The organism is Actinophytocola gossypii (assembly GCF_025165815.1).
Taxonomy (GTDB): Bacteria; Actinomycetota; Actinomycetes; order Mycobacteriales; family Pseudonocardiaceae; genus Actinophytocola; species Actinophytocola gossypii.
Genome location: NZ_JAFFZE010000022.1, coordinates 1 through 55,177, shown reverse-complemented (window position 1 = coordinate 55,177; position 55,177 = coordinate 1). Strand labels below are relative to the sequence as shown.

Genomic DNA, 55,177 nt, shown 5'->3' with positions numbered 1-55,177 from the left:
CGTCGACGGTGAGGATGTCACCACCGATGCGGCCAAGCTGGCCGGCGTGTCGGTGACCGGCAAGGTCGTCGCCCAGACCAAGGGCCCCAAGATCCGCATCCACAAGTTCAAGAACAAGACCGGCTACCACAAGCGGCAGGGTCACCGGCAGAAGATGACCCGCGTCGAGGTCACCGGCATCAAGACCAAGTAGGAGCTGAACAGCCATGGCACACAAGAAGGGTGCGTCCAGCTCCCGCAACGGGCGCGACTCCAACGCTCAGCGCCTGGGCGTGAAGCGGTTCGGCGGCCAGGCGGTCAACGCCGGCGAGATCCTCATCCGTCAGCGGGGCACCAAGTTCCACCCCGGCGTCAACGTCGGCCGCGGTGGCGACGACACGCTGTTCGCGCTGGCCGCGGGCGCGGTCCAGTTCGGTGAGAAGCGCGGTCGCAAGACCGTGAACATCGTCCCGGTCGAGGGCTGACGCCCGCGACTGGAACAAGACCCTGACGAGGGGCGGGCCGGCGTAGTGCGGCTCGCCCCTCGTCGTGTTTCTGGGAAGGTTCATCAGTGTCCCGATTCGTCGATCGCGTGGTCATCCACGTGTCCGCGGGCAGCGGTGGTAACGGGTGTGCGTCGGTGCACCGCGAGAAGTTCAAGCCGCTCGGCGGCCCGGACGGCGGCAACGGCGGCAACGGCGGCGATGTGGTGCTCGTCGTCGACGCCGGCGTGCACACACTGCTCGACTTCCACTTCCGCCCGCACGCCCGCGCGACCAACGGCAGGCAGGGGCAGGGCAGCAACCGCGATGGTGCCGCCGGTGACGCATTGGAGCTGCGGGTGCCGGACGGCACCGTGGTGCTCACCGAGGACGGCGAGATGCTCGCCGACCTGACCGGCAACGGAACCCGGTTCGTCGCGGCCCGCGGTGGTCGGGGTGGGCTGGGCAACGCCGCGCTGGCGTCCAAGGCCCGCAAGGCTCCCGGCTTCGCCCTCCTCGGCGAGCCGGGCGAGCTGCGTGACCTGGTGCTCGAACTCCGGTCGGTCGCCGACGTCGGCCTGGTCGGGTTTCCTTCGGCGGGGAAGTCGTCGCTGATCTCGGTGCTGTCCTCGGCGCGGCCGAAGATCGCCGACTACCCGTTCACCACGCTCGTGCCGAACCTGGGTGTCGTCACCGCGGGTGCGTCGACCTACACGGTCGCCGACGTACCCGGCCTGATCCCCGGAGCGAGCCAGGGCAAGGGGCTCGGCCTGGACTTCCTTCGGCACATCGAGCGCTGTGCCGTGCTGGTGCACGTGGTCGACTGCGCGACCTACGAGTCGAACCGCGATCCGGTGTCCGACGTGGACGCCCTGGAGGAGGAACTCGCCCGGTACACCCCGGCGCTCGGCGACAGCCTCGCCGATCGGCCCCGGGTCGTGGTCCTGAACAAGGTCGACGTGCCCGACGCCCGGGAGCTGGCCGACATGATCAAACCCGACCTGGAAGCCAGAGGACTCCCCGTGTTCGCCGTGTCGACGGCGAGCCACGAGGGCCTGCGCGAGCTGTCGTTCGCCCTGGCCAGGATCGTGGAGGAGGACCGCGCCACCCGCCCCTCGATCGAGGCGAGCCGGATCGTGCTGCGCCCACAGGCGGTCGACGATGCCGGCTTCACCGTGGCGGAGGACCCGGAGGAGCCGGGCGCCTTCATCGTGCGGGGCGATCGACCCGAGCGCTGGGTGCGCCAGACGGCGTTCGACAACAACGAGGCCGTCGGCTACCTGGCCGACCGGTTGGCGAGGCTCGGCGTCGAACAGGCACTGGCGGAGCGGGGCGCCAAGCCCGGCTGCCCGGTCACCATCGGAAACGTCACGTTCGACTGGGAACCATCCACCCCAGCAGGAGTGAGCACCGTCCTGTACGAACGCGGCGAGGACCCGCGCCTGGAGCGGAACAACCGGGTGGGCGCCGCCGAACGCAAGGCGGCCAAGCGAGCCCGCCGAGGCCTGGAGACCCCCGGTTTCCCGCAACCCGCCGACGACCAAGGACCGGAAGCAGTGCCCACGACGGTCGATCCGCCCGACCCAGGCACACCGAACACGCCAGGCAGACCTGACCCCGACGGCCCCAGCGCCGCCGAGGCGGACACCGACGGCACCAGCACCGCCAAAACGGACACCGACGGTACCAGCGCCGACGGCGTCGCCGACCAGCCCGACGGCGTCGGTCGCCAGGCGCCGGACGAGTCGTGACCGAGCGGGGCGCGCTCCTGTCCGACACGCGGTCGCGCATCGCCGCGGCGCCGCGCGTGGTGGTCAAGGTCGGCTCGTCGTCGCTGACCACCGCGCAGGGCGGCCTCGACCCAGCACGGCTCGATGCCCTGGTCGACGCACTCGCGGCGCGTCGTACCGCCGGTAGCCAGGTCGTCCTGGTGTCCTCCGGTGCGATCGCCTCGGGACTGGCGCCGTTGGGTCTCGGCCGCCGGCCACATGATCTCGCCACGCAGCAGGCGTCCGCGAGCGTCGGCCAGCTCGTGCTCGGCCACGCGTACGTGTCGTCGTTCGCCCGCTACGACCTGCGGGTGGGCCAGGTCCTCCTCACCTCGGACGACGTGGTGCGGCGCGCGCACTATCGCAATGCGCAACGCACCCTGTCGCGGCTACTGGCCCTCGGTGTCGTGCCCGTGGTCAACGAGAACGACACCGTGGTCACCGAGGAGATCAAGTTCGGCGACAACGACCGCCTGGCGGCAATGGTCGCGTATTTGGTTGGTGCTGACGCGCTGGTCCTCCTTTCCGATGTCGATGGTCTGTACGACGGCGACCCCCGTCGCGGTGACGCCCACCGCATCGACGAAGTGGCCGGCGATGCCGATGTCGAACATGTCCGCGCCGACGAGCCCGGTTCCGACCTGGGCACCGGCGGCATGGCCTCGAAGCTGGCCTCGGCCCGGCTCGCCTCGACCGCCGGCGTACCGGTCCTGATCGCCGCCGCGAGCGACGCGGCCCACGCTTTGGGCGTGGCCGACGTCGGTACCGCGTTCGCCGCCAGCCCACGCAGGCTGACCCCGAGGCGGTTCTGGCTCGCCTACGCCGCCAACCCCAAGGGCCGCCTGCGACTCGACGACGGTGCCGTGGCCGCGGTGGTCGGCCGCCGCCGCTCGCTTCTGGCCGCCGGCATCACCGCCGTGCACGGCGAGTTCGAAGCCGGTGACGTCGTCGAGCTGTCCGACAGCCGTGACCATGTCGTCGCCAGGGGAGTCGTCGCCTACGACGCCGCCGAGCTGCCGATGCTCATCGGCCGTAAGAGCCACGACCTCGCGCCGGAACATCGCCGCGAAGTCGTCCACGCCGACGACCTGGTCCCACTCCGCCACTGACTCACACTTGTCGGAGCGCGATTACCTCCTTTCCCGTTCGGTCAGGGCGTCGCTGCCCCCGAGTTCCATGTCCGCGTGCCACCCGTGCTGGCTCGCCGTACTCCTACGCCCAACCCGACCGAGCGGGATTGGGTGGCCGACATCGCCAGCCAAGTCCACTGACCGAGCCCCACTGGTCGAGTCCGAGCACTGCGCCCAACCAGTCGGGCTGGCCGTGCTCTGGCTGGCTGCGGCTGCCCGAACCCGCCCGCACCGGGCTGATCGGCTCCGGTTGCCGGCCGAGGTGACAGCGAGCCCGACCGTCGAACCGGCAGGCCGAACTCTCTGGCTGAGTTTGGTCGCCCCGGTTGCCTGGCTGTCCCGGCGGACGCGTCCGGTTGAGCCGGGCCGGCTCGGCGAACTCGGTGGGGCGAACTCGGTGGGGCGAACTCGGTGGGCGAATCCGGTCAGTGAATCCGGTGGGCGAACTCGGTCGGCGAACTGGGTGGGCGAACTGGGTGGGCGAACTCGGTGGGCGACTCGGTCGGCGAAATCGGTGGGCGAACTCGGTCGGTGAATCCGGTTGGCGAATTCGGTCGGTGAATCCGGTCCGGCAGAGTTCGTCGGTCCGGCTCGCATCCGAGCCGGGCTCCGAGCCCGGCGGAAGGGCGTGCCCGAAGTCGCCGCGGGCGAGCGCTACTCCGAGTTCGTCACCTTGCTCCGGAGCCCGACTTCCGGTCGAGCACATGGACGAGTGCTCCGGCGAAGGCACGTCTTGTGCGGGGCGCTGTGATCTGATCGAAAGTTGGTACCTCCTTTCCACGTGTGAGTGTTCGGGTGAGCCGAGTGGTCAGGTCGTGGTGGCGAGAGCGAACGGCAGGACCGCTGGTGCGCCGGCCTCGCGCACCAACCTGGCCGCCACGGTCATGGTCCAGCCCGTGTCCACCCGGTCGTCGACGAGCAGCACCGGACCGTCCACACCGGATAAGCGGTCGGCCAGTTCGGGACTGATCCGAAGTGACCGCCACACCTGTGCCAACCGGCGTGCACTGTTCGCTTGTCGCTCACCCGCCGGTCGGACGTCGATCCCGCCCAGCAGGGGCAGCCGGCCGATCGAGGAGATCCGCTCGCCCAAGCTCGCCACCAGCTTCGGTCTGCTGGTCGATCCCACCGTCACCACGCCGACCGGACGCTCCGCCCACTCCCACGACGCCAGCACCCGCACACAGCCATCGACCAGGTCGTCGGGGACCGGCCCGTCGGCGTGCTCGACGCCCGGTGCGAACAGCTCGCGCAAACGGTTGCCCCAGCCGATGTCGGTGAGCCGCCCGAGTGCGCGGCCCGGCTCCGCGCGCTCACCGGCACCGACCTTTCCGGACAACGGAACGTCGAGCGCGGCCATACCGCTCGGCCACATGCGACGTTCGCCGATCTCCACGCCCGGCCGATGCAAGAGCCGTTGGGCGGCGACGACATGCGCCTCCGAGACCTCCGCGCTCCATCGCGCTCCGGCACAGTTGTCGCACCGACCACACGCCGCCACGTTCGGCGCGTCGAGTTGGCGGAGCAGGTACTCCATCCGGCACTGGTCCGTCCGCTGGTACTCGCGCATGGCCTGTTGTTCGGACTTCCTCGCGCCGGCGATGCCCTGGTACCGATCCGCGTCGTAGTCCCAGCCCTGGCCGGTGGCGATCCAGCCGCCCTTGACCCGTTGGACCGCACCGTCCACGTCCAGCACCTTCAGCACCATGTCCAGCCGACTGCGGGACAGGTCGCACGAGGGCTCGATCGCCGCCGTGGACAGTGGACGATCCGCTTCGGCCAGTACGTCCAGCACGCGCCGGACCACCCGTTCGGCCGGGAAGGCCAGCGAGGCGAAGTACGCCCAGATGTCCTGGTCCTCGGTGCCCGGCAGGAGTAACACCTCGGCCCGGCGCACGCCGCGACCCGCGCGACCGATCTGCTGGTAGTACGCGATCGGAGAGGACGGCGCTCCCAGATGGATCACGAAGCCGAGGTCCGGCTTGTCGAAACCCATCCCCAGGGCCGACGTCGCGGCCACCGCCTTGATCCGGTTGCCCAGCAGGTCCTGCTCGACGCGTTCCCGCTCGGCCGGATCGGTCCTGCCCGAGTACGCGTCCACCGAGTACCCGCGGTCGCGCAGGAACGACGACACCTCGTGTGCCGCGGCCACCGTCAGCGTGTAGATGATCCCCGAGCCGGGCAACTCGTCGAGATGCTCCGCCAGCCAGGCGAACCTGGCCTGCGCTGTCGGCAGCCGCAGCACGCCAAGGTGCAGGCTCTCCCGGTCGAGCTCGCCACGCAGCACCACCGTGTCCCGACCACCGAGTCCGAGTTGCTCGGTGACGTCGCGGACCACCCGGTCGTTCGCGGTGGCCGTGGTCGCGAGCACGGGCACCCCGGCCGGCAGGGTGCCGAGCAGGCTGCGCAGCCGCCGGTAGTCGGGTCGGAAGTCGTGACCCCAGTCGGAGATGCAGTGCGCCTCGTCGACCACGAGCATCCCTGCGCTCGCGGTCAGTTCCGGCAGGACCGTGTCGCGGAACTCCGGGTTGTTGAGCCGTTCCGGGCTGACCAGTAACACGTCGATCCGCCCGGCCAGGACATCGTCCTGCACCTCGTGCCACTGGTCGAGGTTGGCCGAGTTGATCGTGGCCGCCCGGACCCCGGCCCGACCCGCCGCCTCGATCTGGTTGCGCATCAACGCGAGCAGCGGCGAGACGATCACCGTCGGGCCCCGGCCGAGTTCGCGTAACAGCGCGGTCGCCACGAAGTAGACGGCGGACTTGCCCCACCCCGTGCGCTGCACCACGAGGGCACGCGCGCGGTCGACGACCAGCGCCTCGATGGCGGTCCACTGGTCGTCGCGGAGGGACGCCTCGTCGCCGGCGAGGGCGCGGAGGCGGTGTTCGGCTGAGGTTCGGAGGGCTTGCTGATCCACGCCCTCCACACTGGCGCATGACACCGACAACGGCCAGGGGGCGACCGTGCGAATGGACCATTCGCACGAAAAGTTCGATCGGTTCCCAGGTCAGCGGCCTGTCCGGCGGTAGGCTCAGCGCCCATGGCAGGTCGGAGAATCGGGATCATGGGCGGCACGTTCGATCCCATCCATCACGGACACCTCGTGGCGGCGAGCGAGGTCCAGGTCAGGTTCGACCTGGACGAGGTGATCTTCGTGCCGACCGGGCAGCCGTGGCAGAAGAGCCACCGCCAGGTCAGCGCGGCCGAGGACAGGTACCTGATGACCGTGGTCGCCACCGCGTCCAATCCCCGGTTCTCGGTGAGCAGGGTCGACATCGACCGCGGCTGCACCACCTACACCATCGACACGCTGCGCGACCTGCACGCATCGCACCCCGACGCGCACCTGTTCTTCATCACCGGCGCGGACGCGCTCGAACAGATCCTGTCCTGGCGCCAGGCCGAGGAGCTGTTCGCGCTGGCCCACTTCGTCGGCGTGACCCGGCCCGGCTACCAGCTCGCCGACGAGCACCTGCCGAGCGGATCGGTGAGCCTGGTCGACGTTCCCGCCATGGCGATCTCGTCGACCGACTGCCGCGCCAGGGTCGCCGCCGGCCAGCCCGTCTGGTACCTGGTGCCCGACGGGGTCGTTCAGTACATCTCGAAGCGAGACCTGTACCGGGACGGGACACCGTGATCGCGTGCGGCACGGGTACTCTCGTAGGGTTCACGAGGAGCCCGGGTTCGACGACAGAGGAGTGACGTGGCCGCTACGCACGACGCACGCGAGTTGGCACTGGTCGCGGCCAACGCCGCCGCCGACAAGAAGGCCAGCGACGTGATCGTGCTCGATGTCTCCGAGCAACTGGTCATCACCGACTGTTTCGTGATCGCGTCCGCGCCGAACGAACGGCAGGTCGGCGCGATCGTCGACAACGTCGAGGAGAAGATGCGCGCCACCGGCACGAAACCGATCCGCCGCGAGGGCGCCCGCGAGGGCCGCTGGGTGTTGCTGGACTTCGTGGACGTCGTCGTGCACGTCCAGCACGCGGAGGAACGGGCGTTCTACGGCCTGGAACGGCTGTGGAAGGACTGCCCGCGGATCGAGTTCGACCCGGACCCGGCGCTGGTCGACGCGGACGGCGACGAGGGCGGTCCGACGTGACCCTGAGCCGGCTCGTGATGTGGCGGCATGGCGAGACCGACTACAACGCGACCGGCCGATGGCAGGGACACCTGGACTCGCGGCTCACCGAGGTGGGGCGCAACCAGGCGCGCTTCGCGGTGCCGGCACTGGCCCGGTTCTCCCCGGACATCGTGGTGACCTCCGACCTGCGCCGCGCGATGGACACGGCGGCGACGTTCACCGACGCCACCGGCGTGCCCTCGCGCGTGGACAAGCGGCTGCGGGAGACCAACCTGGGCCTCTGGCAGGGCATGACCAGCGCCGAGGTCGACGAGCAGTGGCCGGGCTCGCGCCAGGTCTGGCAGACGGACCCGACCTGGACCCCGCCCGGCGGCGAGGCTCGGGTCGAGGTCGCCGCCCGGGCCGCGGAAGTGGTCGCCGACCTGGACGAGTCGACCGAGGACACCGCGATCCTGTGCGCGCACGGCGGCCTGATCACCGCGCTCGTCGGGCACCTGCTGGAGCTGCCGGTCGCGGCGTGGGCCAAGCTCGGCGGGATCGGCAACTGCCACTGGACCGTGCTGGCCCGGCGCGGCACGAGCGGCCTGGCCTGGCGGCTACGCGTCTACAACGCCGGGATCACCGGCTGAGTCCCCGACCATGGCTCCGACCCTGTTGACCTTCGGGGACTCGCTCAGTTTCCATGGTCCCGACGGACCGTATCCCGCGGACGACGAGCGGCTGTGGCCCAATCTGGCCGCGGCGGCGATCGGCGGCCGCACCGAACTGTTCGCCGGACAGGGCTGGACCTCGCGCGACGCGTTCTGGGCGCTCGCCGGCGACCCGCGGATCTGGGCGCTGCTGCCCACAGCCGACGTGCTGGTCCTGGGCGTGGGCAGTATGGACACCCTGCCCTCACCACTGCCCACCTACCTGCGCGAAGGCCTGCGCTACCTGCGGCCGGACGCGCTGCGCCGGTTCGTTCGCGCCCGCTATCTGGCCGCCCAGCCGTGGCTGGCCAGGGTGACCAGGGGGCGGCCGGTGGCGTTGCCGCCCGCGCTGACCGTCCACTACCTGGACCGCATCCTCGGCTCGATCCGCGCGCTGCGTCCGGATCTCCCGGCGGTCGGGGTGCTGCCGCCCGTGCACCGTGCGGCGTCCTACGGGCTGGTACACACCGGTCGGCTGAGTGCCGTCCCGGCGATCCGCGCGTGGGGCGCGCGGGCCGGAGTGCCCCTGCTCGACCTCGCCGACCTGACCGGCGAGCACGTGCTGAGCGGGCGCGGAAACCCGGACGGCATGCACTGGGGCTGGGAGGGACACGCCAGGGTCGGCGCCGCGCTGGCCGACCTCGTGGCGCCGCTGGTTGCACGGAAGACGGACGAGCACCACGTAGGCTGACCGACCGTGCCTGTCGCCGTGGTCACCGACTCCAGCGCGTACCTGCCGGACGGTTTCGCGGCGCGACACGCGGTGCACGTGGTGCCACTGCACGTGTTGATCGACGACGAGTCCGGGTTGGACGGGGTGGACATCGGCCCGGGCGCGGTGGCGGAGGCGTTGGTCGGCCGTCGCGTGGTCACGACGTCGCGGCCCAACCCGGAGGAGTTCGTCGGCACCTATCGGCGGTTGCTCGACACCGGTGCCGACGCGGTCGTCTCGGTGCACCTGTCCAGGGAACTCTCCGGCACGTGGGAGTCGGCCAGGCTGGCGGCGAAGGAAGTCGGCGAGGACCGGGTTCGAGTGGTGGACTCGCGGACGACGGTGATGGGGCTCGGGTTCGCCGTGCTGCGGGCGGCAGCGGTCGCGGTGGCCGGCGCCGACGCGGCTGAGGTGGAGGACACCGCGGTCGCCGCGGCGGCGCGGACCAGGACGTTCTTCGTGGTGGAGACGCTCGAGTACCTCCGGCGGGGCGGGCGGATCGGGGCGGCGTCGGCGTTCCTTGGCACGGCGCTCGCGGTTCGACCGGTGCTGCACGTGGTGGACGGACGGATCGAACCGCTGGAGAAGGTGCGGACGACCCATCGAGCCATGTTGCGCCTGGTGGACCTGGCCGAAGAGGCCGCGCGGGCGACGGGCGCACAGGGCGTCGACGTCGCCGTGCACCACCTCGCCGCGCACGACCGGGCGGTGGAACTCGCGACCCGGCTCGACGAGCGGATCTCTCCGTCGCCGGGCTGTGTGGTGTCCGAGCTGGGCGCGGCGATCGGTGCGCACACCGGGCCCGGCATGCTCGGAGTCGTGCTCTGCCCGATCGAACGGTGAACCGTCCAGCCTCGCACACGGCACCGACGATTCCCTCGCTCTGACCACCCGAACGACCCGGTTATCCACAACCACCGCGGTTGTCCACAGTGCGACGCCGATCGCCCCGGCCCGCGCCCGTTCCGGCCTAGCGTCGAAGGCGTGATCGAAACGACCGCCCGGCGCGAACGCCGACCCCTCCGTCCCAGCAACCGCCTCGACCACCTCGTCGACCGGCCGCACCATGAGCGGCCACCCGGTCGACCGTGGCTCGACGACTCACCTTTCCCGCCCGAACCAACAGCGTGGCCACCCGACCCTCCTGCCCCCGATCCGACGCCTCCGGCCGCCGCTCGGTCGCCGGACGATGTCGCCACGCGGCCCGATCCACGAGGTCACGACAAGTCGACCACCGGGGTACCGGCGGCCGATCCGTGGTGGCGCCGGGTCGCCACTCGCCTGTGCGAACGCTGGCTGCCCGACCGGGCCGCCGATCCGCCGCGCCGGCGGCTCGCCGTGCTCGCGGCGGGCGCCGCGCTGCTCGGCATCGCGGTCGCGGTCGGGTTGACGCTATCCACGGCCCACGAGCAACCGGAGGTGCCGCCCCCGCTGCCGGCCGCCGCGGTCAGCCAGGTGCGCGAACCCACCACCAGCACGTCACCGGGCGGCTCGATCGTGATCAGTGTCGTGGGGCGGGTTGCGTCCCCCGGCCTGGTCACGCTGCCCGGCGGCGCGCGGGTGGCCGACGCGCTGGACGCGGCGGGCGGCACGGCGCCAGGCGCCAAACTGGGCAGCCTCAACCTTGCCCGGCGCCTCACCGACGGCGAGCAGATCTACGTCGGGATCCCGGTGCCGCCGGGCGCGCAGGAGCCCGCCGCCGCCCCCGGCACCGGCCAGCCCGGCGGTACGCGCGTCGACCTCAACACGGCGACCCTGGCCGTGCTCGACACCCTGCCCGGGGTGGGGCCGGTCACCGCGCAGCGGATCGTGGACTGGCGCACCGAGCACGGCCGGTTCGCCTCGGTCGAGCAGTTGCGCGAGGTCGACGGCATCGGTCCGACCCGGTTCGACCGGCTCAAGGAGCTGGTGGTGGCGCGATGAGCCTCCGGCGCATCTGGGCGGATCCGGCCACCGCACCGGACTGGAGGCTGGCACCCGCGGCGCTCGCGGTCTGGCTCGCCACGATGCTCGGACTACTGCTCGGCTGGTGGTGGGTCGTGGTCGGCGCCGTCGCGGCGGTGGGCGCCGGGATCGGCATCGTGCTGGCCGCTCGCGGCCGGGCACCGGCGGTGCGATGGTTCAGGGTCGGCCTGGGCTGGTCGCTGCTGGTCTGCGGGCTGTTGATGGCCGTCGCCACCACGGGACGCCTCCGCGAGGCCGAACAGGATCCGCTCCGTGCCCACGCGCGGGCCGGCGGCGAGGGCCAGTTCCGGGTGACGATCACCGGGCGGCCGCGGCCGCTGTTCTCCGCCGGCTTCGGTGGTCAACAGGGCGGTGTCCGGGCGGTTGTCGTGCCCGCGCGGATCCGCGCTGCCGTGATCGACGGCAAGGCCGTCGCCTCGACCGGCCGGGTGGTACTGGTCGCCCCCGTGGACGGCTGGTCGAGGCTGCTGCCCGGGCAGGACGCCACCACCACCGCCGGGCTCGCGCCCGCCCGCTCGGGCGAGTTGACCGTCGCCGTGCTGCGCGTCCGGGGACCGCCGGACGACGTGAGCGAGGCGGCCGCCTGGCAGCGTGGTGCGCAGGAGCTTCGGGGCGGGCTGCGGGACGCCGCGTCGGTGCTCGATCCCGAACCGGCGGGGCTGTTACCCGGGCTGGTCGTCGGGGACACCGATGGGCTGTCCCGGCAGGTCGAGGAGGAGTTCACGGCGGCCGGGCTCGCACACCTGGTGGCCGTCAGCGGGGCGAACCTGGCGATCGTGTGCGTGGCGGTGTTGTTCCTCCTTCGTGCGCTGCGCATGGGACCACGGTCGGCGGCCGCCGGCGCCGCCCTCGCGCTGGTCGGCTTCGTGGTGCTGGCCGGGTCGGAGCCGAGCGTCCTGCGTGCGGGTGTCATGGGCGCGGTCGGGCTGCTGGCGCTGGCGATGGGACGGGAGCGTGCCGCATTGCCCGCGCTGGGTACCGCGGTGATCGTGCTCGTGCTGTGGGACCCGGCCATGGCGGTGAGCTTCGGGTTCGCGTTGTCGGTGCTGGCCACGGCCGGGCTGGTGCTGCTCGCGCCGCGATGGGCGGAGCGGCTGGCGCACCGTGGTGTGCCGCGTGGCCTCGCCGAGGCGCTCGCGGTGCCGGCGGCGGCGCACCTGGTCACCGCGCCCGTGGTGGCTGGGATGGCGGGCGAGGTCAGCCTGGTCGCGGTGCTGGCGAACCTGCTGGCCGCGCCGGTGGTCCCGGTGGCCACGGTCCTCGGCGTGCTGGCGGCGCTCGTCGCCCCGGTGTCGTCGTGGCCGGCCGAGCTTCTGGTCCGCCTCGCGGGGCCGGAGGTCGACTGGCTGATCCTGGTCGCCCGGCACGCGTCACGGGTGCCCGGTGCGACGATCGCCTGGCCGTCCGGCTGGTGGGGCGGGCTGCTGCTGGTGGCGTGTGTGTCGCTGCTGGTCGCGGCACTGCGTCGCCGGCACCTGCGGGTGCTGGTGGGCGCGGCACTCACCGGTCTGTTGGTGGTGGTCGTCCCGATCCGGGTGGTCGCGCCCGGTTGGCCGCCGCCGGGGTGGGCGATGGTCGCGTGCGACGTGGGGCAGGGTGACGCGCTCGTGCTCGCCACCGCCGAGGCCGGTCGGGCGGTGGTCGTGGACACCGGGCCGGAACCGGGGCTACTGGCCGGGTGCCTGGACCGGCTGGACGTGTCCCGGGTGCCGCTGGTGGTGCTGAGCCACCTGCACGCCGATCACGTCGGTGGGCTGGACGCGGTCCTCGGCGAGCGGACGGTCGGTGCGGTCGCGGTCGGTCCGGGCAGGGAACCGGACTGGGCATGGGAGGAGGTTCGAGACGCGGCGGCCGAGGTTGGTGTGCCGATCGTCCAGCTCGACGCCGGACACCGGCTCGAGTGGCCGGGGCTGGTGATCGAGGTGCTGGCCCCGACAGCGAAGGAGGTGATGCTTCCGGCGGAAGCCGAGGGCACGGAGATCAACAACGCGTCGCTGGTGCTGCGTGCGGCGACGCCGGCGGGAAAGGTGCTGCTCAGCGGCGACGTGGAGCTGTCGGCGCAGGCCGGTCTGCTCGACTCCCGGGCCGACCTGACCGCTGACGTCGTCAAGGTGCCGCACCACGGCAGCCGGTACACCACACCCGAGCTGTTCACGGCGGTCCGGGCCCGGATCGCGGTGGTCAGTGTCGGTGCCGACAACCGGTACGGGCACCCGAGCCCGACCACGCTCCGGGCGATCGACCGGACCGGGGCTCTGGTGGTCCGCACCGACACCGGCGGTGACGCGGCGATCGTCCCGGGCGAGAACGGCCCGCGGGCGGTGGCTCGCGGCCCGACCCGTGGGCCGCCGTGACAGATGTACGTACGAGTTGTGTGAGGAGGTGGTTGTTCGATCGGATTCGGTCGCGACGAGCAGTGGCACCGCGGTGGTGTTCGTCGGAACGTGTGCGTGCACGAACCCGGCACGTGTGCACCGGTTCCACCGCCGCGGCGCACGCGGATCGTGTCGCCGACTCGCGGCGCCGTGCGGATCACGGCGAGCCTGCCGCATCTGTCCACATCGGATGCTTCGTGGGCTCGCCCGCGACGTACGGCAGACGCTGCTACCGCGATGTCTGCTGCCGCGACGCTGGGGCAGGAGTCCGCGTGTGGTGCCGCCGAGGCGGTACTTCCGGCGTCAGGACTCCAGGGCTTCGCGGACGGCCGCGGCTGACGGAGGCACCGTGGCGCGGGGGCCGATCTTGTCCTGCACGGCGTCGAGGGTCTTGAGGCCGTCGCCGGTGATGAGGAGGACTGTTTCGGCGTCGGGGTCGAGCTGGCCGGTGTCGATGAGCTTCTTCGCGGTGGCGACGGTGACGCCGCCTGCGGTCTCCGCGAAGATGCCCTCGGTCCTGGCGAGCAGGCGGATGCCTTCGACGACCTCCTCGTCGGAGACGTCCTCCACCGCGCCGTTGGTGCGGCGGACCGCGTCGAGCACGTACGGGCCGTCGGCGGGGGCGCCGATCGCCAGCGAACGGGCGATGGTGTCCGGCTTCACCGGGCTCACGACGTCCTGGCCCGCCTTGTACGCGGCGGACACCGGGGAGCAGCCGGTCGCCTGGGCGCCGAACACCCGGTACGGCTTGCCCTCGACCAGGCCGAGTTCGGTGAACTCGCGGAAGCCCTTGTCCACCTTGGTGAGCTGGGCGCCGGAGGCCACCGGCACGACCACCTGGTCCGGCAGGCGCCAGCCGAGCTGCTCGGCGACCTCGTAGCCGAGCGACTTGGAGCCCTCGGCGTAGTACGGGCGCACGTTGACGTTGACGAACGCCCAGTCCTCGTGCTCCGCGGCGAGTTCGGTGGCCAGGCGGTTGACGTCGTCGTAGTTGCCGTCGACCGCGATCAGGGCGCCGTCGTACACGGCGGTGGTGAGGACCTTGGCGCGCTCGAGCGACGACGGGATCAGCACCACCGACTCCCAGCCCGCGCGCGCCGCCGCGGCGGCTACCGCGTTGGCCAGGTTGCCGGTCGACGGGCAGGCCAGCACGGTGAAACCGAGCTGGCGCGCGGCGGCGAGCGCGACGGCGACCACCCGGTCCTTGAACGAGTGCGTCGGGTTGCCCGTGTCGTCCTTGACCCACAACGACTTCACGCCGAGCGCCGCGGCGAGCCGGTCGGCCTTCACCAGCCGGGTGAGGCCGGGCTCGGTGTTCGGGTGGGCGTCCACATCGGACGGAACGGGCAGCAGCTGGCGGTAGCGCCAGATGGACTTGGGGCCCGCCTCGATGTCCGCCCTGGTGACGTCGCCGAACTCGTAGGCGACCTCGAGGGGTCCGAAACACTCGGCGCACGCGAACTCGGCGGCGAGCGGAACCTGGTGTCCGCACTCACGACAGGTGAGCGCACGGGCGGGCCCGAGGTCGAGAGCGGTGGTGCTGGCGCCGGCAGTGACTGTCATCGCGAGGTATCTCCTCATCTGTCCCGCGTACGGGTCGGAATTGGCACCGTGTTCGTCGCCGTCCTCGCGGAAGCGAAATGGCTGACGCCGGTTGCCGGGGCTTCTTCGGGCCGATCCCTCTGCCCCTCTGGATGAGCTGTATTCAGTTGTTCCGCCGGACACGTTACGGCACGACCCCGGCACTCGGCCAATGTGAGGTCCACCATTCGAGAGAGCCGCCAGCGGCGCTGGACGCCGACGAGTGACGGGCACCACCCGCGTCCGGCCTGACCTCGGTGGTGCGAGGATGGCGGGGTGACGTCGCCCGCCGTGACCCCGCCAGCCCTGCAACTCGTGCTCGGCGAGGAGGAGCTGTTGGTGGAGCGCGCGGTGCGGGCCTCGGTCGACGCCGCCAAGCTCGCCGACCCGGCCGCCGAGCTCACTCGCGTGAAGGTGTCCGACCTGAGCGCGCCCGAACTGGCCGAGCTGGTCAGCCCGTCGCTGTTCGCCGAGCGACGGGTGATCGTGCTGGAGAACGCGCACGACGCCACCAAGGACATCGCCGCCGCCGTCACCGCGTACATCAAGGAGCCGGCGGAGAGCGTGCAGCTGGTCGTGCTGCACACCGGCGGCGGCCGCAAGCCGGCCAAGGACCTGGTGACGGCGCTGCGCTCGGCCGGCGCCGACATCGTGGAGTGTCCGAGGATCACCAGGCCGGCGGACCGGGAGGCGTTCGTCCGCAACGAGATCCGCCGTGCGGGTGGCAAGACCGACGCCGACGCGGTGAGCGCGCTGATCGACTCGGTCGGCTCGGACCTGCGCGAGCTGGCCTCCGCGGCGGCGCAACTCGTGGCCGACACGGGCGGGCAGGTGACCGCCGAGGAGGTGCGTCGCTACCACCGCGGCCGGGCGGACGTCACCGGCTTCGCGGTCGCGGAGAAGGCGGTCACCGGGGACGTGCCGGGCGCGCTGGAGATGCTGCGCTGGGCGATGCAGCTCGGCGTGCCGCACGTGCTGGTCGCCGACGCGCTGGCCGACGCGGTGCGCACCGTGGCGCGGGTGGCCGGCGCCGGGCGGGCGGACCCGTTCCGGCTGTCCTCGGAGCTGGGCATGCCGACGTGGAAGGTACGCAAGGCGCTGGCCCAGTCCCGGGGCTGGCACCCGGCGGGCCTCGCGGTGGCGATGCGGGTGGTGGCCGAGGTGAACGCCGACGTCAAGGGCGTCGCCGCGGACGCGGACTACGCACTGCAGCGCGCGGTGCTCCGGCTGGCCGAGGCCCGCCGCCGCAACTAGCGGGCGGCGGTACCGGCCGCCGCGCGGCGTTCGTCGGCGAAAGGTCGCTGGTCACCGCACTGGCCCGGCTGCGATCCGGCGCCGCGCCGGTGACAGCTGCCGCGTGAACGAACGGTGCCGGCCACCCCGTGGGGTTGACCGGCACCGGTTCGAGCAGTGATCAGAGCTGGTTGGCGCGCTTGGCCATGGCGGACTTCTTGTTCGCCGCCTGGTTGGCGTGGATCACGCCCTTGCTCGCCGCCTTGTCCAGCTTGCGGCTGGCGTCCTGGAGCAGCTCGATCGCCTTGTCCTTCTCGCCGGCCTCGGCGGCCTCGCGGAAGCGGCGGATCGCGGTCTTCACCGAGGACTTGACGGACTTGTTGCGCTGCCGCGCCTTCTCGTTCGTCTTGATCCGCTTCATCTGGGACTTGATGTTCGCCAACGGGTACTCCTCGGTGTCGATCGTGGAAGTCGTGCCGTGTTGGGTGTGGCCTCACCGGGAAAGGACGGTGAGCTTCCTCCTGGGCGGAATGCCACACGGCACGGTCGACGATCCTAACAGCGGGTCACCGCTGGTCGGTCGGCGGCTGGGGGTCGGGCGGGTCGGGGCTCGGCGACTTGGGTGGGCGGCCGCGTTTGGGGAGCCCGCCCGCGTTGTCGGGGAGGCGGCCGGCCTCCGCCAGCGCACGGCGGAGGAGGAACTCGATCTGTGCGTTCGTGCTCCGCAGCTCGTCGTTCGCCCATCTGGTCACCGCGTCGTGGATCGCGGGGTCCAGGCGGAGCAGGAGCTTTTTGCGGTCCGGCACGGGGCTGTCACGTGTAGAGCGTGCCGGTGTTGACCACGGGCTGGGTGTCCCGGTCGGCGCAGAGCACCACCAACAGGTTGCTCACCATCGCCGCCTTGCGTTCCTCGTCCAGGTCCACCACCTCCTGCTCGGCCAGCTGGTCGAGGGCGAGTTGGACCATGCCGACGGCACCCTCCACGATGCGCTGGCGCGCCGCGACCACGGCCCCCGCCTGCTGACGCCGCAGCATCGCACCGGCGATCTCCTGCGCGTACGCCAGGTGCGTGATCCTCGACTCGATCACCTCCACCCCGGCCGACTCGACCCGCGCGCCGATCTCCGTCGACAGCTGGTCGGTGATCTCCGTCGTGTTCTGGCGCAGGGACAGCTGGTCGTCGCCGTGGGCGTCGTAGGGGTAGGTGGTGGCGATGTGGCGCACGGCGGCCTCGGTCTGGATGTTCACGAACTCGATGTAGTCGTCGACCTCGAAGACCGCCCGGGCCGTGTCCGTCACCCGCCACACCACCACCGCGGCGATCTCGATCGGGCTCCCGTCCGCGTCGTTGACCTTGTTCACCGCGGTCTCGTGGTTCCGGATCCGGGTGGAGATCTTGCGGCGGAACGTGAACGGGTTGACCCAGCGCAGCCCGTCCATCCGCACCGTGCCCACGTACCGCCCGAGGAACTGGATCACCCGAGCCTCGCCGGGCGCCACCATGATCAGGCCCCCGCTGAGGAGCGAGCCGCCGACGACGACCAGGGTGCCGACCACCACGAGGACCACCATCGGTGCCGCTCCGCCGCCGGTCGCCAGCTGGATGATCCCGATCAGCATCAGGGCCACGCCGACGAGCATCAGCGCCACGGCACCGGCCAGGACCGGCACGCCGCGCGTGCCGAACGCGACGCGCTCGCGGATGTGCGGGCGAGGCATCGGAGTCCCCGTCGTGTCGAGTTGGTTCATGGCAGGCCCCTTCGGTGAAATCGTCTGACTATCAAAACGATATCACATTATCGCGACGGGTCGCCGACTACTCCCCGCGGAGTATGTGGGGCCGGTCACGCTACCGCCGGACGCGTACGCCAGGTCCAGCCGAGCATCCGACGTCAACGGGCTCCGTCGTCGCGACCATGGGAGGTGCCGGAGAACCCACGGGAGCGACAGGGAGTGACACGCCAATGAGCGACAGCACCAGGCGCCTTGGCTGGCGGATCGGCCTCGGCGTGGCCGTGGCCGGCGTCGTCAGCGTTGGCGCGTTCGGCATCGCGGCCGCGGCCTCCAACGAGCAGCCCTCCACCGAGCCCGCGCCGAGCGAGCAGGCACCGGACGAGGAGCACGACGGCCCACCGTGGGCCGGGCACGGCGACTGGGGCGGTGGCGGCGGCCCGTTCGGGCTGTTCGCGGCCTTCGACGACCTCAACGTCGAGGACATCTCGCACGCCGAGATCGTCCTGGTGCGGGAGGGCGGCGGCTCGACCACGATGCTGGTGCAGAAGGGCACCGTCACCTCGGCCGACGGCTCGTCGGTCGCGGTGAGGAGCGCGGACGGCTACACCGCGACCTACGCCGTCGACGCCGAGACCAAGGTCAACGGCGACGAGAAGATCGACTCGGTCACCAAGGACGAGCAGGTCCTGGTGGTCGCGCCAGAGGGCGGCGAGAACCCGACCGCCGACATCGTCCTCGACCTCACCGACCTCGGCTGGAAGTAGGACCGTCACCGCACGCCTTCCCGACGCCTCCTGGCGCCGGGGAGGCGTGCACCCGTTTCCCACACGACTCCGGAGTGCTCATGGACGAGCGGCTCTACCTGGTCGGCCGTGCGCTGGCCTCGCGGGAACGGCTGGCGATGCTGTGCGTGCTCGCGGAGCGCAACGCGTCGGCCGGCGAGTTGGTGGCGCGTACCGGCGAGCCGGACGTGCTCGAGCACCTCGAGGTCCTCGGCGCGGCGGGGCTGGTCCGCGCCGGGATCGGGGGTTGTTACGGGCTCGCCTCCCTGGACGTGCTGGCGTTGGTGAACGCGCTGGAGACCATCGCGCGGGGTACAGATGAGGCATGACGTGGGCTTCGGCGACGGGACGGGTGCTGGGGGCGGTCTACGACTTCGGCGTGCGGCGGGAGTGGCTCGCGCGGCCGGTGGGTCGGGTGCTCTGGGGTGCGGATGTGGGGGAGCTGTACGCGGGGATCCGCGCGCTGGGTGAGTTGCCGCCGGGGTCGGCGGTGCTGGACGTGCCGTGCGGGGGCGGGGTGGCGCTGCGGGGGCTGACTGGTGGGGCTTCCGCTGGAAACAGCGCTGTTCGGTACGTCGGTGTGGATCTCTCGCGGGCGATGGTGACGCGGGCGCGGCGGCGGGCGGAGCGGCTCGGGCTCGGTGGGGTGGGGCTGGTCGAGGCGGACATCTCGGCGTTGCCGTTCGGGGACGGCGGGTTCGACGTGTGCGTGTGCTTCAACGGGTTGCACTGCTTGCCCGATCCGGCGGGAGCCGTGCGGGAGATGGTGCGGTGCGTGCGACCCGGGGGACGGCTCGTCGGGGACGTGGTGGTGTCGGGAACGGGGTGGCGGCAGGATCGCGCGATCGGGATCCTGCGGCGGGCGGGGTTGTTCGGGCGTGGGGGCGGCGCGGGGGACCTGGCGGACTGGTTGACCGGCGCCGGGTTGCGGGTGGAACGGATGGCGCGGTCGGGAGCCGTCGTGTACTTCGTGGGCGTCAGCGGTTCGTAAGGGTTTGGTCGCCGGGTGGCACGGCATGATTCGGGGAAACCGAGCCGACCTGGAGGCAGTTGATGACCCGCTCGATTCCGGTGGTCGCCGGCGTGGTGCTCGGCCTGGTGCTCGCCGGGTGCGGGAACGGCGAGACCGGTGACACCGCGGCCCCTCCTGAGCCGAACGTCACCAGCCCGGTCACCAGCGCCGTGACCGGTTCGCCCGCCGCGCCGGCGCCGGACGGGATCTCGGAGCCGCCGGTGCCCGCCGACGACGTGCCCGAGCTGTTGCGGTTCGAGGCCAAGACGATCGACGGTGAGGTGTTCGAGGGGAAGACCCTGTACGGCTCGCCCGCGGTGTTGTGGTTCTGGGCGCCCTGGTGCCCCAACTGCCAGGCCGAGGCGTCGACGATCGCCGACGTCGCCGGCGGTGACGGGGTGCGGTTCGTGGGGGTGGCGGCACAGGACCAGGTGCCCGCCATGCGCGACTTCGTCGACCGGTTCGGGCTCGGGTCGTTCCCGCACCTCGCGGACACGAGCGCCGAGGTGTGGCAGCGGTTCGGCGTCACCTATCAGCCCGCGTACGCCTTTGTGGACTCCTCGGGAGCCGTCGAGGTGGAGACCGACCAGTTGGACGCGGACGAGCTGCGCGACCGCGTGCGTGCTCTGCGGTGACCGGGGACCTGGCGTTCGCGCTCGGGGCGGGCATGCTCGCGACGGTCAACCCGTGCGGGTTCGCGATGTTGCCGGGGTACCTGGCCTTGGTGGTGGGCTCGCGCGGGGTCGGGCGGGCGTTGGCGGCCGCCGGCCTGATGACGCTCGGGTTCGTGGCCGTGTTCGGCGTGTTCGGGCTGATCGGGGCGCCGCTCGCCGGGGCGTTGCAGCGGTGGCTGCCGGTGGTGACGATCGTCGTGGGCGCGGGGCTGGTGGTGTTCGGCGCTCTGCTGGTCGCGGGGCGGGAGCCGAGGGTGCTGGTGCCGAAGCTGAAGCGGGGCGCGCCGAACACCCGGCTGGTGTCGATGGTCGGCTACGGCGTCGCGTTCGCGGTGGCCTCGCTGTCGTGTTCGATCGGGCCGTTCCTGGCGGCGGCGGGGGTCGCGTTGCGGAGCGGGGCGGTGCTGACGTTCGGGGCGTACGCGCTGGGTATGGGGCTGGTGGTGGCGGTGCTCGCGGTCGGCGCGGCCCTGGCCAGTACCGCGGCGGTGGCCGGGCTGCGGCGGGCGATGCCGTACGTGACGCGGGCCGGCGGCGCGTTGCTGGTGGTCACCGGGGTCTACGTCGGCTACTACGGGTACTACGAGTTGCGGTTGTTCCACCTCGGCGGGTCGGCGTCGGACCCGGTGGTGCGGGCGGCCGGGTCGGTGCAGGCGACGCTGGTGTCGTGGTTGGACGCGGTGGGCGCGGTGCCGCTGGTGATCGCCCTGGTGGTGCTGACCGGTGGGGTGTGGGTGGTGCGCCGGCGGTGGTCGACCGCCCACCGCCGGCGCGTCGGTTCAGAGCCGGACCGGGCGGCGGCGGAACAGCAGTAGGCCGGTGCCGAGCAGCACCAGCACCACGCCGCTGGCGAGCATCGGCGCCGGGTCGACGCCCGTGTAGGCGAGGTTCTTCGCCTGCGGTGCCGGGCTCGAGCCGCCACTGCCCGGGGCGTCCGCGGCCGGCGGGGGCAGCGTGGCGCCGTCCATGGCCACGGTGAACGTCAGCGGGTCGAGCTCGGTGCCCTCGGGGTAGAAGCCGGCGAAGCCCTCGGCCCCCTGCGCGGTGAGCGCGGCCGGCACACCGGTGTAGGTGACCACGCCGTCGTCGGTGGTGGGCTCCACCGCGTCGAGGTCCAGGCTCGCGAACACCGCGTCGTCCAGCTCGACGTAGCCGGGGGTCTCCAGGCCCTTGCTGCGCACGTTGAGCAGCAGCTCGGCGGTACCGTCAGTCACCCGCACCTGGGGTTGGGAGAGCGTCAGGTCGAGCAGGCCGTCGTGCCCGGTGAAGCGGACCGAACCGGCGAAGTCGAGCAGGCCGGCCTCGGTGCCGGGGTCGAACGTGCCCTCGGTCAGGTTCTCCCAGCGGAACGGGCCGTCGCCGGTCACGCCGTCCAGGGCCCAGGACCCGTGGGCGATCGGGCCGCGCACGTAGTTCCGGAACGACTCCTTGACACCCCACTCCAGGCGCGCGCCGGTCACCTCTTCCTCGGCCGAGGGCGGCGGAGTGGTGGCCGGCGGGGTGGTCGGCTCGTCCTCGTCGTCGGCGTCGGCGTCGGCGAAGGTCAGGGGGACGAACAGCTCGTGCGCGGCGTTGGTCGCGCCGCCGGCCGCGTAGGTGACGATCCCGCAGGTGCCGGTGCAGGCGGCGACGTCGAGGGCGCCGGTGAAGGTGCCGTCCGCGCCGAGGACGACGTAGTCCTGGTTGGTGCCGGCCGGGTCGAGGACCGCGCGGGACGCGGCGGGCAGCACCCACTTCTGGTCGAGCACGGTGCGGGCCGACGGCGGTGCGCCCTCCGACGGCCGCCACGGATCGCCCAGCTCGGCGAACACCAGGTACACGCCGGTCGACTGGCCGGCGAGCGGCGGGCGGGTGCCGACGTTGGCCGTCGGGTCGAAGCCGCTGCCGGTCACCGTGAGCGTCTCGCCGGCCGGGTCGACGCCGGTGGTCCTGCTGACCGCGATCGCCGGCTCCCAGGTCGGCGCGGGCGCGGTGGTGACCGCGAACGACACCGGGTCGAGGGCGGTCCCCGGTGCGTAGAAGTCGGCGAACGCGGGGGCGCCCGGTTCGGTGAGGGTGGCGGCGATCCCGGTTCCGGTAACGGTGTCGGTGCCGGTCAGGTCCGCCGCGGCGAGGTCGGCGAACTCGACGTCGTCGTAGGTGACGTTCTCGCCGGAGGACAGCGACTTGGACACCACGTCCGCGACCAGCGTGCCGCCGTCCGCGCCGAGCTGGACGCGGATGTCGGAGACGGTCATGAACAGCAGCGGCCCCGACCCGCTGTCGTGTCCGGAGAAGGTGACCGTGCCGCCGAACGCGAGCTCGGCGGTGTCCGCGTCGGAGTCGGCGGTGCCGGTGGCGGACGGGAAGCGGATCGTGCCGTCCGCGTTGCTGGTGGCGCCGCCGGCCGGGGTGATCGAGCCGTGCGCGATCGGGCCGGTGATGTAGTCGCGGAAGGACTCCTTCACGCCCCAGTCCAGGGTGCCGCCGGTGACGGTCGCCGGGGCGGCCTGCGCGCCTGCCGCGGTGCCGACCAGGACACCGAGCGCGCCGAGCGCGATGGTCAGCGCGCCGGCGAGCGGTCTCGCGCGAGTGTGCGTGGTCATGTGGGCTGCCTGCTCCTTCGGGTTCTCGATGGGGACGACAGCTCCGTGGTGGGGTGGGTCAGCTCGGGTCGGTCGGGGTGGCGCGGCCGCGGCGGGCGCGCGGTACGACCAGGACGATCGCGGCCAGCAGCACGGCCGCGGCGCCGCCGATCCACCAGCCCGTGCGGTTGGGCGCGGCGGGGCTGGCGGCCGCCGGGGCGACCTCGGCGGCCGTGGTGGTGCCGGTCGGCGACGGCTCGGTCGTGGTCGTCGTGGTGGTCGTGGTGGTCGTGGTGGTCGTGGTGGTGGTCGTCGCCGGTGCGACGGTGGTGGTCGTCGTCGGCGCCGCGGGCCGGGTCGGTTCCGGTGCCTTCTTCGGTGCGGCCGGGGCGGCGAAGGTCAGGGGGACGCGGGCGTCCTGGGAGCGGTCGGCGGTGCGGGTGTGGTCGGTCCTGGTGACCGCGGCGCAGGTGACCTGCCGGCAGTCGGTGCCGGTGACCGGGTCCACGGCGGCGACGGCGAGGGTCACCGAGAACGAGCCGCCAGGCCCGTACGGGGTGGCGAGGCCGGTGCCGTAGCTCGGCGGGTTCGACGAGATCCAGGCGGAGCCGCCGCCGGCGCCGCTGGTGTCGACGCCGCCGAGGCACGGGGTCGGCACCTGGCCGGGGCCGTTGTCCACGCAGACGGCGACGTAGATGCCCTTGGTCGCGTCGAATCCGGTGCCGCTGACGGTGATCGTGTCGCCGGCCGGGTTCAGGCCCTGGGACTTCGACACGGTGATCCGGGGCGCGGCGGACGCGTGACCGGCGCCGACGAGGAAGGTGATCAGGAAGACGGTGACCGCCAGTACCCGGGCGGTTCGGTTTCTTGGGGCTGGATCGGCGATCACGCGCATGGCATCCTTTTAGGTAAGCCTCAGTTAAGTGAGGCGAGCCTAACTCAAACCGTGCGGGTGGGGTATGACGAATGTTGTGACGCGATCCGACGAGTCCCTTTCGGCTCGGCTGAAGTCCGTGACCTGGGACGAGCACGACCGGACCAACTCGGCGCCGTTCATCGTCGCGCTGATGGACGGCCGGCTCGACCGGGACGCCTATGCCGCGCTGCTCGGCCAGAGCTACCTCTTCTACCGCGAGCTCGAACGGGCCGGCGACGCCTGGCGGAGCGACCCGGTGGTCGGGCCCTTCGTGTCCGACGCGCTGGTCCGCGGCCCCGCGCTCGAGGCCGACCTCGCCTGGCTGCGCGGCGACGGGTGGCGCGACGAGCTCGTGCCGCTGCCGGCCACCCAGCGGTACACCGACCGGATCCGCGCCGTCTGCTTCGATTCGCCGAGTGCGTTCGTCGCCCACCACTACACCCGCTACCTGGGCGACCTGTCCGGCGGTCAGATCGTGCGCAGCAAGCTCCGCAACATCTACGGCCTGACCTCCGACGGCGTTCGGTTCTACCTGTTCGACCAGGTGCCCAAGCCCAAGGTGTTCAAGGACGGCTACCGCGGGCTGCTCGACGAGCTGCGGTGGGACGAGCCGGAACGGGCCGACCTGGTGGCCGAGGTGAACCTGGCGTTCCGGCTCAACCGAGCGGTGTTCGACGACCTGGGCGACGCGCTCGAGGTCGACCTGGCGGGCTCGTGAGACGCCTGGTCCCACTCGTCGCGTTGGTGCTCGCGGGGTGCGGGGGTGTGGCGGGCTCCACCGTGCCGACGTCCCCGCCGGCGACCCTCACGCTGGACGGCCCGGCGACGGCCCGGATCGCGCACGAGGACGTGCGCCCCGTCGACCCGGTCACGCCTCGGTTACCGGTCACCGTCGACTCCTTCGACGGCGAGGCGGTCACGGTGTCCAGTGTGGACCGGATCGTGGCCGTCGACCTGTACGGGACGCTCGGTGAGATCGTGTTCAGCCTCGGCCTCGGCGACGACGTCGTCGGGCGGGACTCCTCGACCGGGTTCCCCAGCGCGGCCGACGTGCCGGTGGTGACCTCCGGCGGGCACGACCTGAACGCCGAGGCGATCCTCGACCTGAACCCGACCGTCGTGCTCACCGACACCAGCATCGGCCCGCCCGAGGTGCCCCAGCAGCTGCGCGCGGCCGGCGTCCCGGTGGTGTTCTTCGATCCGACCCGCACCCTCGACGGCGTGCCGGACCAGATCCGCGCGGTGGCGGCGGCGCTGGGGGTGCCGCCGGCCGGCGACGCGCTCGTGGACCGGGTGACCGGCGAGATCGACGCCGCCCGCGCGCTGGCTCCGACCGGCTCCTCGGCGCCGAGGATCACGTTCCTCTACGTGCGCGGCACCGCGGGCGTGTACCTGATGGCCGGCCCGGATTCCGGTGCGGACGCGATGATCCGCGCGGTCGGCGGGGTCGACGTCGGCACCGACATCGGCCTGGACCAGCCGTTCGTGCCGATCACCAGCGAGGCGCTGCTGAACGCGCGGCCGGACGTGATCCTGGTGCTCAGCAAGGGCCTGGACTCGGTCGGCGGCGTGGACGGGCTGCTGCGTATCCCCGGCGTCGGGCTGACCCCGGCCGGCGAGCACCGGCGGATCGTCGACGTCGACGACACCGACCTGCTCAGCTTCGGCCCCCGCGTCGGCGAGACCATCACGGCCCTGGCGTCCGTGCTGTACGGCTCATGACCGCTGTGTCGCTGCCCGCCGCGAGGACCAGGGTGTGGGTGGGCTGGCCACTGCTGGTCCTGCTGGCCGGTTCGCTCGTGGTGATGACCCTGCTGGCGGCGGGCTCGGGGCAGCTCGCGGTGCCGCCGGACGAGGTGCTCGGCTCGTTCCTGCACGGGATCGGGCTCGACCTCGGGCCGATGCCGAGCCACCCGCAGGGCGACAGCGCGCTGTGGGCGGTGCGGTTCCCCCGGGTCGGGCTGGCCGTCGTGGTCGGGGCGTGCCTGGCGGTCGCCGGGGCGATGCTGCAGGGGGTGTTCGGCAACCCGCTCGCCGAGCCAGCCGTGGTCGGCGTGTCGTCCGGGGCCGCGGTCGGGGCGTGCGCGGTGATCGTCGGCGGCGTGTCGGTGCTCGGCAACTGGACCATCGCGGCGGCGGCGTTCTTCGGTGGGCTGGTCACCACGGTGCTGGTGTACGCGCTGGCCCGCTCCGGCGGGCGGACCGAGGTGGTCACCCTGGTGCTGACCGGGATCGCGGTGAACGCCGTGGCGTTCGGGATCATCGCGTTCCTGACCTTCGTGGCCGATCCGGGGGCCAGGGAGCAGATCGTGTTCTGGCAGCTGGGCAGCCTGAACGGGGCGACCGGACCGGCCGTCGGCGCGGTGCTGCCGCTGGCGGTCGCCGGCATGGTGATCGCCGCGCTGGTCGCGCGCCGGCTGGACCTGCTGGCGCTGGGCGAGGGCCCGGCCAGACACCTCGGGGTGAACGTCGAGCGGCTGCGGCTGGTGGTGGTACTGGCGGTGGCGATGCTGGTGGGTTCGGGGGTGGCGTTCGCGGGGATCGTCGGGTTCGTCGGCCTGGTGGTGCCGCACCTGATCCGGATGATCGCCGGACCCGCGCACGGGCCGCTGCTCGCGGCGAGCGCGCTCGGCGGGGCGCTGGTGCTGGTCAGCGCGGACCTGCTGGCGCGGACGGCGGTGGAGAACGCGGAGCTGCCGCTGGGGATGCTGACGTCGCTGGTGGGTGGGCCGTTCTTCTTCTGGCTGCTGCGCCGGACCCGCAGCCGGCACGGGGGCTGGGCGTGATCGGCCTGCGCCGGCCCCGGGTGCCGGAACCGCACGAGCCCGGCGCCGTGCTGGCCGAGGCCGCCGGGGCGGACGTGGCGCGCGGTCCCCGGCGGGTCCTGCACGGGGTGAGCCTGACCGTCGCCGCCGGCGAGGTGGTGGCGGTGGTCGGGCCGAACGGGGCCGGCAAGTCGACCACCGTCGGCCTGCTCTCCGGGGACCTGCCGGCCGCCGCCGGGACGGTGACCGTCGCCGGCCGCCCGGTCCGGGCGTGGCGGCCCGCGGAGCTGGCGATGCGCCGGGCCGTGCTGCCGCAGTGGACGACGGTGGCCTTCCCGTTCACCGTGACGCAGGTGGTGGCCATGGGTCGCGCGCCGTGGGCCGGCACCGCACTCGCCGACGACGAGACGGCCGTGGCGGAGGCGATGGCCGCGACGGAGGTGACCGGGTTCGCCGCCCGCACGTTCGGCACGCTCTCCGGCGGCGAGCGGGCGCGGGTGGCCCTGGCCAGGGTGCTGGCCCAGCGCGCGCCGCTGCTGCTGCTCGACGAGCCGACCGCCGCGCTCGACCTGCGCCACCAGGACCTGGTCATGCACGTCGCCACCGCGCACGCCCGAGCCGGCGGCGCCGTCCTGGCCGTCCTGCACGACCTGAACCTGGCCGCCGCGCACGCCGACCGCGTCGCCGTGATCGCCGACGGTCGCCTCGTGGCCTGCGGCGAGCCCCGCTCGGTGCTGACGCCGGACCTGCTGACCGAGGTCTACCACCGGGAGATCGAGGTCGTCCCGCATCCCCGCACCGGAGCGCCATTGGTGCTGCCGTGAGCGGAACCGCACGTCGCGCAGGAGCCGGAACCGTATGATTCGGACGTGTGGCGGAACGAGGAAGAGCAGGAGACCACCCCGGTCGAACCGACCAGGGGCGAGCGTGTCGTCGAGCACCTGCTTCGCCACACCGGTGACGTCGACCTGAGCACCGACGAGATCATGGCGCTGACCCGCGGGGAGCCGCCACGGTGACTTGCGACTGGTCCTGCCCCTGACCGCGGGACCGGCATGGGACGATGTGGTGTATCCGTATGACACCCGAGGAACCTGAGTGACTACGTTCGCCGACACGACCTTCACAGATCCTGAGCAGATCAGGAACTTCTGCATCATCGCGCACATCGACCACGGCAAGTCGACGCTGGCCGACCGGATGCTGCAGATCACCGGGGTGGTCGAGGAGCGGCTGATGCGCGCGCAGTACCTCGACCGGATGGACATCGAGCGCGAGCGCGGGATCACGATCAAGGCGCAGAACGTCCGGCTGCCCTGGCAGGTCGGCGGCCGGGACCACGTGCTGCACATGATCGACACCCCGGGCCACGTCGACTTCACCTACGAGGTCTCCCGCGCGCTCGAGGCCTGCGAGGGTGCGATCCTGCTGGTCGACGCCGCGCAGGGGATCGAGGCGCAGACACTCGCGAACCTCTACCTCGCGATGGAGAACGACCTCACCATCATCCCGGTGCTCAACAAGATCGACCTGCCGGCCGCCGAGCCGGAGAAGTACGCCGAGGAGCTCGCGCACATCGTCGGCTGCGAGCCGTCGGACGTGCTGCGGGTCTCCGCCAAGACCGGCAAGGGCGTGCGGGAGCTGCTCAACGAGATCGTCCGGCTGGTGCCGGCGCCGACCGGGTCCGACGACGCCCCGCCCCGCGCGATGATCTTCGACTCGGTCTACGACACCTACCGCGGCGTGGTCACCTACATCCGCGTGGTCGACGGCAAGATCACGCCCCGGCAGCGCATCCGGATGATGTCCACCGGCGCCACGCACGAGCTGCTCGAGGTCGGCATCATCTCCCCGGAGCCGAAGCCGAGCGCCGGCCTGGGCGTCGGCGAGGTCGGCTACCTGATCACCGGGGTGAAGGACGTCCGCCAGTCGAAGGTCGGCGACACGGTGACCAGCGAGCGCCGCAGCGCGGAGGAGCCGCTCGCCGGCTACCAGGAGCCCAAGGCGATGGTCTACTCGGGACTGTACCCGGTGGACGGTTCGGAGTACGCCGACCTGCGCGAGGCACTGGACAAGCTGCGCCTCAACGACGCCGCACTGAGCTACGAGCCGGAGACCTCCGCCGCGCTCGGCTTCGGCTTCCGCTGCGGGTTCCTCGGCCTGCTGCACCTGGAGATCGTGCGTGAGCGGCTGGAGCGGGAGGCGGGCCTCGACCTGATCTCCACCGCACCCAACGTCGTCTACCGGGTCGAGCTGGACGGTCCGGAGGGCGGTGAGACGCACGTGACCAACCCCTCGGACTGGCCGGAGGGCAAGGTCATGTCCGTCTACGAGCCGATCGTGAAGTGCACGGTCATCGCACCGAGCGACTACATCGGCGCGATCATGGAGCTGTGCCAGTCCCGGCGCGGGGTGCTCGGCGGGATGGACTACCTGTCCACCGACCGCGTGGAACTGCGGTACACGCTGCCGCTCGGCGAGATCATCTTCGACTTCTTCGACGCGCTCAAGTCCCGCACCCGCGGCTACGCCTCGCTGGACTACGAGCCGGCCGGCGAGCAGCAGGCCGACCTGGTGAAGGTCGACATCCTGCTGCAGGGCGAGCCGGTGGACGCGTTCTCCGCGATCGTGCATCGCGAGGCGGCGTACGGCTACGGCACGAAGATGGCCACCAAGCTGCGCGAGCTGATCCCGCGCCAGCAGTTCGAGGTCCCGATCCAGGCGGCCATCGGGTCGCGGGTGATCGCCAGGGAGACCGTGCGCGCGATCCGCAAGGACGTCCTCGCCAAGTGCTACGGCGGTGACATCACCCGGAAGCGCAAGCTGCTGGAGAAGCAGAAGGAAGGCAAGAAGCGGATGAAGATGGTGGGCCGCGTCGAGGTCCCCCAGGAGGCGTTCGTGGCCGCGCTGTCCACGGACGAATCGTCCGACAAGGCCAAGACGAAGAAGTAGGGGGCCGTGACCGGCTGCTCCGCGGGAGGGGGTCCCGAGCGAGCCGGTCACGGCCGGTCCGGTCGGCCGGCTGTTCAGTCGGCCAGGGCGAACGCCACGATGTCGACATCACCCATGGTCGCGGTGCGGTGAGTGGCCGAGAAGACGATGAACAGGCCGTCCCGCAGTACCGCCCGGTGGTTGTCCCCGCCGAAGCTGAAGGCGCGGACGGCCTGGAAGAGGTCGTCGTCCTCGTGGGCCTGCTGGCCGATCGGCACCAGCGGCGTCAGGTCACCGGTGGCGGGATCCACCGAGAACACGATCCCCTTGCTGCCGTTGGGGTTCATCGGCTGATAGGCGGCGACGCTGTCGTCGGCGGTCGGCACCAGGCTCAGCGCGCGGCCGTCCACCATGCCGGTGCGCCACGCCTCCTCGCCGGTGTCCAGGTCGAACGCCACCAGCTCGTTGCGGAACTCCGTGCTCTGCATGCCGGGCGACGCCTCCGGTGTGTTGGGGTTGATCTGCTGCGGCGCGGTCGTGAGGATCACCTTGTTGTCCACCACCCGGGCCAACTCGCAGGTGCCGATGGCGTACTGGTTGCAGGCGCTCATGAACCCGCCGCGGACCGCGCCGCCGTCGTAGTCCTCGATCGGGACCGTCTCGCCGGACTCCGGGTGCACCCGCATCAGCTGGTGTTCCCGGCCGCTGTGGCCAACTTCGACCACGAGCGGGTCGAGGGACAGCACGCCGTACACGGGAAGCGCGTCCCCGTCCTCGCCCGGGGGCACCTCCCACTCCCACATCATGTCGAGGTTGGCGTCGAACGCCCGCAGCCGGACGCTGTCGGTGTCGCCTTCTTCGCATTCCGCCTGCGCGAGCAGGGTCTCGCCGAAGAGCCCGACCTTCGTGCTCACGCACGGGTTCTCCGGGTTCGGCATGGCCCGCACCTCGCCGGTGCCGAGGTCGAGCACGCGGACCCCGGCCTCGCTGGGAATCACCACCCGCTCCCCGAACACCACCGGCACGTCGGGGGTGTTCACCTCCGTCCTGCCGACGGGCGGCAGGTCGGTGGTGAACACCTCCTTGCCGGTGGAGATGTCGAGCACGGTGAGGGTGCCGCACTCGTAGCCGGCCTTGTCCGGGTCCTCAGTGGACCGCAGCAACGCCACCCGCGATTCGGAGTGTTCCTGGGACGACGGGCAGTGGTCCTCCATGGTCCCCTCGAGCGGGAACTCCCAGGCCACGTCGCCGGACTTCAGGTCGTAGGCGGCGACCCGGCCGGGCAGCCGGCGTACCAGGTGCTGCTCGGTGACCCAGTGGTCGACCATCCTGATCGCCTCGGGCGCCTCGCCCTGGGGCACCCGCCACGCGGCCTCGGCGACGCCGACCTTGTCGACCCCCGCCTGCCAGTCCTGGGCCGCGGCCGTGTCGGGCAGGTCGTCGCCTCCACCGCGAGTGAAGAACCAGATGCCGCCGGCCACGGCCACCAGCGCCACCACGACGGCGACGACGACGGCGACCCGCCGCCCGCGTCGAGGCGGTCCCGGCGGTGCTCCCGGTGGGTATCCGGGCGGCGCGCCCGGTGGCGGTCCCGGCCAGCCCGGCCCGGCTGGCGGACCGCTCCAGCCAGGCGGCGGTGGCGGGACGTTGCCCTGCCCAGGCCCGTAGTTCTGGTGTGCGTGCGGCCCCGGTGCGGGGTATGGGTTGTGCGTCATGGTTATCCATTCGACAAGGCCAGGACGAAGAAGTAGGGAGGCCGTGACCGGTCGCTCGGAGGGAGGGGGGTCCCGAACGACCTGGTCACGGCCGGTCTGGTGGTGTCATCTCGTCCACTCGGGCGCGGCGTAGGCGCTCGGCTGGTGGTACCCGTGCTGTCGCGGCTGGAAGCCGCCGCCGATGGCGCCCTTCGCCTTGCCGATGCCGTAGAGCAGGTACCCGACGGCGATCACCCCGACCAGCAGGCCGCCGATCATGGCCGCGAACTGGTCGCCGTCCGGGTCGAGGAACGGGTACAGGTACTGGTAGACCTCGGCGGCCAGGAAGTACGCGAGGTACGCCAGCGGGAAGGCGATCCAGGAGAACGGGTACCACCACTTCGCCGCCGCCTGGCTGCGGCCGACGAACATCCAGTCGACGAGCACGATCAGCGGTGTGTAGACGTGCTCGAACGGCAGGTAGTCGAAGTCGCCGCCCATGATGCCGAAGAACGTGCCGGCCACCAGCAGCAACAGGACCGCGGTCGCGCCGCGCAGCCACGGCGACCTCGGCTCGTGCCGTCTGCCCCCGGTGAACGCGGGGTAGAGCAGCAGTCCGGTGTAGACGATCGCGGTGGCCAGGCTGGCCTGCTGGCTGAGCCCCTCGAAGTTCGCCGACCAGCCGGTGGCGTCGCTGAACCCGTACAGGGCGCAGCCGACGATGGCCAGCCGCCACAGACTGACCCCGACCAGCACCGCCGGGTTCACCTTCGGCTCCGGGTGGCCCGGGTACGCCGGGTAGCCCGGTTGGTTCGGATAACTCGGGTAGTTCGGGTAGTACGTCATGGTTCCCTCAGTCCTGCTCGCCGACCGACTCGGCGATCGACCGCACCAGCTCCACGTCGTCCGGCCGCGGCTCGGTGACCTCGCCGGCGGCGTCGCCGTAGATGACGGCGACCGTGACGAGGTGGTCGCTGAAGTTGACCCTGGCGTCCAGGGTGCCGCCTTCGGTGATCTTCATCAGGGCGCCGTCGCCGAGGTCGGGATGGGTGATCGCGTCCGCCGGCACCGCGTGTTGCTCGGTCAGGTCGGGATCCGTGACCACGGTGACCTCGACGGCCGCGCCGCCGCCGCTGAACTGGCAGTTCATCGCGCCGTCGTCCGAGACGACCGACCGCGCCCGCACCAGCTCGCCGCCCGCGACGTCGGCGGCGGCCTCGAGATCGATGTCCGCGCAGCCGCCCTCCGGCGTCCCGTCGGGGATCGTCAGCTCGTGGGGCAGCCGTTCCAGCGCCGTGCCGATGATGGTCCTGATCGGCTCCGCCTCGAGCTGACGCAGCCGACCGTTGTCACTGTAGGCGTAGAAGACGAAGATTCCCCGGTCGCCGTCGATGGCGCGGATCTCGATGAAGCGCGTCGTGCCGCCCTGGATCCGGTAGGCGACCAGTTCGGCGCGCTCGCCGAGCTGGTCGATCTCCAGCCTCTGCTCGTACTTGTCGAACGGTGCGAAGAACCGTTCCGGGTCGGTGTCCACGACCGTGTTCATCACCAACCCCTGCACCCCGGGCACGTCGTCGGGCCCGTACGTGCAGCTGACCTGCTGGCTGCCGTTGTTCAGCTCCAGCGTCGAACGGGCGGTGACGTACATGGCCTCTACGTCGAGCGACTCCGCGAGCTCGCTCGGCTCGGCCAGGGAACACTCGTCGAACCCGTCCTCCGGCTCACTCCGCTCCTCTGCCGTTCCCCCGGCCGGCTCGGCCTCCGCGCCGGCGGGCGTGCCGGCCACGTACTCGGTACCGCAGCCCGCGGTGGCCAGCAGCACCGCGGCGCCCAGCGCCGTCAGCAGCCGGCGAGACAGCACGCCGCATCCAGTCATCTCTTCCCCTCCGTACCTGTGGCTGGTTGCCGCGGACCCCTCGTTCGACGGCAACCAGCCATCCCCCTGGCGTCCAAGGATCGCGACGACGCTTTCGCCGCACTTTCATGCCTGGGAAAGCGGCGGCCCGCCGATGCGCGAAACTGGGGGACGGCAGGTCGGAGGGGCGGTGGCGGACGTGGAGTTCCTGGTGTTGGGACCGACGCGGCTTCGGCTCGGGGGGCGGGAGGAGGAGATCGACGCGGAGCGGTTCGACGCGCTCGTCGGGGAGGGGATCGCGGCCGTCGAGCGGGAGCCGCGACGCGCGATCGACACGCTGCGCGTCGCGCTGGCCATGTGGCGGGGTACCCCCTTTCCGGACGTCGACGTGCCGGCGCTCGCCGACTGGGCCAGACGGCTGACCGAACGCCGGCTCACCGCCATCGAGTCGCTGAGCCACGCCGGAGACCGAGCTCCCGACGTTCGAGAGCTACGGCTCGGCGTTCGCCTGGCTGGACGCGGAACGCGGCAGCCTGCTCGCCATGACCCAGCACGCCGAGCCGGACCGCGTGGTCGCGATGTCGGACACCGTGTGGCGCTACCTGCACACGCACGCGTTGCACGCGGCGAGGTCGATCGGTGACCGGGCCGCGGAGGCGAACGCGCGGCGCGTCCTGGCCAGCGCGCTGTTCTGGCGGGGGTCGGTGTCCGAGGCCCTGACACACCTGGAACGGGCGATGGAGTTGTACGAGGCGGTCGGCGACCTGTCGTTGCAGGCCGCCACGTCGAACAACATCGGTGCGGTGTGCAGGCAGCGCGGGAACCTGGCCGAGGCGGCCGACTGGTTCCGCCGCGCGATGGCGCTCTACGACGAGGTCGGCGACCAGCGGCTTCGTTCACCGGTGACCTACAACCTCGCTGAGCTCCTGACGCTCCTGCGCCGGTACGACGAGGCACGCGAGCTGTACGAGCACGGGCTGGTGAACGCGAGGAAGTACGGGAACCGGGTCAACGAGGCGAGTTCGTTGTGCGGGCTCGCGGAGGTGAGCGTCCGGCTGGGTCGGCACCGGTCGGCTCTGGAATACGGGCGGCAAGCCACGACGCTCGCGCAGGCGGTCAACGACCGCTTCCTCGAGTGCGAGGCCATGCGCGCGGTGGGAGCCGCGCACCTCGGGCTGGGGGAGCACGACATCGCGATCCGCCAGCTCGACTCCGCGCTGCGGCTGGCCCGAGCACTGGGAGAGGCCGACGACGTCGTGGCCGTGTTGAACGGGTTGGCCGCCGCGCACGCGGCAGCGGGGCACCCGGCCGAGGCGATCACGCTCTACCGCGAGGCGATGGTCACCGACGAGTACGGATATCGGGAGGAGCGCGCGCACGCGGCCACCGGCCTCGGCGACGTCCACGCCGGGCTCGGCGAGCACGACCAGGCCCGTGAACACTGGCGCCGCGCACTGACGATCTGCCGCGAGCTCGGCCTGCCCCACGCGAACGACGTGACCACCAGGCTCGAGACCGTCCACACCTGACGGCCCCTGGTGTCCCGGTGGCAACGATTCGTGTTCTGTCGGTGACTCGTGGTTGAGTTGGCTCTCGACAGAAAGGGGGGGCACCATGGGAGCTATGACAGCCGAAACCGGTCCGTTTCATTTCGCCCCCGGAGGCCCGATCACCGTGGACGACCTGGAGGCGATGCCGGATGACGGCAACCGGTACGAGCTCATCGACGGGACGCTGTACGTGAGTCCGGCACCGGGCACGCGCCACCAGAAGGTCCAGCTCAAGCTGGCCATCGCGCTGGACATGGTCTGTCCGCCGGACTTGCATGTGCTGACCGCGCCGTACGCCGTGCGCGCGTCACGGAGCACGGAACTGCAGCCGGATGTACTGGTGGCACGGGACGAGGACCTGACGGACAAGCTGCTCCCCGTCGCGCCGTTGCTGGCGGTCGAGGTGTTCTCGCCGAGCAGCGTGCTCAACGATATGAACAACAAGAGGGCGGCGTACCAGCGGCTCGGCGTGCAGAGTTACTGGGTGATCGATCCCGAAGAGCTGTCGCTCACCGTGTACGAACTCGACGCCATGGGTGTCTACTCGCGGGTGGCGTCGGTCAAGGGCGGCGAGGCGTTCGAGGCCGAGCGGCCGTTCCCGGTGCGGGTCGTCCCGCGGGAGCTGTTGGGTACGCTGGCGAAGTAGCCGGCCTACAGCGACGTCTGGTTGAGTTCGGCGAGTGTGATGAGGCCGTCGTCGAGTGCTCGGCTGACGAGTTCGCTCTTGGTGCTGGCGCTGCGCCCGGCGTTGGCGTACTTCACCCGTACCCGCGTGATGTGCGTGTCGACGGTCTTGACCGTGATGTTGAGCTTCGCCGCGACCAGGTCCTTCGACGAGGCCGCGAACCACGCCCGCAGCACCTCCGCCTCGCGGGGGGACAGGCGCGGCCGGCCCGGCGCGTCGTCGGCGATGAACGCGCCGGACAGTGACGGCGCGGTGTACGGGCGGCCGGTCGCGGCGGCCCGGATCGCTGGCACCAGGTGCTCCGGACCCTCACGCTTGGTCAGGTACGCGAGCGCGCCAAGGTCGACGCACTTGATCGCGGTGAAGTTGTCGGCGTGCTGGGAGTAGACGACCACCCGCCGGCCGCTGTCGACCAGCCGGCGGAGCTCGCCGAACTCCGGCTTGCCCGGTACCAGCTCCAGGTCGAAGATCACCACGTCCGCCGCGGCGCCGGGACCGGTCCAGACGTCGGCGAGCCGGGAGCCCGCGTCGACGAGGGTGATCGGCGGGTCCGCCTGCTCACACCAGTACCGCACTCCCGCGGCGATCGCCGCGTGGTCGTCGATGATCACCGCGCTGATCCCCGCGCTCATCCGGCGGCCACCAGCGGCGCCGGCTTCGAAGTCCGTCTCGTCGGCTGCCATCGCACCTCCATCCAGACCGTCGCGTCGGTGCCGAACATCTCCACCCGCACCTCGGGCGTCGCCGGGCGGGGCAGGTCGACCTCGCCGCAGTCGGCGACGACGCTCACCGACACCAGCTCCGGCTCGCCGACCACGGTGACCCGCGCCCACGACTCCGCGGTCGCCAGCGCGGTCAACGCCGCCTCGGTGAGGTCCCGGCGCACCGGCACCGGCAGCGCCGGCAGCCTGCCCCGCGCGTCCAGCTCCACCTCGACGCCCTTGCGGTCGGCGACGTCGGCGCAGTGCCGCAGCTCGTGCAGCAGCGGGTCGACCACGCTGTCGGTCTCCGCGAACAGCCGTCGCATCCGGGCGGCCTCGATGGCGCTGCGCCGCTGGACCTCGACGTCGTCCGGGGCCAGTGAGCCGTCGGCGAGCCCTTCGAGCAGCGGGACCGTCGTGCCGGACAGCTCCGCGAACCGCCGCGTGCGCCGCCGGTGGGCCTCGGTCGCGACCGCCTCCTCGGTCCGCACCCGCTCGAGCTCCCGGGTGGCGGCCGCCGCGGCCGCGCCGATCCGGCCCAGCACCACGGTCACCACGGACAGGCACAGCGGGAACCCGATCACGGTCACCGAACCCGTGGCGAACCTGGCCAGCGCGGACTGGCTCGCCCCCTCGATCAGGACCAGGTCGGCGAGCGCGGTCAGCTCGTGCGCCACCAGGAACGCCACCAGGCTGCGCAGCGGACGGTCCAGCAGGACCACCACGCCCACCCAGTTCGCGGCGCCGAAGGCCCAGTCCGTGGTCGTCGCGGTGTGCCCGTCCAGGGTCGTGTAGGACAACGCGGACGCGCCGAGCACCACGGCGACCGCCGGCCGGCGCAGCGCCCCCCACGGCCGCCCGAGCACCACCAGCACGGCCTCTCCGGTGAGCACCGCGGCCAGCGCGGCGAACGCCGCCAGCTGAGCGGCGGGCGCGGTGAAGGTGTCCAGCTTGCGGATCACGTTGGACAGGCTCAGTCCGAACAGGATCGCGGCGGTGACCAGCAGCATCGCGATCCGCAGGCCCCGGCGCAGCTGCCCCTGGGCCTGCCGCTCCAGGTCGTCAGGCATCGTCGCGTCCCCAATCCAGCCGGATCACCGTGCCGGCCCCCACGCCGGACGAGACGGTCGCCGTGCCGCCGATCCGGCGCATCCGGCCGTGCACCGACTCGCGCAGGCCGCGCCGGGTCGCCGGCACGTCGTCCACGGCGAACCCGGCGCCGTCGTCGGCGATCTCCAGGCGCAACGCCCGCTCGTCGCCGTCCAGGCGGATCGTGGCCCGGTCGGTGCCGGCGTGGCGGCGCACGTTGTTGATCGCCTCCGTGGCCGCGTCGGAGATCGCGGTGGCCACGTCGAACGGGAGCGGCAGGCGCTCCGGAACGTGCAGGTCGACGGTGACGTGGGTGACGTCGACGCCGGTACGGAGCAGGTCGACCAGGTCGACGCGCCCGGGTCTCGGCGCGTCGCCGGAACGCAGCCGATCCAGGTCACGGGTGGCCTGCCGGGGCAGCCACGGCGCGTCGGCGGGAACCTGCCCGGTACCGACCATCAGCAGGGTGGTGGCGGCGGTGTCGTGCAGCGCGTTCGCGAGCTCGCGCTCCTCGGCCCGCACGGCCTCGGCGACCGCGGCCTCGCGGCGGGCCTGCTCGCCCTCGGCGGCCATCCGGTCGGCGCGCGCGGCCGCCCGGGCGACCAGGGTCCAGGCGAGCCGGGACAGCATGGCCACCACCAGCAGCCACACCTGTGCCCGCAGGACGCTCGGATCGGCTCCCGCCGTGGCGACCAGCGCCGTCATGCCGCCGTCGATCAGGAGCGCCGCGGCCGCGCCGGCCACCGGCGCGGTGTGCCACTGCCAGGTCACGCAGGCGAAGGTGACCAGCAACCGGAGCCAGCCCGTGTTCTCGTCCGCCACGATGGCCCGGAAGGAGATCAGGCACACGACGAGCAGCACACCCACGTCCGCCGCGAGCAACAGCCGGCCGGCCGAGGTACGCAGCAGGCCCCAGGCGCAGCAGCAGGTCCAGACCGCCGCGATCCCGACGGCCACGGCGATGACGCCCAGGTTCTCCGGCGCCGCCCGCAGCAGCGCGATCACCACGATCGGCGCCAGCGTCGCGAGCCGGACGACGGCCGCGTACTGACGGCCGAACCGCACCAGCAGCCGAACGGCTTCCCCAGCCAACCGTCACCTCGCCCAGCCGAACCCCGCCACCGCAGACCCTACTAGCTCCGAGCTGCGCGTGGTCCGAGTTCCCGCCAGGTGAGCGGGCGAAGTGCTCAGCTCGGTCCCGGCTGACCGTTCAACTGGCGCAGCGCCGCCTCGTACTTGGTCCGCAGCCGCTGCTGGGTGCTCGCGTCCAGCCGGCCCATCCGGTCCGAGGACATGTTGTCCGCGATGTCCGCGCGCTTCACCGCGAGCGCGATCGGGTTCGCCAGCACCCGGTCCAGGTACCGCGCCTGCGGTTCGTCCGGGGCCTGGCTGATCGCGGCCACCGCGGCCAGCACCTCGGCCGGGCAGCCGGCCGCGGTCAGGTCGTCGAGCGTGGCCGCGGTGTCCTCGACCACGTCGTGCAGTACCGCGGTCATCCGCTCGTGGTCGCCGCGGACCGAGCCCATCACGCGCAGCGGATGCGCGATGTAGGGCCGGCCGGACTTGTCCAGCTGCCCCTCGTGGGCGCGGCGGGCGAACTGGATGGCGTCATCCATCGTGAACGTGCGCATCGACGACCTCACCGTGTGAACACGATCTTCCCGGCGGTCTCGCCGGCGAGCATCTGGCCGAACCCCTCGGCGGCCTCGGTCATCGGCAGTTCGGTGCCGATCGTGGGCCGGATTCCGCGCAGGCGGCAGAACTCGAGCAGCCCGGCCAGTTCGTCCCGGGTACCCATCATCGAGCCGACCACACGGATCTGCATGAAGAACAGCCGCTGCAGGTCGGCGTTCGCGTCGGGGCCGCTGGTGGAGCCGGAGACGACGATCGTGCCGCCCGGCTTGACCGAGCGCATCGAGTGCCCCCAGGTGGCCTTCCCCACGGTCTCGAACACCGCGTCCACCCGCTCGGGCAGCCGGGTGCCGGACTCGAACGTCCGGTGCGCCCCGAGTTCCTCGGCCAGCGCGCGCTTCTCCTCGGTCCGCCCGGTCACCCAGACCCGCATCCCGGCGGCCGTGCCGAGGGCGACCAGCGCGGTGGCGACCCCGCCGGAGGCGCCCTGCACGAGCATCGTCTGGCCGGGTCGCAGGCCGGAGCGGGTGAACAGCATCCGGTACGCGGTGAGCCAGGCGGTGCCCATGCACGCGGCCTCGGCGAACGACAGCCCGTCCGGCTTGGGCAGCACGTTGCGGGCCGGCACCACCACGGTGTCGGCGAGGGTGCCCTGGTACTTCTCGGTGAGCAGGGTCCGCTTCGGGTCGAGCGTCTCGTCCCCGTACACCGACGCGTCCCCGACCACGCCGTGCACGACCACCTCGGATCCGTCACCGAGGACGCCCGCGCCGTCGCAGCCCAGGATCATCGGGAACTGGTCGGGTTTGATGCCGACGCCGCGCAGCGTCCACAGGTCGTGCATGTTCAGGCTCGCGGCCCGCACGGACACGGCCACCCAGCCGTCCGGCACCTCTGGGTCCGGGCGCTCCCCGACGCGCAGTGCGTCGAGTGGGGCGTCCGGGTTGGGCTCGGCTGCGTAGACGGCGAACATGTCTGGCAACTTACCCACTTCCCGGTCCGGCAGACGGGTGAAGTGGCGTAGGTCTACTCTGGGAGGCATGCTGTCGGACTGGTGGAACGGCGTCGAGCTGTGGGTGCTCGGCCTGGCCTTCCCGTTCCAGTTCGCGCTGGTGATGGCGGTGCTGCTGCCGTTGGTCCTGGTGGTCGCGTACGTGATCGACCGGTTTGTCGACCACGCGTCGGTGTGGCTGCGGCCCTCGGCCGCGGCGGACCGGCCCATTCGCACCGCTCATCCGGCTCCCGACCAGGCCTCGAGCGAGGACGGGCGGGAGCGGGTGCCGGAGCCGGCCGGCAGGTAGCGTGGGATCCTCGCGTCGCATCACGGTCGCACTGGTCGGGCTCGTCGTACTGGTGGTCGCCGGCTGGTTCGTCCGGGCCGCGGCCCAGGAGAGCGGCGGCGATCAGGGCGCTGACCAGCCCGATCGACCCGGAGCGGTGATGGAACACCCGATCGACGGAACCTCGATCCGGACCAAGGCCGAGTTCATGACGGCGGTCGCGGAGGCGCTGTCCTTCCCGGACTGGTTCGGCAACAACCTCGACGCGCTGTCCGACTGCCTGCGTGACCTGTCCTGGCTGCCCGACGGCGAGCACGTGCTGGTGTGGTCGGCCCCGGAGGTGCTGCGCGAGGCCGATCCGCGTGCCTACGCCGCGATCGACGACGTGCTGCGGGATGCCACCGAGCCCGGCCGGTTCCGCGTCGAGCTCACCCCTCGCTGACCGGCACCCACGAGGCCGGCCGCTTCTGCGCGAACGCCGCGATGCCCTCCTGGCCCTCCGCGCCGGCGAAGAACCCGGCCGACAGCTCCAGCATGTCGGCGAAGTCGTCGGCCAGGTCGGCGGCCCGCGCCCGGCGCAGCATCTCCTTGGTGGCGGCCAGCGCGGTCGGCCCGCCGAGCGCGAGCATCCCGGTGTAGCGGGCGACCTCGTCGTCGAGCCGGTCGGCCGGCACCGCGGCGTTGAGCAGGCCGATCTCCACCGCGCGGCCCGCGTCGAACTTCTCGCCGGTCAGGAACAGCTCGTGCGCGGCGCGGGGGAGCAGCCTCGGCAGCACGGTCACCGAGATCACCGCCGGCACCAGGCCCAGCCTGACCTCGGTGAACGCGAACGTGGCGTCCTCGACGGCGACCGCGATGTCGGCCGCCGCGACGAGCCCGACCCCGCCGGCGCGGGCCGGCCCGGCGAGCTTGGCCACCACCGGCTTCGCGCTGGTCCAGATGCTGGCCAGGATGTCCGGGAACTCGTTCACCCCGTCGGTGGCCGAGCCGGCGTTCCCGGCCTCCTTGAGGTCCATGCCGGCGCAGAACACCGGCCCGGTGTGGTCGAGGACGATCACCCGCACCGTGTCGTCCCCGGCCGCCGCGGCCAGGTGGTCGCGCAGCTCCCGGCGCAGCTGTGCGGACAGCGCGTTGCGGTTGTGCGGGGAGTCCAGCGTGATCGTCGCGACACCGTTCGCCGTCGCGTAGCGCACCAGATCGGCCATGCCAGCGACCCTAACGTGCCGGCTCGTTGATCTCCGCCCACACGTCGTCGAGGGACAGGCTGAGGACGCCGGCGATCGCCGCGATGGTCGGGAAGGCGGGGGTGGCCACCCGGCCGGACTCGATCTTCCGCAGGGTCTCCGGTGAGACGCCGGCCTGCAGCGCCGTCTCGAGCATGGAGCGTGTCCCCCTGGTCCGGCGGAGGAGGGCGCCGAGGCGTTGCCCGCGCTCGACCTCCTCGGACGTGAGCGGCAACCTGACCATGGGACCAACTATAGTCCCGGGATAGTATGGCCGGGATAGTTATTGGTAGCGCGAGAAGGGCGCCGGATGATCGAGATCCTGAACCCCACCGAAGTGGCCAGAGCGAAGGACACCGGCGCCCTGGTCGCCACCATCCTGCGAACCCTGCGGAGCCGCAGCACGGTCGGCACGAACCTCCTGGACATCGACCAGTGGGCCAAGGCCATGATCCTCGAGGCCGGCGCGTCGTCCTGCTACGTCGACTACGCGCCGTCCTTCGGGCGCGGGCCGTTCGGCCACTACATCTGCACGGCGGTCAACGACGCCGTGCTGCACGGGCGGCCGCACGACTACGCCCTCGCCGACGGCGACCTGCTCACCCTCGACCTCGCCGTCTCCCTGGACGGGGTCGCCGCGGACTCGGCGATCAGCTTCATCGTCGGCGACACGCGGCCCCCGGAGAGCGTCGCGCTGATCGACGCGACCGAACGCGCGCTGGCCGCGGGGATCGCCGCCGCCGGGCCGGGGGCCCGCATCGGGGACATCTCCCACGCCATCGGCTCCGTGCTCGGCGCGGCCGGTTACCAGATCAACACCGAGTTCGGCGGCCACGGCATCGGATCGACGATGCACCAGGACCCGCACGTCTCCAACACCGGACGGCCCGGCCGCGGCTACAAGCTCCGCCCCGGGCTGCTGCTGGCCCTGGAACCGTGGGTCATGGCGGACACCGCAGAACTCGTCACCGACGCCGACGGCTGGACCCTGCGCAGCGCGACCGGCTGCCGGACCGCGCACAGCGAGCACACCATCGCCATCACCGGCGACGGAGCCGACATCCTCACCCTGCCCCGCTGATCACGAGACGCGGCGGGCGGTGACCAGCCAGGCGGCCGAGTCGTAGTACACGCCCTCGGCGGTCGTGTGGGCGGCGATGTCGTTCCGCAGGGCGGCGACCGCGCCGGCCCGGGTGTCGGGGTCCGCGCCGGCCAGCCCGGAGCCGAACATGCCGAGTACGAAGTCGGCCGCGTCCTCGACGTCGCGGCCGTAGTACATGGGCGCGGTCAGCCCGCGCACGTCGACCTCGGTGAACCCGGCCGAGTCGAGCAGCTCGCGGACCGAGTCGGGGTCGCTCATCGACCACGGGCCCCGCTGCGCCGGCGCCTGCTCGCCGATGGTGAGGATGCCGCGGAACGTGCGCATCCACTCGTTGTCGGCGAGCGGCTGCCAGGTCAGCAGCACGAGCCGGCCGCCGGGACGCAGGGCGCGGGCGATGTTGCCGAACGCGGCGGGCGGGTCGCCGAAGAACATCGACCCGTGCCGGCTGATCGCGACGTCGAAGTGCGCGTCGGGGAACGGGTGCACCTGCGCGTCGGCCTGCACGAAGGTCACGTTCGGCACCCGCTCGGCGGCCGCGGTCCCGCGTGCCAGGTCCAGCATCGGCGCGGACAGGTCGACCCCGAGCGCGGACCCCTCGGCGGCCCGGCGGGCGGCGTCGCGGGTGGTCTGGCCGCTGCCGCAGCCGATGTCGAGCACCCGGTCGGCCGGCGCGATCGCCGCGGCGTCGAGGAACCGCTGGTGGTAGCCGGCGACGCCCGCGTCGATCCGTTCGGCGCGCTCGGCCCAGTAGGCGCCCTGGTCGCCGTTCCAGGCCGAGCGTTGCTCGGCGTTGGGCGCGTCGACCGGCATGGATCCCCCCGGGATGGTCGCGTGTGGGACGCTCCCCGCCGCGCGCGGGGAGCGCCCCATCACATCACGCGATCGCGGTCGACGTCAGGACCGGGTTCGGGTTGGGGAAGCAGGACGTCGGCGCGGAGATGTCCCCGATGAACGTGGACACCACCGCCGTGAACGTCAGCCCGGCGTCCTCGTAGCTCGAGCCGTACAGGTTCGAGTCGATCGAGCCGGACGCGCCCGCGGTCAGGTGCGCCGTCACCGTCGGCAGCTCGAAGGTCGCGCCGCCGGCGATCGGCCCGGCGAAGGTGACCGTGACGACCCCGCCGTCCTCCGACCATGCCGGCGGGGTGTCGCCAAGGCCGGAACCACCGGTCAGCTCGACGTCGTCGAGCGTCGCGTTGGTCGGCACCGGGACCTTCAGCGTGAACGTGTGGACTTCCTTGACCTCGTAGCCGGCCGCTTCGGACGGCACCTCGTTGGGCGCCGGGTCGACCACGACGGAGAGCGTGCCGCCCGGCGCGACCGTGGCGGGCGCGGTCGCGTCCACGGTCTGGTTCAGCGTCAGGTTCTCCGCGCCGAGCGGGGTGTCGGCCTGGCAGTCGTAGGTGATGTCGTGTGTCGCCGCCGACGCGGGTTGGGCGAGCGCGAGCACCGCGGCGGTGGTGGCGAGCACGCCTGTACCGGCGCGCAGCAGGGCAGACCTCAAAGTCCTCACCTCAAGAAGATCGCTGTGCAGGGCAAGAGGCTCCGGAACCCACTTCCTGCCTACTCCCGGGTAAGGATCACCGTCAAGCATTCCCGTTTGCCGAACGGCCTAGCGGCGGTGAGACGTCAGGCGTAACGGCGGCTGGCCGGAACGGTGGCCGCCTCGGCGTACCGGTCGAGGACCAGCTCGGCGAGGGCCGGGTCCGCGCCGAGCGGCTCGGCGATCACCGCGTTCGGGTCGGCGGCGCGGGCCTGGGCGATCACCCGGTCCGGCAACCGGCCGGGCGCGAGGAACCAGGACCCGAGCGCCAGCCGGCGGCCGCCCAGCAGCGCCGCGGCGGCCGGCACGTCCGGTTTCGCGGCGCTGGCGAACGCGGCCACCGCGCCGCGGAACAGCGGTGACCACTGCCGCGCCACCTCGGCCACCGCGGCGTTGGCCGGCGGGTGCGACGAGCCGGCCCCGGCCAGGATCACGCCGTCACCCGGCTCCGCGCCCGCCTCGCGCAGCCGGCGCAGGGCCAGCGCGGGCAGCCGCGGGTCCGGGCCGAGCACGCCGGCGACCGACACCGACAGGCGCGGCAGCCGCGCGGACGCCTCGGCGACCATCGACGGCAGGTCGACCCGCGCGTGGAACGCCTCGCCGAGCAGCAGCGGCACGACGACCACGTCCCGGTGCCCCTCGCCGTGCAGGGCGGTCAGCACGTCGGGCAGCCGGGGCGCGGACAGGTCCAGGAACGCGGTGCGCACGTCCAGCGCCGGGTCCAGCGCGCGCACGACCGCCACCAGTTCGGTGATGGTGGCAGCGCTGCGCGGGTCCCGGCTGCCGTGCGCGACGGCGACGAGCGGCGGCGCCACTAGTCCCGCTCCAGCACCGGCAGCGGCGCGCCGACCAGGCCGGCGGCGAGCGTGGTGCCGTCCGCCGGGTCGATCACCAGGAACGCCCCGGTGCGGCCGTGCGTGCGGTAGTCGTCCACCGGAACCGGCTCCGACGTGCGCAGCGTCACCTGGCCGATCTCGTTCAGCTCCAACGACTCCGGACCGTCCACCGTGGACAGCTGCTGCTCGTCGAAGCGGGTCCGCAGCTCGCCGACGATCGCCTGCACGGTACGGGCGCCGTGCTTGACCAGCACCCGCGCGCCCGCCCGCAGCGGCTTGTCCGCGAGCCATGCCAGCGTCGCGTCGATCTCGTCGGTGACCTCCGGCCGGTCGATCCCGGCGGCGATCAGGTCGCCGCGGGAGATGTCCAGGTCGTCGGCCAGCAGCAGCGTCACCGACGCGCCGGCGGCCGCCTCGGTCAGCTCCCCGTCCGGCGTGTCGACGCGGGTGACCCGCGTGCGCGCCCCGCTCGGCAGCACCACGACCTCGTCGCCCGGGCGCACCGTGCCGGCGGCGATCTGGCCGGCGTAGCCCCGGTAGTCGGGGTGCTCCGGCGTGCGCGGGCGGATCACGTACTGCACCGGGAACCGGAACGGCGCGGCGTGCGGGTCCTCCTGCGCCGGCACGGTCTCCAGGTGTTCGAGCAGCGTCGGTCCGGTGTACCACGGGGTGCGCTCGGAGTGCTCCACCACGTTGTCGCCGACCAGCGCGGAGACCGGGACGGCCAGTACCGCGTCGGCGGCGTAGCCCAGGTTGCCCGCGTGCGTGGCGAACTCCTTGGCGATCACCTCGAACGTACCGTGGTCGTAGTCCACCAGGTCGATCTTGTTCACCGCGAGCACCAGCCGGGGCACCCCGAGCAGCGCGAGCACCGCCGCGTGCCGGCGGGTCTGCTCGACGACGCCCTTGCGCGCGTCGACCAGCAGGATCGCCAGCTGCGCGGTGGACGCGCCGGTCACCGTGTTCCGGGTGTACTGCACGTGGCCCGGGGTGTCGGCCAGCACGAACGTCCGCCTCGGCGTGGCGAAGTACCGGTACGCCACGTCGATCGTGATGCCCTGCTCGCGCTCGGAACGCAGCCCGTCGACCAGCAGCGACAGGTCCGGAGTGGACAGTCCCTTGTCGACACTCGCGCGGTGCACGGCGTCCAGCTGGTCGGCCAGCACGGACTTCGTGTCGTAGAGCAGCCGCCCGACCAGCGTCGACTTGCCGTCGTCCACCGAGCCCGCGGTCGCGAGCCGGAGAAGGTCACTCACAGTTCCGCCTCCCCGAATTTTTCCCTGTCGGTCGCGTTGGGGAGTGTGTGTTCGGCCTGGTCACGTACTTGTGGTCGAGTTGCGTCACGTTCCCCTGAGGTGACGGCTCCGGAGGCCGCAAGCTGCTCATTCAGAAGTAGCCCTCGCGCTTCCGGTCCTCCATCGCGGCCTCGGACAGCCGGTCGTCAGCCCGGGTGGCGCCCCGCTCGGTGAGCCGGCTCGCCCCCACCTCGGCGATCACCTCGTCCAAGGTGGACGCCTCGGACTCGACCGCGCCGGTGCATGAGCCGTCGCCGACCGTGCGGTAGCGGACCGTCTTGCGCAGCACGGTCTCCCCGTCGCGCGGGCCGCCCCACGGGCCCTCGGTCAGCCACATGCCGTCCCGGGAGTACACGTCGCGCTCGTGCGCGTAGTAGATCGACGGCAGCTCGATGTTCTCCCGGGCGATGTAGCGCCACACGTCCAGCTCGGTCCAGTTCGACAGCGGGAACACCCGCACGTGCTCGCCCGGCCGGTGCCGGCCGTTGTACAGGTTCCACAGCTCCGGGCGCTGCCGGCGCGGCTCCCACTGGCCGAACGCGTTGCGCAGGCTGAAGATCCGCTCCTTGGCGCGGGCCCGCTCCTCGTCCCGGCGGCCGCCGCCGAACACCGCGTCGAACCGGTGCTCGGTGATCGTGTCCAGCAGCGGCACGGTCTGCAGCGGGTTGCGGGTGCCGTCCGGGCGCTCGGTCAGCCGGCCGTCGTCGATCCAGTCCTGCACGTTCGCGACCACCAGCCGCAGCCCGTAGCGCTCGACCATCCGGTCGCGGAAGTCGATGACCTCGGCGAAGTTGTGCCCGGTGTCCACGTGCAGCAGCGGGAACGGCACCGGCGCCGGCCAGAACGCCTTCACCGCCAGGTGCAGCAGCAGCGTCGAGTCCTTGCCGCCGGAGAACAGGATCACCGGGCGGTCGAACTCGCCGGCCACCTCCCGCATGATGTGGATCGCCTCGGATTCGAGGCGCCCCAGCGAGTCCAGGCGCGGCGCGGTGCGGACGGGTGCGTCAATCGTGGCGGTCATCCGTGCAACCCACATTCGGTCTTGGCCTGGCCGGCCCAGCGGCCGCTGCGCGGGTCGGACCCGGGCAGCGGCTTCGCGGTGCACGGCGCACAGCCGATCGACAGGTAACCCTCACTCACCAGCGGGTTCTCCAGGATCCCGTTGGTCGCGATGTAGTCGTTGAACTCCTCGTCGGTCCAGGGCGCGATCGGGTTGATCTTCACCAGCCCGTTGCGCTCGTCCCACTGCACGATCGGGGTGTTCGCCCTGGTCGGCGCGTCGACCCGGCGCACTCCGGTGACCCACGCGTCGTACTTCGCCAGCGTGTTCCGCAGCGGCACCACCTTGCGCAGGAAACAGCACCTGTTCGGGTCGGTCCGGTTGAGCAGGCCGAACTCCGCCTCCTGGTCGGCCACCGACTGCTCGGCCTCGGCGTTGACGATCCGGATGTCCGGGTAGGTCAGCGCGACGGCGTCACGGGTGCCGATGGTCTCGGCGAAGTGGTACCCGGTCTCCAGGAACAGCACGTCGACGTCCGGCTTGGCCCGGACGGCGAGGTCGATCAGCACGGCGTCCTGCATGTTCGACGCGACGATGAAGCCGTCGCCGAACGTCCGCGCGGTCCACTCCAGCGCCTCGGCCGCGGTGGCGTCGGCGAGTTCGGCCGACGCGTGCTCGGCCAGGGTCTTGTAGTCGGCTGTGGTGGTCATCTGCTCGCCTCCGCCTGCGTCAGGTTCAGACCGACGAACTTCACGGTGAACACGCGCCGGCAGCCGGTGCACAGCCAGGACGCGTGCGGCTCCTCCTGCGGGCGCAGGTCCTCGTCGCCGCAGTAGGGGCAGTAGAAGGGCGTAGCGCGTTCCGTCATTTCAGGTCGCCCTCGTCCGCGCGGGCCACCCACTGGGCGAACCGCTCGTCCGGCTCCCGCTGGGCGACGTACGCCCGCACGACGCGTTCGACGTAGTCGGGCAGTTCATCGCCGGTGACCTTGTGCCCACGCAGCTTGCGGCCGAACCCGGCGTCCAGCCCGAGCCCGCCGCCAAGGTGCACCTGGAAGCCCTCGACCTGGTTGCCGTTCGCGTCGGTGACGATCTGGCCCTTGAGCCCGATGTCGGCGGTCTGGATGCGGGCGCAGGAGTTGGGGCAGCCGTTGAGGTGCACGCTGACCGGCGCTGTCACGTCGTCGGTGATGTCGGCGAGCCGCTCCTCCAGGGCGGCCACCAGGTCGGCCGCGCGGGCCTTGGTCTCCACGATCGCGAGCTTGCAGAACTCCAGGCCGGTGCAGGCCATCACGCCGCGCCGCCAGGGCGACGGGTCGGTCCGCAGGCCGAGCTTCGTCAGCTCCGCGCGCAGCCCGTCGACCTCGGCCTCCGGCACGTCGAGCACGACCAGCTTCTGCAACGGGGTGAACCGCACCCGCCGCGAGCCGACCCGCTCGGCGGCCTTGGCGACCGCGACCAGCGTCGACCCGGACACCCGCCCGGCGATCGGCGCGGCGCCGACGTAGTACCGGCCGTCCTGCTGCCGGTGCACGCCCACGTGGTCGCGCTGCACGTCGGGCACCTCGGGCGCCGGCCCGTCGAGCAACGGGCGGTGCAGGTACTCGGTCTCCAGCACCTCGCGGAACTTCGCCGCGCCCCAGTCCTTGACCAGGTACTTCAGCCGCGCGCGGTTGCGCAGCCGCCGGTAGCCGTAGTCCCGGAAGATGCTGATGACCCCGGCCCACACCTCGGCGACCTCGTCGAGTGGCACCCACGCGCCGAGCCGCTGCCCGATCATCGGGTTGGTGGACAGGCCGCCGCCGACCCAGACGTCGAGCCCCGGCCCGTGCTCGGGGTGGTTGACGCCGACGAACGCGACGTCGTGCACCTCGTGCGCGACGTCGGGCAGGCCGGAGATCGCGGTCTTGAACTTGCGCGGCAGGTTCGCGAACGCCGGGTCGCCGACGTAGCGGCGCCGGATCTCGTCGATGGCCGGGGTGGCGTCGAGCACCTCGTCCTCGGCGATCCCGGCGACCGGCGAGCCGAGGATGACGCGTGGGCTGTCGCCGCAGGCCTCCATCGTGGTGAGGCCGGCGCCCTCGAGCCTGGCCCAGACCGCCGGCATGTCCTCGACGCGGATCCAGTGGTACTGGATGTTCTGCCGGTCGGTGATGTCCGCCGTGTCGCGGGCGTAGGTCTGCGAGACCTCGCCGATGACGGCGAGCTGCTCGGTGGTGACCGCGCCGCCGTCGATGCGCACGCGGAGCATGAAGTACTCGTCGTCGAGCTCCTCCGGCTCGAGCGTGGCGGTGCGCCCGCCGTCGATGCCGGGCTTGCGCTGGGTGTAGAGCCCGAACCAGCGGAAGCGCCCGCGTAGGTCGGCCGGGTCGATCGAGTCGAACCCGCCGTGCGCGTAGATGTTCTCGATGCGCGCGCGGACGTTGAGGGGGTGGTCGTCCTTCTTGCTCTGCTCGTTCTTGTTGAGCGGCTCGCGATAGCCGAGCGCCCACTGGCCCTCCCCGCGGCGGGCTCGCGTGCGCGGCGTGGTGGGGGATGACACCCGTCCGTCCTCCGAGGAATCCTGGGCGCGGCGGGCACACCGGTGGACCCCTGGGAACGCGAGGTCAGCGCCGACGCACCCGGCGCCGGCTGACAAATAGGCGACGCGGGTCTATCGAACGCGCTGGCACATCGCGCTGGAGACACGAACGAAGTCCACGTGGCGCCGGGCCACGAGCCGGACTTCCTTCGCTGCTGACATGCGTTTCAGCGTGCCACGGGTCCACCTACTGGTCCACCGGCATCCGCATCGTGGGACGGAGTGACCGGGGTCACTTTTTGTAGGTCTCGACGCCTGGGATCGCGCTCACTCGCCACGCACGCGCTGCATGATGGAGGTAGCGCCGAAGTTCTCCTCCTCGTCCTCCGTGCCCCGCGGCCGGGCGGCCGGGCGAGTCCCCGGTGTCGCGGCCTGCTGTGGATTCTCCGGCTCCGGCGGAGGGCCGTAGCGCTCGTTGATCTGCTCCTCGACCAACTCGGCGAACCCGGGCTGGTTCGCGAGTGGGTTGTCGGTCTCCGCCACGGCATGCGCCCGCGCGGCGGTGTTCCACGCTGCCTTCATCGCGTCCGCCAGCCGGGCGGCGACCTCGGGTGGAACGTCCCGTGCGTGCACCCGCACGTCGCTCACGTCGCCGAGCCCGTTGACCGTCACCTCGACGGTGCCGTCCGGTGAGCGCCCGGTGGCTCCGGGCCTGGAACGTTGGGTGTCGAGGTACTCGCGCGCGGTTTGGGCGGCGATCTCGTTGACGCGTCGTTCGAGGTCGATCAGCGGGTTCATGAGTTCACTCCTGTGGGCGTCGCCCGGTCCGGTCAGGCGTCGTGACCTGGCGGCATCTGGTTTCCGAGGTCGTGGATCTCCTGGAGCGCGCTGGCGACCTTGGGGATCAGCACGCTGAAGTAGGTGAACATGACGCCGACCGCCAACCCGACCAGCGCACCCGGGATCGCGCCGACGCCTCCTCCGAACACGAAACCGAGTGCCGCGCCGACGATCGCTCCGGTGACCCCGATGAGGGCGCCCAGCTTGTCGGCCACAGATTCGTCCGCCGCGTTGGCGAAGCCCACCAGCGCCTGGCCGACGTTCTGGGCGGTGGCGGCCGCCTGCTTGTAGTGCTTCTTGTCGATCTCGATGTGCTTGGTGAACCTGTGCTTGGCCTCGCTGTCCTTCCAGTCCTCTTCGAGGTCGTCGACGATCCAGACGAGGTCGTTGCCCACGCGGTCGAGCGCGCCGGAGACCGCGCCGGGCTTCTCGAAGTCGAATCCCCACACGTCGTTGCCGACGCGCCGGATCTCGTCCAGGTCCACCTGCGGCATGAGATCGAAGAAGTTCTTGAACTCCGGGTTGATGCCGACCTTCTCGAAGAACGCCCCGAGCACGCTCCCCAGGTTCCAGATCTCGTGTGGATGGGTCACCGCTATCGGTGCCATGTCGTCTCCCCTTCGGTCAGTCGCCGGTCAGATCGGTACGTTGCCGTTGGGATTCGGGTTCGGCGCCGGCATCGGCACGGTCGGTGAACCCGGCACCCGCGGCATGGGACCGGCTGGCGCACCGGGCACCCGGGGCATCGGATGCCGGAAACGCTGCCCGCCCCGCCGGTCGTCCTCCTCGTAGGTCGTCGAGGACTTGCGAAGTTCGTCGGCGTCGCGGTTGAGCATCCGCTGGTAGCGGGGAAGCGCGTTCAACCAGGCGTCACGGACACCGGGGTAGGGGTCGCTCGCCCCGGACGCGGCCTCGCCCACCTTCTTCCCGGCGAGCCCGGCCAGTGGCGTGAGGAGACCACCACTGGCAAGGCCCCCGGCGACGGCCGCGGCGGCGGCCATCGCCCTCGACAGCGGGTCGAGGGTCGGCAGGTCACCGTCGCTGGCGAGCTTGTTCTTCGCGCTGCCCACAACCCCCGCCAGCCCGTCGAACTTCGTGGCGGCTTCTTCCAAGGCGTCGGTCTTTACTTGGAATCCGTCCATTTGGGCGTTCTCCCTGTTGGTGTGGTTCCCCGTAATCGCAAGGTAGGGGCGCGCGCGCAGGGCCGTGACGGTCGTTCGACCCACAATCGGGGCCGGTCTACAGCTCGTCGAGGCCGATCAGCCCGTCCTGGACGGCCCTGGCGACCAGAGCCGCCTTCGTCGACGCCGGTCGGCCGGCGTTGGCGTAACGGACGCGGACCCGGTCGATGTAGCTGTTCACCGTGCGCACCGACAGGCCGAGCTTGCGCGCCACCATCTCCTTGGACTCGCAGGCGAACCAGTTGACCAGTACGTCGGTCTCCCTGGGCGTCAGCCTGGGCCGGTCGGTGCGGGTGTCGGTGCTGATGGCGCGGGCCATGGACGGGGAGGTGTAGGGCAGGTTCCGGCTCGCCGCGTGGATCGCGTGCACCAGGTGGCGTGGTCCCTCGGTCTTGCTGAGGTAGGTGAACACGCCCAGGTCGATGCAGGTGAGGATGGTGTCCCGGTCCTCCCGCATCGTGTAGGCGATCACCCGCCGGCCGGAGTCGACGAGCCGCCGCAGGTCCGGGTAGGCCGGGACCTGATCGGTCAGCTGGAGGTCGAACACGACCACCTCGGCGTCCAGGCCGGGGTCGGTCCAGGCCACCGCGGGCGTCGGCCCCGAGTCGACGACCTGGATCGGCGGGTCGGCGTTCGCGCACCAGACCTCGAGCCCGGCGACGATCGCCGGGTGGTCGTCGACGACGACGACCCTGGTCAGCTCGGTGTGTGCCATGTCGCCTCCACCCACACCCGTGGTCCGTCGACAAGTCGGGTCACACTGACTCCGACGTCGTTGCCGGTCAGGGGTTCCGATTCGGCGTTCGGATCGTCGGCGAGCACGCTCACCGCGACCCGGCCGGGTGTGCCGAGCACGACGACCCTCGCCTCGGAGTCTGCCCTGGCCACCAACCGCAGCGCCGGTTCGGTCAGCTCGCGGCGCACGGCGAGCGGCGGTGTCGGGTACTCCCCGCAGGTGGCGAGGTAGACCTCCACTCCGTTGCGCTCGGCCAGGTCCAGGCACGCGCCCAACTCGTGCAGCAGCGGATCGGGGACCTCGTCGTGTTCGGCGAAGAGCCGCCGCAGCCTGGCCGCCGCCAGCGCGTAGCGGGCGCGGGTGCCGTCGTCCAGGTTCGCCGTCCCCGTGGTCAGCCCGGTCAGCAGCGGCACGATCGTGGTGGTGGTGTCGGTGTAGCGCAGTACGCGGTCGGCGTGCACCTGCTCCGCGATGGCCTCGGCGGTGCGCACGCGTTCCACCTGGCCGGCCGCGTCCGCGGCGGTGGCCGCGATCCGCCGCACGGCCATCGCGACGGCCAGCACCGGCAGCTCGCAGCCGAGCGCGATCGTGCAGACGACGACCAGGTCGGCGGCCTGGTGGCCCTGCCCGGCCAGGAACAGCTGGCCGAAGGAAGCCGCGACGAACACCCCGATCGCGGCGGCCGCGGCGACGGTGCCGTGGTCGACCAGCACCAGCAGCAGGAACCAGCCGATCGTGACGTAGCACCACTCCGCCCGCACCATCAGCTGCTCACCCGGGATCCCGGCGGTGGCCACCGCCGCCGACGCGAACACCGCCACCACGAGCACCCACCGGACCCGCCCCACCGCCCGGTTCCGCAAGACAGCAGCGCCGGCCACCACGCCGACCACCGCCAGCAGGGCGAGCGCGACCACCTGCCGAACGCCCCCGTCGTCGTGGCCGGCCAGCGGAAGCAGCGAGGTGAAGCCGACCAGCAGGAGCGTCGCGATGGTGAGTACGACCAACCGCAGGGCACGCATCAGGTTGCCCCGCACCAGGTCGCGACCAGCCTCAGTCAACCGGCCACTCCAAGCGGATCGTGGTGCCGTCCCCGGGCCGGCTGGTCACGACCGCCCGTCCACCGACCCGGCCCATCCGGCGCTCGATGGACTCCCCGACCCCACGACGGTGCGGTGCCACCGCGTCCGGGGAGAACCCCCGCCCATGGTCGGCCACCTCGACGACGACCGTCGACCCGGTACGCGCCACGACCAGGTCGGCGGTGTCCACCCCGGCGTGCCGGGCGACGTTGGTCAACGCCTCCCGCGCCGCCGCGGCCATCGCCGACGCGGCCGACGCCGGCATGGCCACCGGCCGCGGCACGCGCGTCCGCACGGACACCGGCGCCCGCCGCACCACGTCGTCGAGCACCAGCGCCAGGTCCGCCTCGCCGCCGGTGCCGGGGAACTCGGGCCGCGCGGTGAGGACGTCGAGGTCACGCGCGACCTGCTCGGCGAGCCACGGCTCGGTGCCGTCGACCATCCTGGTGCCGACCGCGAGCAGGGTCGCCGCCGCGGTGTCGTGCAACATCGCGAGGTGCTCCCGCTCGTCGGCCCGCCGAGCGGCGGCGACCGCCACCCGCCGGTCGGCCAGCGTGCTCTCCGCGACGGCCCGGTCGGCCCGCGCGGCGGCGGCGAACAGGTGCGACCGCAGCAGCCTGGACAGCCCGGCGGCCCCGAACACGGTGAGCCCGATCGGGATCGCGCCGACCGCGGTCCCCTGCGCGACCACGAGCACGGCGGCGAGCAGGTAACCCCCGACCGGCCCGGTGAACCACTGATGCGCGACGGCGGTGATCAGAACGAGGGCGACGACCCAGTTGGTGATGTCCAGCAGGGCGTCCGGCCGCACCAGCCACTCCTGCCCCAGCCCGAGCGCGGCGACCAGCAGCGTGTCCACCCACAGCAGCCACGGCCGCGGCGCGTGCCGGACGTACACGACGCTCCAGGCACACAGTCCCGCGACCACCGCCGCCACCGTCGTCAGCCGGTCGGCGGGCGCCTGCAGAACCGCCGCCCCGCCGGCGACGACCACCACCGTGGTGCGCAGCACGACGACGTACCGCTGGCTCACCCGGCGGAGACCGTCCTCGGTCACCCCAGCTGGTTCCATGCCCGCTCCAGTCCGCCGGCCCCGCGAACAGGATTCTATCGACACCGAAACCACCCTGACGATCACTGTTCGTGGCTACACTTCGTGCGACGCGTGTCTGAGGGGGCACGCACGGTGTATGTGGGGGGCGCCATGTCCAAGGGGTTCGCTGTCCAACCCGACAAGCTGAAGGCTTTTCAGAACGACGTGAGGGTTACTGCCGACAGCTATTCGTTGATCGTCGACCAACTGAACGAGGCGCGTCTGTGCCCCACGGACACGGATCCAACGGACAAGATGCACGGTCTGCTCGGTGCCCCCGAGAGGCTCGGCCCGTCCGGTCCGCCTGTCGACTTCACCAATGCGAGTCGCACCATGCTCGCGAACTACGACAGTCTGCTCGACACCCTCGCCGACGTGCATGCGGCTATACACGCACGGTTCAAGTACATGGACGACGCTCTCGGTGAGACACATGACTCGTACAAGGAGGAGGTCGACCAGCTGAACCGGATGATCACCAATCTGATCGGACGGTTCAACGGTGACCCGGATATCCAGGCGTTCGTGAAGGAATACCGATCGTGATCGCCCGTGGGATCGCGGTCGTACTGACCTTGGTCACCCTGGCCGCGTGCACCCCCACGCCGGACGAACCGTCTCCGTCGTCATCGGCACGTCCCCCGACGACGTCACCTTCCTCGACGGAGCCCGCGTCCCAGAACCGGGACGAGGACGCCGTGCTCGCGGCGTTAGGGTCTATCCCATAATCGGTGTTTCCGGCGTTGTTGATCAATAGGTGTCAGCTCCCGGCCAGCGGTCACCGAACGTGATGGCGAAGGCGTTGAGAACGGGTTTCCAGCGCATCGTCCATCGGGCGCGGCCTGTGCCGGTGGGGTCTA

At 72.0% G+C, this 55,177-nt stretch carries 62 protein-coding genes and 1 riboswitch (1 of these 63 cut by a window edge); of the genes, 30 read left to right on the top strand and 32 right to left on the bottom strand.

What is annotated here, in order from left to right; translation table 11 throughout:
* The 4 genes from rplU to proB form a co-directional block, all read left to right on the top strand.
* Positions 1-193, top strand: the 3' portion of a protein-coding gene (gene rplU / locus JT362_RS27245; RefSeq protein WP_260194649.1) for a 50S ribosomal protein L21. 119 nt of this gene lie to the left of the window's left edge; 193 of the gene's 312 nt are visible here — the last part of the coding sequence; its start codon lies off the left edge, out of view; its stop codon occupies positions 191-193.
* 13 nt (positions 194-206) lie between these two features.
* Positions 207-464, top strand: a complete 258-nt coding sequence (gene rpmA / locus JT362_RS27240; protein ID WP_260194648.1) for a 50S ribosomal protein L27 — start codon at positions 207-209, stop codon at positions 462-464.
* A gap of 86 nt (positions 465-550) precedes the next feature.
* Complete coding sequence (obgE, locus tag JT362_RS27235; RefSeq protein ID WP_260194647.1) at positions 551-2,212, top strand: GTPase ObgE; 1,662 nt, start codon at positions 551-553, stop codon at positions 2,210-2,212.
* A gap of 17 nt (positions 2,213-2,229) precedes the next feature.
* On the top strand, positions 2,230-3,339 hold the full coding sequence (proB, locus tag JT362_RS27230) for a glutamate 5-kinase (protein WP_260194849.1): 1,110 nt from the start codon (positions 2,230-2,232) through the stop codon (positions 3,337-3,339).
* Positions 3,340-4,168: 829 nt separating this feature from the next.
* Here the strand turns inward: proB and JT362_RS27225 are convergent.
* Entirely contained in the window at positions 4,169-6,277 is a 2,109-nt protein-coding gene (locus JT362_RS27225; protein WP_260194646.1) for a RecQ family ATP-dependent DNA helicase, read from the bottom strand.
* Between the two features lie 123 nt (positions 6,278-6,400).
* Between JT362_RS27225 and nadD the strand changes: the two genes are divergently transcribed.
* The 7 genes from nadD (at position 6,401) to JT362_RS27190 (ending at position 13,167) form a co-directional block, all read left to right on the top strand.
* Positions 6,401-6,997 carry a nicotinate-nucleotide adenylyltransferase gene (nadD, locus tag JT362_RS27220; protein WP_260194644.1) on the top strand — a complete coding sequence of 199 codons (597 nt, stop codon included), beginning with the start codon at positions 6,401-6,403 and terminating at the stop codon, positions 6,995-6,997.
* Positions 6,998-7,063: 66 nt separating this feature from the next.
* Positions 7,064-7,465, top strand: coding sequence for a ribosome silencing factor (gene rsfS, locus JT362_RS27215; RefSeq protein WP_260194643.1), 402 nt, complete (start codon positions 7,064-7,066; stop codon positions 7,463-7,465).
* On the top strand, positions 7,462-8,076 hold the full coding sequence (locus tag JT362_RS27210) for a histidine phosphatase family protein (protein WP_260194642.1): 615 nt from the start codon (positions 7,462-7,464) through the stop codon (positions 8,074-8,076). Before rsfS ends, JT362_RS27210 begins: the two co-directional genes overlap by 4 nt.
* Positions 8,077-8,086: 10 nt before the next feature.
* A complete protein-coding gene (octT, locus tag JT362_RS27205) occupies positions 8,087-8,827 on the top strand; it encodes a diglucosylglycerate octanoyltransferase (protein WP_260194641.1) in 741 nt (246 codons plus the stop codon).
* 6 nt (positions 8,828-8,833) lie between these two features.
* Entirely contained in the window at positions 8,834-9,691 is an 858-nt protein-coding gene (locus JT362_RS27200; RefSeq protein WP_260194640.1) for a DegV family protein, read from the top strand.
* Positions 9,692-9,832: 141 nt separating this feature from the next.
* Positions 9,833-10,771: a ComEA family DNA-binding protein gene (locus JT362_RS27195; protein WP_260194639.1), complete on the top strand. Its 939-nt coding sequence runs from the start codon at positions 9,833-9,835 to the stop codon at positions 10,769-10,771.
* Positions 10,768-13,167, top strand: a complete 2,400-nt coding sequence (locus JT362_RS27190; RefSeq protein WP_260194638.1) for a ComEC/Rec2 family competence protein — start codon at positions 10,768-10,770, stop codon at positions 13,165-13,167. Before JT362_RS27195 ends, JT362_RS27190 begins: the two co-directional genes overlap by 4 nt.
* Before the next feature lie 324 nt (positions 13,168-13,491).
* On the opposite strand, the gene thrC is transcribed toward JT362_RS27190, so the two are convergent.
* On the bottom strand, positions 13,492-14,751 hold the full coding sequence (gene thrC / locus JT362_RS27185) for a threonine synthase (RefSeq protein WP_260194637.1): 1,260 nt from the start codon (positions 14,749-14,751) through the stop codon (positions 13,492-13,494).
* Between the two features lie 11 nt (positions 14,752-14,762).
* Positions 14,763-14,889: riboswitch (SAM riboswitch) on the bottom strand.
* A gap of 156 nt (positions 14,890-15,045) precedes the next feature.
* Between thrC and holA the strand changes: the two genes are divergently transcribed.
* Positions 15,046-16,023: a DNA polymerase III subunit delta gene (gene holA, locus JT362_RS27180; RefSeq protein ID WP_260194636.1), complete on the top strand. Its 978-nt coding sequence runs from the start codon at positions 15,046-15,048 to the stop codon at positions 16,021-16,023.
* Between the two features lie 160 nt (positions 16,024-16,183).
* Here the strand turns inward: holA and rpsT are convergent, their stop codons facing one another.
* From rpsT to JT362_RS27165, 3 genes are all read right to left on the bottom strand, one after another.
* On the bottom strand, positions 16,184-16,444 hold the full coding sequence (gene rpsT / locus JT362_RS27175; protein ID WP_260194635.1) for a 30S ribosomal protein S20: 261 nt from the start codon (positions 16,442-16,444) through the stop codon (positions 16,184-16,186).
* A 124-nt stretch (positions 16,445-16,568) separates the two neighbouring features.
* Positions 16,569-16,808 (bottom strand): type II toxin-antitoxin system antitoxin, encoded by a 240-nt coding sequence (locus JT362_RS27170; protein ID WP_260194634.1) that lies wholly within the window; start codon positions 16,806-16,808, stop codon positions 16,569-16,571.
* A gap of 7 nt (positions 16,809-16,815) precedes the next feature.
* Positions 16,816-17,751 (bottom strand): SPFH domain-containing protein, encoded by a 936-nt coding sequence (locus tag JT362_RS27165; RefSeq protein WP_260194633.1) that lies wholly within the window; start codon positions 17,749-17,751, stop codon positions 16,816-16,818.
* A 215-nt stretch (positions 17,752-17,966) separates the two neighbouring features.
* Here JT362_RS27165 and JT362_RS27160 point away from each other — a divergent pair, with 215 nt between their 5' ends.
* The 5 genes from JT362_RS27160 (at position 17,967) to JT362_RS27140 (ending at position 21,019) form a co-directional block, all read left to right on the top strand.
* A complete protein-coding gene (locus tag JT362_RS27160) occupies positions 17,967-18,500 on the top strand; it encodes a hypothetical protein (RefSeq protein ID WP_260194632.1) in 534 nt (177 codons plus the stop codon).
* A gap of 80 nt (positions 18,501-18,580) precedes the next feature.
* Positions 18,581-18,847: a winged helix-turn-helix domain-containing protein gene (locus JT362_RS27155; RefSeq protein ID WP_260194631.1), complete on the top strand. Its 267-nt coding sequence runs from the start codon at positions 18,581-18,583 to the stop codon at positions 18,845-18,847.
* Positions 18,844-19,509: a class I SAM-dependent methyltransferase gene (locus JT362_RS27150; RefSeq protein WP_260194630.1), complete on the top strand. Its 666-nt coding sequence runs from the start codon at positions 18,844-18,846 to the stop codon at positions 19,507-19,509. The genes JT362_RS27155 and JT362_RS27150 overlap by 4 nt, the downstream gene beginning before the upstream one ends.
* Positions 19,510-19,571: 62 nt before the next feature.
* Positions 19,572-20,165 carry a redoxin domain-containing protein gene (locus tag JT362_RS27145; protein ID WP_260194629.1) on the top strand — a complete coding sequence of 198 codons (594 nt, stop codon included), beginning with the start codon at positions 19,572-19,574 and terminating at the stop codon, positions 20,163-20,165.
* Complete coding sequence (locus JT362_RS27140) at positions 20,162-21,019, top strand: cytochrome c biogenesis CcdA family protein (RefSeq protein ID WP_260194628.1); 858 nt, start codon at positions 20,162-20,164, stop codon at positions 21,017-21,019. Before JT362_RS27145 ends, JT362_RS27140 begins: the two co-directional genes overlap by 4 nt.
* Here JT362_RS27140 and JT362_RS27135 read toward each other — a convergent pair.
* Together JT362_RS27135 and JT362_RS27130 are read right to left on the bottom strand one after the other, a co-directional pair.
* Positions 20,984-22,789 carry an HtaA domain-containing protein gene (locus tag JT362_RS27135; protein ID WP_260194627.1) on the bottom strand — a complete coding sequence of 602 codons (1,806 nt, stop codon included), beginning with the start codon at positions 22,787-22,789 and terminating at the stop codon, positions 20,984-20,986. The genes JT362_RS27140 and JT362_RS27135 overlap by 36 nt on opposite strands.
* A 58-nt stretch (positions 22,790-22,847) precedes the next feature.
* Entirely contained in the window at positions 22,848-23,657 is an 810-nt protein-coding gene (locus JT362_RS27130) for a neocarzinostatin apoprotein domain-containing protein (protein ID WP_260194626.1), read from the bottom strand.
* 70 nt (positions 23,658-23,727) lie between these two features.
* Here JT362_RS27130 and JT362_RS27125 point away from each other — a divergent pair, with 70 nt between their 5' ends.
* The 6 genes from JT362_RS27125 (at position 23,728) to lepA (ending at position 29,401) form a co-directional block, all read left to right on the top strand.
* Positions 23,728-24,402: a biliverdin-producing heme oxygenase gene (locus tag JT362_RS27125; RefSeq protein WP_260194625.1), complete on the top strand. Its 675-nt coding sequence runs from the start codon at positions 23,728-23,730 to the stop codon at positions 24,400-24,402.
* 47 nt (positions 24,403-24,449) lie between these two features.
* Positions 24,450-25,406 (top strand): heme/hemin ABC transporter substrate-binding protein, encoded by a 957-nt coding sequence (locus JT362_RS27120; protein WP_260194624.1) that lies wholly within the window; start codon positions 24,450-24,452, stop codon positions 25,404-25,406.
* The gene (locus tag JT362_RS27115) at positions 25,403-26,470 is read left to right on the top strand and encodes a FecCD family ABC transporter permease (RefSeq protein WP_260194623.1); all 1,068 of its coding nucleotides are present in this window, start codon (positions 25,403-25,405) and stop codon (positions 26,468-26,470) included. Before JT362_RS27120 ends, JT362_RS27115 begins: the two co-directional genes overlap by 4 nt.
* Positions 26,467-27,273 carry a heme ABC transporter ATP-binding protein gene (locus tag JT362_RS27110; protein ID WP_260194622.1) on the top strand — a complete coding sequence of 269 codons (807 nt, stop codon included), beginning with the start codon at positions 26,467-26,469 and terminating at the stop codon, positions 27,271-27,273. The genes JT362_RS27115 and JT362_RS27110 overlap by 4 nt, the downstream gene beginning before the upstream one ends.
* 45 nt (positions 27,274-27,318) lie before the next feature.
* Positions 27,319-27,468 (top strand): hypothetical protein, encoded by a 150-nt coding sequence (locus JT362_RS27105; RefSeq protein WP_260194621.1) that lies wholly within the window; start codon positions 27,319-27,321, stop codon positions 27,466-27,468.
* A 79-nt stretch (positions 27,469-27,547) separates the two neighbouring features.
* Complete coding sequence (lepA, locus tag JT362_RS27100) at positions 27,548-29,401, top strand: translation elongation factor 4 (RefSeq protein WP_260194620.1); 1,854 nt, start codon at positions 27,548-27,550, stop codon at positions 29,399-29,401.
* A 74-nt stretch (positions 29,402-29,475) separates the two neighbouring features.
* Here lepA and JT362_RS27095 read toward each other — a convergent pair whose 3' ends face one another.
* The 3 genes from JT362_RS27095 to JT362_RS27085 form a co-directional block, all read right to left on the bottom strand.
* On the bottom strand, positions 29,476-31,095 hold the full coding sequence (locus tag JT362_RS27095; protein ID WP_260194619.1) for an outer membrane protein assembly factor BamB family protein: 1,620 nt from the start codon (positions 31,093-31,095) through the stop codon (positions 29,476-29,478).
* Positions 31,096-31,200: 105 nt separating this feature from the next.
* Positions 31,201-31,920: a hypothetical protein gene (locus JT362_RS27090; RefSeq protein ID WP_260194618.1), complete on the bottom strand. Its 720-nt coding sequence runs from the start codon at positions 31,918-31,920 to the stop codon at positions 31,201-31,203.
* Positions 31,921-31,927: 7 nt separating this feature from the next.
* Entirely contained in the window at positions 31,928-32,935 is a 1,008-nt protein-coding gene (locus tag JT362_RS27085; RefSeq protein WP_260194617.1) for a hypothetical protein, read from the bottom strand.
* Positions 32,936-33,119: 184 nt separating this feature from the next.
* Here JT362_RS27085 and JT362_RS27080 point away from each other — a divergent pair, with 184 nt between their 5' ends.
* The 3 genes from JT362_RS27080 (at position 33,120) to JT362_RS27070 (ending at position 35,125) form a co-directional block, all read left to right on the top strand.
* Entirely contained in the window at positions 33,120-33,572 is a 453-nt protein-coding gene (locus JT362_RS27080) for a BTAD domain-containing putative transcriptional regulator (protein ID WP_260194616.1), read from the top strand.
* Positions 33,472-34,458, top strand: coding sequence for a tetratricopeptide repeat protein (locus JT362_RS27075; protein ID WP_260194615.1), 987 nt, complete (start codon positions 33,472-33,474; stop codon positions 34,456-34,458). The genes JT362_RS27080 and JT362_RS27075 overlap by 101 nt, the downstream gene beginning before the upstream one ends.
* Positions 34,459-34,603: 145 nt before the next feature.
* Positions 34,604-35,125: a Uma2 family endonuclease gene (locus tag JT362_RS27070; protein ID WP_446014138.1), complete on the top strand. Its 522-nt coding sequence runs from the start codon at positions 34,604-34,606 to the stop codon at positions 35,123-35,125.
* A 5-nt stretch (positions 35,126-35,130) separates the two neighbouring features.
* On the opposite strand, the gene JT362_RS27065 is transcribed toward JT362_RS27070, so the two are convergent.
* From JT362_RS27065 to JT362_RS27045, 5 genes are all read right to left on the bottom strand, one after another.
* On the bottom strand, positions 35,131-35,847 hold the full coding sequence (locus tag JT362_RS27065) for a response regulator (protein WP_260194613.1): 717 nt from the start codon (positions 35,845-35,847) through the stop codon (positions 35,131-35,133).
* Positions 35,793-36,935, bottom strand: a complete 1,143-nt coding sequence (locus tag JT362_RS27060; protein ID WP_260194612.1) for a hypothetical protein — start codon at positions 36,933-36,935, stop codon at positions 35,793-35,795. The genes JT362_RS27065 and JT362_RS27060 overlap by 55 nt, the downstream gene beginning before the upstream one ends.
* Entirely contained in the window at positions 36,928-38,046 is a 1,119-nt protein-coding gene (locus JT362_RS27055; protein WP_260194611.1) for a sensor histidine kinase, read from the bottom strand. The genes JT362_RS27060 and JT362_RS27055 overlap by 8 nt, the downstream gene beginning before the upstream one ends.
* A gap of 95 nt (positions 38,047-38,141) precedes the next feature.
* Entirely contained in the window at positions 38,142-38,585 is a 444-nt protein-coding gene (locus JT362_RS27050) for an HD domain-containing protein (RefSeq protein WP_260194610.1), read from the bottom strand.
* 8 nt (positions 38,586-38,593) lie between these two features.
* Entirely contained in the window at positions 38,594-39,559 is a 966-nt protein-coding gene (locus JT362_RS27045) for a zinc-binding dehydrogenase (RefSeq protein ID WP_260194608.1), read from the bottom strand.
* A gap of 67 nt (positions 39,560-39,626) precedes the next feature.
* On the opposite strand from JT362_RS27045, the gene JT362_RS27040 reads away from it, so the two are divergent.
* On the top strand, positions 39,627-39,887 hold the full coding sequence (locus JT362_RS27040; protein ID WP_260194607.1) for a hypothetical protein: 261 nt from the start codon (positions 39,627-39,629) through the stop codon (positions 39,885-39,887).
* Position 39,888: 1 nt separating this feature from the next.
* Positions 39,889-40,308 carry a barstar family protein gene (locus JT362_RS27035; protein ID WP_375546570.1) on the top strand — a complete coding sequence of 140 codons (420 nt, stop codon included), beginning with the start codon at positions 39,889-39,891 and terminating at the stop codon, positions 40,306-40,308.
* Here the strand turns inward: JT362_RS27035 and JT362_RS27030 are convergent.
* The gene (locus tag JT362_RS27030; RefSeq protein ID WP_260194606.1) at positions 40,295-41,071 is read right to left on the bottom strand and encodes an enoyl-CoA hydratase-related protein; all 777 of its coding nucleotides are present in this window, start codon (positions 41,069-41,071) and stop codon (positions 40,295-40,297) included. The genes JT362_RS27035 and JT362_RS27030 overlap by 14 nt on opposite strands.
* A 10-nt stretch (positions 41,072-41,081) precedes the next feature.
* Positions 41,082-41,333, bottom strand: a complete 252-nt coding sequence (locus JT362_RS27025; RefSeq protein WP_260194605.1) for a helix-turn-helix domain-containing protein — start codon at positions 41,331-41,333, stop codon at positions 41,082-41,084.
* Between the two features lie 66 nt (positions 41,334-41,399).
* On the opposite strand from JT362_RS27025, the gene map reads away from it, so the two are divergent.
* Positions 41,400-42,170, top strand: coding sequence for a type I methionyl aminopeptidase (map, locus tag JT362_RS27020; protein WP_260194604.1), 771 nt, complete (start codon positions 41,400-41,402; stop codon positions 42,168-42,170).
* On the opposite strand, the gene JT362_RS27015 is transcribed toward map, so the two are convergent.
* The 15 genes from JT362_RS27015 to JT362_RS26950 all read right to left on the bottom strand — a co-directional run bounded on the left by JT362_RS27015 (position 42,171) and on the right by JT362_RS26950 (position 54,296).
* Entirely contained in the window at positions 42,171-43,001 is an 831-nt protein-coding gene (locus tag JT362_RS27015; protein WP_260194602.1) for a class I SAM-dependent methyltransferase, read from the bottom strand.
* 64 nt (positions 43,002-43,065) lie between these two features.
* Positions 43,066-43,695: a cyclase gene (locus tag JT362_RS27010; RefSeq protein WP_375546569.1), complete on the bottom strand. Its 630-nt coding sequence runs from the start codon at positions 43,693-43,695 to the stop codon at positions 43,066-43,068.
* Positions 43,696-43,820: 125 nt separating this feature from the next.
* Positions 43,821-44,549 carry a sirohydrochlorin chelatase gene (locus JT362_RS27005; RefSeq protein WP_260194601.1) on the bottom strand — a complete coding sequence of 243 codons (729 nt, stop codon included), beginning with the start codon at positions 44,547-44,549 and terminating at the stop codon, positions 43,821-43,823.
* Positions 44,549-45,826 carry a sulfate adenylyltransferase subunit 1 gene (locus tag JT362_RS27000; protein ID WP_260194600.1) on the bottom strand — a complete coding sequence of 426 codons (1,278 nt, stop codon included), beginning with the start codon at positions 45,824-45,826 and terminating at the stop codon, positions 44,549-44,551. The genes JT362_RS27005 and JT362_RS27000 overlap by 1 nt, the downstream gene beginning before the upstream one ends.
* Positions 45,827-45,956: 130 nt before the next feature.
* Positions 45,957-46,886, bottom strand: coding sequence for a sulfate adenylyltransferase subunit CysD (gene cysD, locus JT362_RS26995; RefSeq protein WP_260194598.1), 930 nt, complete (start codon positions 46,884-46,886; stop codon positions 45,957-45,959).
* A complete protein-coding gene (locus JT362_RS26990; RefSeq protein WP_260194597.1) occupies positions 46,883-47,575 on the bottom strand; it encodes a phosphoadenylyl-sulfate reductase in 693 nt (230 codons plus the stop codon). Before JT362_RS26990 ends, cysD begins: the two co-directional genes overlap by 4 nt.
* Positions 47,572-47,733, bottom strand: coding sequence for an Insertion element protein (locus tag JT362_RS26985; protein ID WP_260194596.1), 162 nt, complete (start codon positions 47,731-47,733; stop codon positions 47,572-47,574). Before JT362_RS26985 ends, JT362_RS26990 begins: the two co-directional genes overlap by 4 nt.
* On the bottom strand, positions 47,730-49,406 hold the full coding sequence (locus tag JT362_RS26980; RefSeq protein ID WP_260194595.1) for a nitrite/sulfite reductase: 1,677 nt from the start codon (positions 49,404-49,406) through the stop codon (positions 47,730-47,732). The genes JT362_RS26985 and JT362_RS26980 overlap by 4 nt, the downstream gene beginning before the upstream one ends.
* Before the next feature lie 111 nt (positions 49,407-49,517).
* A complete protein-coding gene (locus tag JT362_RS35675; RefSeq protein WP_375546568.1) occupies positions 49,518-49,607 on the bottom strand; it encodes a putative leader peptide in 90 nt (29 codons plus the stop codon).
* A 105-nt stretch (positions 49,608-49,712) separates the two neighbouring features.
* Complete coding sequence (locus JT362_RS26975) at positions 49,713-50,183, bottom strand: YbaB/EbfC family nucleoid-associated protein (RefSeq protein ID WP_260194594.1); 471 nt, start codon at positions 50,181-50,183, stop codon at positions 49,713-49,715.
* Between the two features lie 32 nt (positions 50,184-50,215).
* Positions 50,216-50,833, bottom strand: coding sequence for a hypothetical protein (locus JT362_RS26970; RefSeq protein ID WP_260194592.1), 618 nt, complete (start codon positions 50,831-50,833; stop codon positions 50,216-50,218).
* A gap of 27 nt (positions 50,834-50,860) precedes the next feature.
* Positions 50,861-51,367 carry a hypothetical protein gene (locus JT362_RS26965; RefSeq protein WP_260194591.1) on the bottom strand — a complete coding sequence of 169 codons (507 nt, stop codon included), beginning with the start codon at positions 51,365-51,367 and terminating at the stop codon, positions 50,861-50,863.
* A gap of 97 nt (positions 51,368-51,464) precedes the next feature.
* Complete coding sequence (locus JT362_RS26960) at positions 51,465-52,121, bottom strand: DNA-binding response regulator (RefSeq protein WP_260194590.1); 657 nt, start codon at positions 52,119-52,121, stop codon at positions 51,465-51,467.
* A complete protein-coding gene (locus JT362_RS26955) occupies positions 52,103-53,203 on the bottom strand; it encodes a hypothetical protein (RefSeq protein ID WP_260194589.1) in 1,101 nt (366 codons plus the stop codon). The genes JT362_RS26960 and JT362_RS26955 overlap by 19 nt, the downstream gene beginning before the upstream one ends.
* Entirely contained in the window at positions 53,196-54,296 is a 1,101-nt protein-coding gene (locus tag JT362_RS26950) for a sensor histidine kinase (protein WP_260194588.1), read from the bottom strand. Before JT362_RS26950 ends, JT362_RS26955 begins: the two co-directional genes overlap by 8 nt.
* A 132-nt stretch (positions 54,297-54,428) precedes the next feature.
* On the opposite strand from JT362_RS26950, the gene JT362_RS26945 reads away from it, so the two are divergent.
* Positions 54,429-54,863, top strand: coding sequence for a hypothetical protein (locus JT362_RS26945; protein WP_260194587.1), 435 nt, complete (start codon positions 54,429-54,431; stop codon positions 54,861-54,863).
* The last annotated feature ends 314 nt before the right edge of the window (positions 54,864-55,177 follow it).

What these genes read in the sequence shown, in the direction of transcription:
- rpmA (WP_260194648.1), top strand. Translation starts at nt 207, where the DNA reads ATGGCACACAAGAAGGGTGCGTCCAGCTCCCGCAACGGGCGCGACTCC.
- nadD (WP_260194644.1), top strand. Translation starts at nt 6,401, where the DNA reads ATGGCAGGTCGGAGAATCGGGATCATGGGCGGCACGTTCGATCCCATC.
- octT (WP_260194641.1), top strand. Translation starts at nt 8,087, where the DNA reads ATGGCTCCGACCCTGTTGACCTTCGGGGACTCGCTCAGTTTCCATGGT.
- JT362_RS27190 (WP_260194638.1), top strand. Translation starts at nt 10,768, where the DNA reads ATGAGCCTCCGGCGCATCTGGGCGGATCCGGCCACCGCACCGGACTGG.
- thrC (WP_260194637.1), bottom strand. Translation starts at nt 14,751, where the DNA reads ATGACAGTCACTGCCGGCGCCAGCACCACCGCTCTCGACCTCGGGCCC.
- JT362_RS27165 (WP_260194633.1), bottom strand. Translation starts at nt 17,751, where the DNA reads ATGAACCAACTCGACACGACGGGGACTCCGATGCCTCGCCCGCACATC.
- JT362_RS27160 (WP_260194632.1), top strand. Translation starts at nt 17,967, where the DNA reads ATGAGCGACAGCACCAGGCGCCTTGGCTGGCGGATCGGCCTCGGCGTG.
- JT362_RS27155 (WP_260194631.1), top strand. Translation starts at nt 18,581, where the DNA reads ATGGACGAGCGGCTCTACCTGGTCGGCCGTGCGCTGGCCTCGCGGGAA.
- JT362_RS27150 (WP_260194630.1), top strand. Translation starts at nt 18,844, where the DNA reads ATGACGTGGGCTTCGGCGACGGGACGGGTGCTGGGGGCGGTCTACGAC.
- JT362_RS27145 (WP_260194629.1), top strand. Translation starts at nt 19,572, where the DNA reads ATGACCCGCTCGATTCCGGTGGTCGCCGGCGTGGTGCTCGGCCTGGTG.
- JT362_RS27135 (WP_260194627.1), bottom strand. Translation starts at nt 22,789, where the DNA reads ATGACCACGCACACTCGCGCGAGACCGCTCGCCGGCGCGCTGACCATC.
- JT362_RS27125 (WP_260194625.1), top strand. Translation starts at nt 23,728, where the DNA reads ATGACGAATGTTGTGACGCGATCCGACGAGTCCCTTTCGGCTCGGCTG.
- JT362_RS27115 (WP_260194623.1), top strand. Translation starts at nt 25,403, where the DNA reads ATGACCGCTGTGTCGCTGCCCGCCGCGAGGACCAGGGTGTGGGTGGGC.
- JT362_RS27095 (WP_260194619.1), bottom strand. Translation starts at nt 31,095, where the DNA reads ATGACGCACAACCCATACCCCGCACCGGGGCCGCACGCACACCAGAAC.
- JT362_RS27090 (WP_260194618.1), bottom strand. Translation starts at nt 31,920, where the DNA reads ATGACGTACTACCCGAACTACCCGAGTTATCCGAACCAACCGGGCTAC.
- JT362_RS27075 (WP_260194615.1), top strand. Translation starts at nt 33,472, where the DNA reads ATGACCCAGCACGCCGAGCCGGACCGCGTGGTCGCGATGTCGGACACC.
- JT362_RS27065 (WP_260194613.1), bottom strand. Translation starts at nt 35,847, where the DNA reads ATGGCAGCCGACGAGACGGACTTCGAAGCCGGCGCCGCTGGTGGCCGC.
- JT362_RS27060 (WP_260194612.1), bottom strand. Translation starts at nt 36,935, where the DNA reads ATGCCTGACGACCTGGAGCGGCAGGCCCAGGGGCAGCTGCGCCGGGGC.
- JT362_RS27050 (WP_260194610.1), bottom strand. Translation starts at nt 38,585, where the DNA reads ATGCGCACGTTCACGATGGATGACGCCATCCAGTTCGCCCGCCGCGCC.
- JT362_RS27045 (WP_260194608.1), bottom strand. Translation starts at nt 39,559, where the DNA reads ATGTTCGCCGTCTACGCAGCCGAGCCCAACCCGGACGCCCCACTCGAC.
- JT362_RS27040 (WP_260194607.1), top strand. Translation starts at nt 39,627, where the DNA reads ATGCTGTCGGACTGGTGGAACGGCGTCGAGCTGTGGGTGCTCGGCCTG.
- JT362_RS27030 (WP_260194606.1), bottom strand. Translation starts at nt 41,071, where the DNA reads ATGGCCGATCTGGTGCGCTACGCGACGGCGAACGGTGTCGCGACGATC.
- JT362_RS27025 (WP_260194605.1), bottom strand. Translation starts at nt 41,333, where the DNA reads ATGGTCAGGTTGCCGCTCACGTCCGAGGAGGTCGAGCGCGGGCAACGC.
- map (WP_260194604.1), top strand. Translation starts at nt 41,400, where the DNA reads ATGATCGAGATCCTGAACCCCACCGAAGTGGCCAGAGCGAAGGACACC.
- JT362_RS27015 (WP_260194602.1), bottom strand. Translation starts at nt 43,001, where the DNA reads ATGCCGGTCGACGCGCCCAACGCCGAGCAACGCTCGGCCTGGAACGGC.
- cysD (WP_260194598.1), bottom strand. Translation starts at nt 46,886, where the DNA reads ATGACCGCCACGATTGACGCACCCGTCCGCACCGCGCCGCGCCTGGAC.
- JT362_RS26990 (WP_260194597.1), bottom strand. Translation starts at nt 47,575, where the DNA reads ATGACCACCACAGCCGACTACAAGACCCTGGCCGAGCACGCGTCGGCC.
- JT362_RS26985 (WP_260194596.1), bottom strand. Translation starts at nt 47,733, where the DNA reads ATGACGGAACGCGCTACGCCCTTCTACTGCCCCTACTGCGGCGACGAG.
- JT362_RS35675 (WP_375546568.1), bottom strand. Translation starts at nt 49,607, where the DNA reads ATGTCAGCAGCGAAGGAAGTCCGGCTCGTGGCCCGGCGCCACGTGGAC.
- JT362_RS26975 (WP_260194594.1), bottom strand. Translation starts at nt 50,183, where the DNA reads ATGAACCCGCTGATCGACCTCGAACGACGCGTCAACGAGATCGCCGCC.
- JT362_RS26970 (WP_260194592.1), bottom strand. Translation starts at nt 50,833, where the DNA reads ATGGCACCGATAGCGGTGACCCATCCACACGAGATCTGGAACCTGGGG.
- JT362_RS26965 (WP_260194591.1), bottom strand. Translation starts at nt 51,367, where the DNA reads ATGGACGGATTCCAAGTAAAGACCGACGCCTTGGAAGAAGCCGCCACG.
- JT362_RS26960 (WP_260194590.1), bottom strand. Translation starts at nt 52,121, where the DNA reads ATGGCACACACCGAGCTGACCAGGGTCGTCGTCGTCGACGACCACCCG.
- JT362_RS26950 (WP_260194588.1), bottom strand. Translation starts at nt 54,296, where the DNA reads ATGGAACCAGCTGGGGTGACCGAGGACGGTCTCCGCCGGGTGAGCCAG.
- JT362_RS26945 (WP_260194587.1), top strand. Translation starts at nt 54,429, where the DNA reads ATGTCCAAGGGGTTCGCTGTCCAACCCGACAAGCTGAAGGCTTTTCAG.